General features: G+C 69.3%; 49 protein-coding genes. 36 read left to right on the plus strand and 13 right to left on the minus strand.

The genetic code is table 11. The annotated features are described in order from the left end of the window. The first annotated feature begins 249 nt into the window (after positions 1-249). From metG to B5F79_RS02660, 3 genes are read left to right on the plus strand one after another with little or no spacing between them, the layout of a single operon-like run. A complete protein-coding gene (gene metG / locus B5F79_RS02650; protein WP_087217363.1) occupies positions 250-1,860 on the plus strand; it encodes a methionine--tRNA ligase in 1,611 nt (536 codons plus the stop codon). 5 nt (positions 1,861-1,865) lie between these two features. Then, entirely contained in the window at positions 1,866-2,723 is an 858-nt protein-coding gene (gene rsmA, locus B5F79_RS02655) for a 16S rRNA (adenine(1518)-N(6)/adenine(1519)-N(6))-dimethyltransferase RsmA (RefSeq protein WP_087217364.1), read from the plus strand. A 15-nt stretch (positions 2,724-2,738) separates the two neighbouring features. Next, positions 2,739-3,746, plus strand: a complete 1,008-nt coding sequence (locus tag B5F79_RS02660) for a TatD family hydrolase (RefSeq protein ID WP_087217365.1) — start codon at positions 2,739-2,741, stop codon at positions 3,744-3,746. Positions 3,747-4,137: 391 nt separating this feature from the next. Here the strand turns inward: B5F79_RS02660 and B5F79_RS02665 are convergent, their stop codons facing one another. Then, positions 4,138-5,325 carry a hypothetical protein gene (locus B5F79_RS02665; protein WP_087217366.1) on the minus strand — a complete coding sequence of 396 codons (1,188 nt, stop codon included), beginning with the start codon at positions 5,323-5,325 and terminating at the stop codon, positions 4,138-4,140. Positions 5,326-5,469: 144 nt separating this feature from the next. Here B5F79_RS02665 and B5F79_RS02670 point away from each other — a divergent pair, with 144 nt between their 5' ends. The 13 genes from B5F79_RS02670 to B5F79_RS02730 all read left to right on the plus strand — a co-directional run bounded on the left by B5F79_RS02670 (position 5,470) and on the right by B5F79_RS02730 (position 19,322). Next, a complete protein-coding gene (locus B5F79_RS02670; RefSeq protein ID WP_087217367.1) occupies positions 5,470-6,201 on the plus strand; it encodes a ComF family protein in 732 nt (243 codons plus the stop codon). A 395-nt stretch (positions 6,202-6,596) separates the two neighbouring features. Continuing rightward, the gene (locus B5F79_RS02675) at positions 6,597-7,550 is read left to right on the plus strand and encodes a substrate-binding periplasmic protein (RefSeq protein WP_087217368.1); all 954 of its coding nucleotides are present in this window, start codon (positions 6,597-6,599) and stop codon (positions 7,548-7,550) included. 155 nt (positions 7,551-7,705) lie between these two features. Beyond that, on the plus strand, positions 7,706-8,299 hold the full coding sequence (gene hpf / locus B5F79_RS02680; protein ID WP_087217369.1) for a ribosome hibernation-promoting factor, HPF/YfiA family: 594 nt from the start codon (positions 7,706-7,708) through the stop codon (positions 8,297-8,299). Between the two features lie 22 nt (positions 8,300-8,321). Further along, the gene (locus B5F79_RS02685) at positions 8,322-9,344 is read left to right on the plus strand and encodes a DegV family protein (protein ID WP_087217370.1); all 1,023 of its coding nucleotides are present in this window, start codon (positions 8,322-8,324) and stop codon (positions 9,342-9,344) included. 23 nt (positions 9,345-9,367) lie between these two features. Continuing rightward, positions 9,368-10,444 carry an NAD(P)-dependent oxidoreductase gene (locus B5F79_RS02690; RefSeq protein WP_087217371.1) on the plus strand — a complete coding sequence of 359 codons (1,077 nt, stop codon included), beginning with the start codon at positions 9,368-9,370 and terminating at the stop codon, positions 10,442-10,444. A gap of 53 nt (positions 10,445-10,497) precedes the next feature. Then, positions 10,498-11,280, plus strand: coding sequence for an NYN domain-containing protein (locus tag B5F79_RS02695; protein ID WP_087217372.1), 783 nt, complete (start codon positions 10,498-10,500; stop codon positions 11,278-11,280). 9 nt (positions 11,281-11,289) lie between these two features. Next, positions 11,290-11,853, plus strand: coding sequence for a hypothetical protein (locus B5F79_RS02700; RefSeq protein WP_087217373.1), 564 nt, complete (start codon positions 11,290-11,292; stop codon positions 11,851-11,853). A gap of 145 nt (positions 11,854-11,998) precedes the next feature. Next, the gene (locus tag B5F79_RS02705; protein ID WP_087217374.1) at positions 11,999-13,042 is read left to right on the plus strand and encodes a hypothetical protein; all 1,044 of its coding nucleotides are present in this window, start codon (positions 11,999-12,001) and stop codon (positions 13,040-13,042) included. Continuing rightward, entirely contained in the window at positions 13,042-14,232 is a 1,191-nt protein-coding gene (locus tag B5F79_RS02710; protein ID WP_087217375.1) for a purine-nucleoside phosphorylase, read from the plus strand. The genes B5F79_RS02705 and B5F79_RS02710 overlap by 1 nt, the downstream gene beginning before the upstream one ends. 104 nt (positions 14,233-14,336) lie before the next feature. Next, positions 14,337-14,807: a MarR family winged helix-turn-helix transcriptional regulator gene (locus B5F79_RS02715; protein ID WP_206390983.1), complete on the plus strand. Its 471-nt coding sequence runs from the start codon at positions 14,337-14,339 to the stop codon at positions 14,805-14,807. Continuing rightward, positions 14,807-16,546, plus strand: a complete 1,740-nt coding sequence (locus tag B5F79_RS02720) for an ABC transporter ATP-binding protein (protein WP_087217376.1) — start codon at positions 14,807-14,809, stop codon at positions 16,544-16,546. Before B5F79_RS02715 ends, B5F79_RS02720 begins: the two co-directional genes overlap by 1 nt. Next, positions 16,547-18,385, plus strand: a complete 1,839-nt coding sequence (locus B5F79_RS02725; protein ID WP_087217377.1) for an ABC transporter ATP-binding protein — start codon at positions 16,547-16,549, stop codon at positions 18,383-18,385. It begins immediately after the preceding gene. 337 nt (positions 18,386-18,722) lie between these two features. Continuing rightward, positions 18,723-19,322, plus strand: coding sequence for a flavin reductase family protein (locus B5F79_RS02730; RefSeq protein ID WP_087217570.1), 600 nt, complete (start codon positions 18,723-18,725; stop codon positions 19,320-19,322). Here B5F79_RS02730 and B5F79_RS02735 read toward each other — a convergent pair. After that, on the minus strand, positions 19,319-20,785 hold the full coding sequence (locus tag B5F79_RS02735; RefSeq protein WP_241147237.1) for a lipopolysaccharide biosynthesis protein: 1,467 nt from the start codon (positions 20,783-20,785) through the stop codon (positions 19,319-19,321). The two genes, B5F79_RS02730 and B5F79_RS02735, sit on opposite strands and share 4 nt — an antisense overlap. A 177-nt stretch (positions 20,786-20,962) precedes the next feature. Here B5F79_RS02735 and B5F79_RS02740 point away from each other — a divergent pair, with 177 nt between their 5' ends. Next, complete coding sequence (locus tag B5F79_RS02740) at positions 20,963-23,665, plus strand: phosphoenolpyruvate carboxylase (RefSeq protein ID WP_087217378.1); 2,703 nt, start codon at positions 20,963-20,965, stop codon at positions 23,663-23,665. Between the two features lie 34 nt (positions 23,666-23,699). On the opposite strand, the gene B5F79_RS02745 is transcribed toward B5F79_RS02740, so the two are convergent. Beyond that, positions 23,700-24,596: a PPK2 family polyphosphate kinase gene (locus B5F79_RS02745; protein ID WP_206390985.1), complete on the minus strand. Its 897-nt coding sequence runs from the start codon at positions 24,594-24,596 to the stop codon at positions 23,700-23,702. Between the two features lie 435 nt (positions 24,597-25,031). On the opposite strand from B5F79_RS02745, the gene B5F79_RS02750 reads away from it, so the two are divergent. The 4 genes from B5F79_RS02750 (at position 25,032) to B5F79_RS02765 (ending at position 28,804) form a co-directional block, all read left to right on the plus strand. Beyond that, positions 25,032-25,265 (plus strand): FeoA family protein, encoded by a 234-nt coding sequence (locus B5F79_RS02750; protein WP_087217379.1) that lies wholly within the window; start codon positions 25,032-25,034, stop codon positions 25,263-25,265. Positions 25,266-25,310: 45 nt separating this feature from the next. Further along, a complete protein-coding gene (locus tag B5F79_RS02755; protein ID WP_087217380.1) occupies positions 25,311-25,553 on the plus strand; it encodes a FeoA family protein in 243 nt (80 codons plus the stop codon). Between the two features lie 131 nt (positions 25,554-25,684). Then, on the plus strand, positions 25,685-28,348 hold the full coding sequence (gene feoB, locus B5F79_RS02760; RefSeq protein WP_087217381.1) for a ferrous iron transporter B: 2,664 nt from the start codon (positions 25,685-25,687) through the stop codon (positions 28,346-28,348). A 90-nt stretch (positions 28,349-28,438) separates the two neighbouring features. Next, positions 28,439-28,804 (plus strand): heavy-metal-associated domain-containing protein, encoded by a 366-nt coding sequence (locus tag B5F79_RS02765; protein ID WP_087217382.1) that lies wholly within the window; start codon positions 28,439-28,441, stop codon positions 28,802-28,804. Between the two features lie 49 nt (positions 28,805-28,853). Here B5F79_RS02765 and B5F79_RS02770 read toward each other — a convergent pair whose 3' ends face one another. The 3 genes from B5F79_RS02770 to B5F79_RS02780 are packed head-to-tail and all read right to left on the minus strand — an operon-like array spanning position 28,854 to position 32,213. Further along, on the minus strand, positions 28,854-30,017 hold the full coding sequence (locus B5F79_RS02770) for an ABC transporter ATP-binding protein (protein WP_087217383.1): 1,164 nt from the start codon (positions 30,015-30,017) through the stop codon (positions 28,854-28,856). Continuing rightward, a complete protein-coding gene (locus tag B5F79_RS02775) occupies positions 30,014-31,051 on the minus strand; it encodes a FecCD family ABC transporter permease (RefSeq protein ID WP_164484269.1) in 1,038 nt (345 codons plus the stop codon). The genes B5F79_RS02770 and B5F79_RS02775 overlap by 4 nt, the downstream gene beginning before the upstream one ends. 1 nt (position 31,052) lies before the next feature. Next, a complete protein-coding gene (locus tag B5F79_RS02780) occupies positions 31,053-32,213 on the minus strand; it encodes an ABC transporter substrate-binding protein (protein ID WP_158094822.1) in 1,161 nt (386 codons plus the stop codon). Positions 32,214-32,355: 142 nt separating this feature from the next. Between B5F79_RS02780 and B5F79_RS02785 the strand changes: the two genes are divergently transcribed. From B5F79_RS02785 to B5F79_RS02795, 3 genes are read left to right on the plus strand one after another with little or no spacing between them, the layout of a single operon-like run. Continuing rightward, entirely contained in the window at positions 32,356-32,727 is a 372-nt protein-coding gene (locus tag B5F79_RS02785; RefSeq protein ID WP_087217386.1) for a hypothetical protein, read from the plus strand. A gap of 3 nt (positions 32,728-32,730) precedes the next feature. Next, positions 32,731-33,558, plus strand: a complete 828-nt coding sequence (locus B5F79_RS02790) for an alpha/beta hydrolase (protein WP_087217387.1) — start codon at positions 32,731-32,733, stop codon at positions 33,556-33,558. Further along, entirely contained in the window at positions 33,555-34,433 is an 879-nt protein-coding gene (locus tag B5F79_RS02795) for a DMT family transporter (protein ID WP_206390988.1), read from the plus strand. The genes B5F79_RS02790 and B5F79_RS02795 overlap by 4 nt, the downstream gene beginning before the upstream one ends. Positions 34,434-34,641: 208 nt before the next feature. Here the strand turns inward: B5F79_RS02795 and B5F79_RS02800 are convergent, their stop codons facing one another. After that, the gene (locus tag B5F79_RS02800; protein WP_087217389.1) at positions 34,642-36,084 is read right to left on the minus strand and encodes a radical SAM protein; all 1,443 of its coding nucleotides are present in this window, start codon (positions 36,082-36,084) and stop codon (positions 34,642-34,644) included. 391 nt (positions 36,085-36,475) lie between these two features. Between B5F79_RS02800 and B5F79_RS10945 the strand changes: the two genes are divergently transcribed. Both B5F79_RS10945 and B5F79_RS02805 read left to right on the plus strand, forming a co-directional pair. Next, positions 36,476-36,628: a hypothetical protein gene (locus tag B5F79_RS10945; RefSeq protein WP_158094823.1), complete on the plus strand. Its 153-nt coding sequence runs from the start codon at positions 36,476-36,478 to the stop codon at positions 36,626-36,628. A 142-nt stretch (positions 36,629-36,770) separates the two neighbouring features. Further along, positions 36,771-37,409, plus strand: a complete 639-nt coding sequence (locus B5F79_RS02805; RefSeq protein WP_087217390.1) for a TetR/AcrR family transcriptional regulator — start codon at positions 36,771-36,773, stop codon at positions 37,407-37,409. Here B5F79_RS02805 and B5F79_RS02810 read toward each other — a convergent pair. Next, positions 37,406-38,221: an MBL fold metallo-hydrolase gene (locus B5F79_RS02810; protein ID WP_087217391.1), complete on the minus strand. Its 816-nt coding sequence runs from the start codon at positions 38,219-38,221 to the stop codon at positions 37,406-37,408. The genes B5F79_RS02805 and B5F79_RS02810 overlap by 4 nt on opposite strands. Before the next feature lie 136 nt (positions 38,222-38,357). Continuing rightward, positions 38,358-38,834 (minus strand): universal stress protein, encoded by a 477-nt coding sequence (locus B5F79_RS02815; RefSeq protein ID WP_087217392.1) that lies wholly within the window; start codon positions 38,832-38,834, stop codon positions 38,358-38,360. A 160-nt stretch (positions 38,835-38,994) separates the two neighbouring features. On the opposite strand from B5F79_RS02815, the gene B5F79_RS02820 reads away from it, so the two are divergent. The 4 genes from B5F79_RS02820 to B5F79_RS11110 are packed head-to-tail and all read left to right on the plus strand — an operon-like array spanning position 38,995 to position 40,613. Continuing rightward, on the plus strand, positions 38,995-39,831 hold the full coding sequence (locus tag B5F79_RS02820) for an MBL fold metallo-hydrolase (RefSeq protein WP_158094824.1): 837 nt from the start codon (positions 38,995-38,997) through the stop codon (positions 39,829-39,831). Between the two features lie 53 nt (positions 39,832-39,884). Beyond that, complete coding sequence (locus B5F79_RS02825) at positions 39,885-40,097, plus strand: hypothetical protein (protein ID WP_087217394.1); 213 nt, start codon at positions 39,885-39,887, stop codon at positions 40,095-40,097. Between the two features lie 12 nt (positions 40,098-40,109). Further along, the gene (locus B5F79_RS11105; RefSeq protein WP_206390989.1) at positions 40,110-40,406 is read left to right on the plus strand and encodes an NUDIX domain-containing protein; all 297 of its coding nucleotides are present in this window, start codon (positions 40,110-40,112) and stop codon (positions 40,404-40,406) included. Between the two features lie 57 nt (positions 40,407-40,463). After that, complete coding sequence (locus B5F79_RS11110; RefSeq protein ID WP_206390991.1) at positions 40,464-40,613, plus strand: hypothetical protein; 150 nt, start codon at positions 40,464-40,466, stop codon at positions 40,611-40,613. A 79-nt stretch (positions 40,614-40,692) separates the two neighbouring features. Here the strand turns inward: B5F79_RS11110 and B5F79_RS02835 are convergent, their stop codons facing one another. Next, complete coding sequence (locus tag B5F79_RS02835) at positions 40,693-41,091, minus strand: pyridoxamine 5'-phosphate oxidase family protein (RefSeq protein WP_087217395.1); 399 nt, start codon at positions 41,089-41,091, stop codon at positions 40,693-40,695. A gap of 240 nt (positions 41,092-41,331) precedes the next feature. Between B5F79_RS02835 and B5F79_RS02840 the strand changes: the two genes are divergently transcribed. From B5F79_RS02840 to B5F79_RS02860, 5 genes are all read left to right on the plus strand, one after another. Further along, positions 41,332-43,311 carry an NlpC/P60 family protein gene (locus B5F79_RS02840; protein WP_143786221.1) on the plus strand — a complete coding sequence of 660 codons (1,980 nt, stop codon included), beginning with the start codon at positions 41,332-41,334 and terminating at the stop codon, positions 43,309-43,311. 234 nt (positions 43,312-43,545) lie between these two features. Continuing rightward, positions 43,546-44,355: a ZIP family metal transporter gene (locus B5F79_RS02845; RefSeq protein ID WP_087217397.1), complete on the plus strand. Its 810-nt coding sequence runs from the start codon at positions 43,546-43,548 to the stop codon at positions 44,353-44,355. 773 nt (positions 44,356-45,128) lie between these two features. Then, positions 45,129-49,727 (plus strand): glutamate synthase large subunit, encoded by a 4,599-nt coding sequence (gene gltB, locus B5F79_RS02850; RefSeq protein WP_087217398.1) that lies wholly within the window; start codon positions 45,129-45,131, stop codon positions 49,725-49,727. 3 nt (positions 49,728-49,730) lie between these two features. Further along, entirely contained in the window at positions 49,731-51,191 is a 1,461-nt protein-coding gene (locus tag B5F79_RS02855) for a glutamate synthase subunit beta (RefSeq protein WP_087217399.1), read from the plus strand. 2 nt (positions 51,192-51,193) lie between these two features. Then, entirely contained in the window at positions 51,194-51,433 is a 240-nt protein-coding gene (locus B5F79_RS02860) for a hypothetical protein (RefSeq protein ID WP_087217400.1), read from the plus strand. Between the two features lie 143 nt (positions 51,434-51,576). Here the strand turns inward: B5F79_RS02860 and B5F79_RS02865 are convergent, their stop codons facing one another. Beyond that, positions 51,577-52,509 carry a zinc dependent phospholipase C family protein gene (locus B5F79_RS02865; RefSeq protein WP_087217401.1) on the minus strand — a complete coding sequence of 311 codons (933 nt, stop codon included), beginning with the start codon at positions 52,507-52,509 and terminating at the stop codon, positions 51,577-51,579. A 96-nt stretch (positions 52,510-52,605) separates the two neighbouring features. Between B5F79_RS02865 and B5F79_RS02870 the strand changes: the two genes are divergently transcribed. Continuing rightward, the gene (locus tag B5F79_RS02870; RefSeq protein ID WP_087217402.1) at positions 52,606-53,118 is read left to right on the plus strand and encodes a pyridoxamine 5'-phosphate oxidase family protein; all 513 of its coding nucleotides are present in this window, start codon (positions 52,606-52,608) and stop codon (positions 53,116-53,118) included. Positions 53,119-53,543: 425 nt separating this feature from the next. Here the strand turns inward: B5F79_RS02870 and rnhA are convergent, their stop codons facing one another. Together rnhA and polA are read right to left on the minus strand one after the other, a co-directional pair. Continuing rightward, positions 53,544-54,020 carry a ribonuclease HI gene (gene rnhA, locus B5F79_RS02875; protein ID WP_087217403.1) on the minus strand — a complete coding sequence of 159 codons (477 nt, stop codon included), beginning with the start codon at positions 54,018-54,020 and terminating at the stop codon, positions 53,544-53,546. A gap of 71 nt (positions 54,021-54,091) precedes the next feature. After that, entirely contained in the window at positions 54,092-56,776 is a 2,685-nt protein-coding gene (gene polA / locus B5F79_RS02880) for a DNA polymerase I (RefSeq protein ID WP_087217404.1), read from the minus strand. Positions 56,777-56,971 lie beyond the last annotated feature (195 nt).

The raw sequence follows: 56,971 nt of genomic DNA on the forward strand, positions 1-56,971 counted from the left end.
GGCAGATGCGCAGGTAGACGCGCTGCCGAGAAGTGCGCACAACGCCGGCGAGTGTACACAACGCGAACAAGTGCGCACAACGCCGAGAAGTGCGCACGTCCCGGCGGGCGCGTCGCCAACCCCGACCCGCCCGAGCCTCGCGCAAAGCCGCTCGCCGCCGCTTCGCTGCCGCTCGCCGCCGCTTCGCTGCCGCTCGCGAAAGAGTACAATCGACTCCGCATGCCAACGTCCGTCATGAGGAGTCGTCACATGGCAGAGAAGCCTTCCTACTACGTCACCACCCCCATCTACTACGTCAACGCCGCCCCGCACCTGGGAACCGCGTACTGCACCATGCTCGCGGACGTCCAGGCGCGCTTCCGTCGCGCGGCGGGCTACGACGTCAAGTTCCTGACCGGCATGGACGAGCACGGCGAGAAGGTCGCCGAGGCCGCCGCCCAGCACGGCATGACGCCGCAGGAGTGGTGCGACTCCCAGGCCCCGCTCTTCAAGGACCTCTGGCAGAAGATCGAGGTCTCCAACGACGACTTCATCCGCACGACCGAGCCGCGCCAGTACCACGCGGTCCAGTACCTCTGGGACCGCATGCTCGAGTCCGGCTACCTCTACAAGGGCTCCTACGACGGCTGGTACTGCGTGCCGGAGGAGACCTACTTCACCGAGACCCAGGTGGAGAAGGCTGACGAGGAGCGCGGCACCAAGGGCGAGCACCTCTGCCCGGACTGCGGCCGTCCCCTCGAGCGCGTCCAGGAGGAGTCCTACTTCTTCAAGCTCTCCGCGTTCCAGGACCGGCTCCTCGCGCTCTACGACGAGCACCCCGACTTCGTGCAGCCGGACTTCCGCATGAACGAGGTGCGCAGCTTCGTCGAGGGCGGCCTTCAGGACACCTCGGTCTCTCGCACCACCTTCGACTGGGGCATCAAGGTGCCCTTTGACGACGCGCACGTGACCTACGTGTGGTTCGACGCCCTGCTCAACTACATGACCGCCGTGGGCTACAGCCTGGACGACCCGGCCTCCGCCGCCGAGTTCGCGCGCCGCTGGCCCGCGCAGACCCACCTCATTGGCAAGGACATCATTCGCTTCCACTGCATCCTCTGGCCCGCCATGCTCATGGCCATCGGCGAGGCCCTGCCCGAGCACGTCTTCGTGCACGGCTTCCTCACGGTGCGCAACGCCGAGACCGGCAAGGCCGAGAAGATGTCCAAGTCCCGCGGCAACGCCATCGCCCCGCAGGACGTGATCGACCTTCTGGGCGTGGAGGGCTACCGCTACTACTTCATGACCGACGTCATCCACGGCGAGGACTCCGCCATCTCCTTCGAGCGCATGGAGCAGGTCTACAACGCCGACCTCGCCAACAGCTGGGGCAACCTGGTCTCCCGCGCCCTCAACATGAGCGCCAAGTACTTCGACGGCAGGACGCCCGAGCTCGCGGACGGCTGGGCCGAGAAGGACGGCGTGCTCAGGGGCGTGGCCGAGGGCATCTACGAGCGCTACTTCGACCGCATGGCCGCCTTCGACTACGCGGGCGCCAAGGACGTGGTGATGGAGCTCGTCCACGCCGCCAACCACTACATCGAGGACTCCGCGCCCTGGGCCGTGGCCAAGGACCCGGAGCGCGCGGGCGAGCTCGCGGACATCATCACGAGCCTGCTCGAGTCCATCCGCATCTGCGCGCACCTGCTCGCCCCGTTCATGCCCGAGACCTCGGCCGAGGTCCTTCGCCGCATGAGCCTTGGCGACGAGGCGGGCACGGACGACCTCGCCGCCGCGTGCGCGTGGGGCGGCCTTGCCGGCGGCGTCGAGGTGACCAAGGGCGACGCGCTCTTCCCGCGCCTCGACACCAAGAAGAAGTAGCCGCCGTGGGAGGATCTCCGCTGGCGAGCCCGGGCGCCACGCGCGCGCTGCTCGAGGCGTACGGGCTCGCCACCAAGCACAGCCTGGGGCAGAACTTCCTGGTGAACAACCGCGTGATCGAGAAGATCATGGACCTCGCGGAGCTTGTGCCGGACGAGCGCGTGCTCGAGGTGGGGCCGGGCATCGGCACGCTCACGCTGGCGCTGCTGTCCGAGGCCGGGCGCGTGGTCTCCGTCGAGATGGACCGCGAGCTCGAGCCCGTGCTCTCGGCCCATGCGGCCGCGCACCCCACCTTCGCCTACCTCATGGGCGACGCCCTGCGCGTCCCTGCCGAGAAGATCGCGGAGGCCGCGGGCGGCGAGCCCACGGCGCTGGTCTCGAACCTGCCCTACAACGTGGCGGCGACCATCATCCTGGCCTTCTTCCAGACCATGCCGGCCCTGCGCCGCGCCGTGGTGATGGTGCAGGCCGAGGTGGCAGATCGCATCTGCGCCGGCCCCGGCAGCCGCACCTACGGCGCCTACACGGCAAAGCTCGCCCTTCTCGCCCGCGTGACCGGGCGCTTTGAGGTGGGGCCCGGCAACTTCATGCCGCCCCCGCACGTGAACTCGGCGGTGGTGCGCCTTGACCGCGCCCCCATGGTGGCGGCCGAGCTCGTGGAGCCGGTCTCCGCGGTGATCGACGCCGCGTTTGCCCAGCGCCGCAAGACCATCCGCAACTCCATGTCCGCCTCGGGCTACGATAGGGGGGAGCTCGACGCCGCGTTCGCCGCGTGCGGGATCTCCCCCACGTGCCGGGCCGAGACGCTCGCCCCAGAGGACTTCGCGCGCCTTTACGAGGCGCTCACCCACACCAACAGCTAGGAGGACGAGAAGATCATGTCCAAGATCGCGCTTGACGACCTCACGCTCGCAGACGGCGAGCTCTTCCACGACCACAAGGGCGCGGCCTGCCCGATGCCCGCGCCCCTCGCGCCCCTCGCGGACACCCACGGCCACCTCACGAGCTTCCGCGAGCACGACCCCGCGGCGGCGCTCGTGCGCGCGGCGCTTGCCGGCGTGCGCCTGCTCGTGGTGCCCGTCGACCCCATCGACGACATCCCCCGCAGGTGGGCCAGCGTGCCCGAGTTCCTCTCCTGGCTGGACGAGCAGGTCGAGACTGCCCGCGCCTGCCTCGCGGACTGCGCCGAGAAGGGCTTCGTGCCGCCCGCCTTCGAGGGCTACGACGCCCCGGACCTCCTGGACAACGTGCGCATCGTCGCGGGCGCCCACCCCTACGGCGCGGGCGTTTTCGACGACGACGTGATGGCGCGCCTGCGCGAGCTCCTGGCGAGCCCGCGCTGCGTGGGCGTGGGCGAGTTCGGCCTCGACTACGGCCCCTCCAGCAAGGTGCCCTACCCGGTCCAGGAGGAGGTCTTCCGCACCCACCTGCGGCTCGCCAAGGAGCTCGGCCTTCCCGTGCAGCTGCACATCCGCGACGCCGCCAACGACGTGCGCTGCGGCGCGCACCGCGACGCCGCCCGCATCCTCGGGGAGGAGGGCGTGCCCGAGGCCGGGTGCGAGCTGCACTGCTTCACCTCCGGCATCAGGGTGCTCGAGAGCTTCACGCGCATGGACTGCCGCATCGCCTTCGGCGGCGCGGTGACCTTCACCCGCTCCGACGACATCCGCGAGGCGGCGACCTTCTGCGCCGAGCGCTACCTCCTCACGGAGACCGACAGCCCCTACATGGCGCCCGTGCCCCTGCGCGGCGCGGAGTGCGAGCCCGCGATGGTGGGCTTCACCGCCGCCTGCGTGGCCGACGTGCGCGAGCAGGGCGGCCGCGGCACCCGCCAGGAGACCTACGACGCCTTCTGGAACAACGCCCGCGCGCTCTACATGAGGTAGTGATTTCGCCCCGGCGGCCCGCACTTCTCGCCACCGCCCGACAGCGAGCCCGCACTTCTCGGTACCGCCCGGCAGCGAGCCCGCACTTCTCGCCACTTCCCGACAGCGAGCCCGCACTTCTCACCACTTTCCAGGTGGAAACCCGCACTCATGAGTGCGGCCGAGAAGTGCGGGCATTTTTGGCTTGGGCGGCCCTCAGGTGCGGTCTGTCTCTCGTCTTTTGTGCGGGAGTGCGCTTCAGGGGTGCTGTCCCGCCCGCACTCCTTGGCCCTTCCGTGTACCCTTCCCTCGGCGCCGTCTTCCGCTTGGCGTCCCTTCGACTTTTGAGGCCTCAAAAGTCGGGCTCCGATAGGGGCCGCGACCTCGTGGCCGCCCCGTCCCGCCGCCAGGCTCAGAGCCAGGGGGCGGCGTCCAGGTTGGCGCCGCTCTCGCGGGCCATCCTCCGCCACTGCGCCTCGGCGGCGAGCCGGTAAACAAGACGCGGCACCGCCGGGCGCACCGGGTCGACGCCCGCCCCCGTTCCCGAGCGGATGGCGGCGATGAGCCGGTCGATCGCCTCGGAGACGGGCCGTCGCAGCATGCCCATGCGGGGCGTCCCTTCCGTGGCGAGCGTCATGCCGCCGCCACCCACGGCCACGCCGCCCATCCAGCGCGCGCCGGCTGCCGCACAGAAGTTCTCGATGACGAGGAAGGACGGCAGGATCTGCTCCGGCTCGTAGAAGCCCATGTTGGCGAGGGCGTAGACGCGCGTGCCCGGCTCGACTGAGTCTCGCCAGCGCACGAGCAGGTCCACGAGGCCCGAGGGCGGGGCGTCCACGTAGAGCGGGTAGCCCAGGAGCACGGAATCGCAGCCGGAGAGCTCCTCTGCGTCCGCCGCCCCCGCGCGCGGGCAGGGAACGTCCACGAGCTCGGGGGCGTTCATGTTGGCCATGCGGGCGTAGACCCCGAGCGCCTCCGCCAGGTCCCCGAGGAGGTGTGCCGTGGCGGAGCCGTCCCCGCGCGGGCTCGCGTTCACGAGCGCCACGCGGCGGGGAGGGGCGCTCACCCGGCTCTCCGGCGGCGCCGGTGGGTCGACGACCGGCCCGTCCTTCTCGCCCCCCGCGTCGCGCCAGTCCCCCGGAAACCGCACCCTCCCAAGGGTTGCTCCCAGGTTTGTGGCGTTGGCCTCCGCAATGCGCCCGAGGCAGGCGCGCTCCGTCTCCGAGGAGGGGCCGTAGAGCCAGACGCGCAGGGAGGGGGCGCGGTCCGAGCGAAGGCGGTGGTGGAGCGCGCCGCCCGTCACGCGAAAGCCAGGGTGTAGGTAGCCGATGGAGCGTTCGAGCGCCCGCTTCACCAGGGGGGAGAGGCCGCCGAAGGCGTTTGCCGAGAAGAGCCACAGCTCGTCCGTCCGCGCCACGAGCGAGGGCAGGTCGCACAGCGAGTCGGGGAGGACGCAGCGGCCCGGCGTGCGGACCCAGCAGCCGAAGCAGCCCGTGCAGTCGCGCGCGGCGAGCAGCTCCTCGCGACAGACGACCTCGTCGAAGGGAACGCCCGTCGCGGCGAGCTGGTCTCTCGTGAGGTCGCAGATGATGGTCCGCATGCTTGCCCCCGCTCGTCGCTGGTTGCTCTGGTGAAAGACTACCCCTGGCGGCCCGTCGGGAAAACCCGGTCTCTCGCGACGTGCGTCCGCGCGTGCTACACTCGTCCAACCGGCGGCCCCCATCCACGATCGGAAGGGGGCCGCATGCCCATTGGTGCCATGCTGCGCGCGGTGGGGGAGTCGCTCGCGGAGACGCTCTGGCCCACGCGCTGCGTGGGGTGCGACCAGCCGGGGGAGCTCCTCTGCGACGAGTGCCGCGCGAGCCTGCCCTGGATAGAGCAGCGCCTTGCCTGCCCGGTCTGCGGCGCGCCCTTTGGCTTTCTCACCTGCACGGAGTGCGACGGGACCTGGCCCGTGCGGGCCACCGTTGCCGCCCTTGGCTTCCACGGCGCGCCGGCGCGCATGGTCACCTGTCTCAAGGACGCGCACGAGCTGCGCCTTGCCCCCGTGATGGCCGCCGCCATGCTCACGGCGCTCGAGGAGGCGTCCGCCTGGACCGCCGCCGACGGGCGGCCCCGCTTCGACGCCCGCTCCGTGGACGGGGTGTGCTTCGTCCCCGCCACGGCCGCCGCGTACGCCCGGCGCGGCTTCGACCACATGGAGCTGGTGGCGCGCGGGCTCTGCGCGGCGTCCGGCCTGCCGCTCGCGGACGTCCTCGTGCGGAGGCCCGCCCGCGACCAGCGTGACCTCGGGCGCGAGGGGAGGGCGGAGAACCTCGCCGGGACCATGCGCGCCACGGAGGACCTCTCCGGGGCGAGCCTGCTTCTGCTCGACGACGTCGCCACCACGGGGTCCTCGCTCGCCGAGGCCGCCCGTGCGCTCCGCTCCCGCGGGGCGGCGTCGGTCACCGCGTGCGTTCTGGCGCGCGTGTGGTGAGCGCCGCGGTGCCGCCCGCTGCCGCCGCCCGCTGCCGGCGTCGGGCCGTGCGGCAGGTCCCCGCGTGCCCAAACGCGCACGTCAAGGTATACTCGAACCCGTCTCAACCCAGGTCTGTGGTTGCGGGCGGGCAACGCGCCCGTCCTAGTCCAGGCCAGACGAGGGCAAAGGGATCCACGTAAGCCCGGGCGTGCGCGCCCTGGCGATCATGGCTCGTCCTAGAGGTAAGTCGTACCGCCCGTCATACCTATGAGGCATCCGGCCTCGCGGGCGAGAGGGGCAAGAGTGGAGGCGCCGCGGCGCCAAAAGCAACGTCCCCGGTGCGCGGGTGTGGGGTCAAAGACCAGGTCAGCTGGGTGAGACGCATCGATGACGAGAAGGACGGGGGTCCTGAAATGAAGAACAGAGGCAGCAAGCGCGTGGCCGGAGCGGCCGCCGCCCTCTCACTTGTCCTGCTGGCCGGCTGCTCGGGGATGCCGCCCGAGGTCACCGGCGCGCTCGACGCCGCCTCCTCCGCCGTGGGCGGTGCCCTCGAGACGCTGGGCGCCACGGTCGACGACCTGATCGGCGGCACCTCCGTCGCCGAGGCCCGCGCCCAGCGCCGCGACGACCTGATGCAGAAGGTGGACGACGACGACCTCAAGACGCCCGGGACCCTCACGGTTGGCATCAAGCTGGGGGAGACCGCGCCGCTGGCCCTGACCGGCTCCGACGGCGAGCTCTCCGGGATCGACGTGGACACCGCCTACGCGCTTGCCGACGAGCTCGGTATCGCCAGCGTGGAGCTCGTCTCCGTCCAGAACGCGAGCGCCGCCCTCGCGGACGATTGCGACGTGGTCATGGGCGTCGGGGACACCGAGTCCGCAGACGTCATGTCCCTGGGCGACTACGCCCAGACCGCCCTCGGCGTCTTCGGCGCCACCGAGGTGAGCTCCGTGCCCATCGACGCCTCCGAGCTCGAGGGAGCAACCGTGGGCGTCCAGGGGAGCTCCGTCTCCCAGGTCGCCCTGAGGGACCTTGGCCTGAGCGTCACGGAGGAGACCTTCTCCAACCTCAACGAGGCCTTCGACGCCCTTGCCGACGGCACCGTGGACTACGTGGTCTGCGACGCGTACGCGGGTGCCTACCTCGCGTGCGTCACGGGGGCCGGCTCGTTCGCCGGCACGATCGACGCGCCCGTCACCATTGGCGTGGGCGTCCAGGCGTCCTCCTCGAGCCTCCAGGCCAACGTCAAGGAGGCCATCGAGGAGATTCAGGACAACGGCGTGGCTGCCATCGCCAAGTCCCGCTGGATCGGCCAGTTCCCCGTGCTCTCCGAGTCCTCGCAGATCGTGGTGGCGCAGCCCTAGCCCCTCGCGCGTCTCCTACGCCCGCCGAGAATGAGCGCCCGCTCGGCACCCTTGGCGGGAGTCGTGGTGAGATTGCCCGGGCAACATTTGGGTATCAGTCTCGTAAGGGCGGCGGCGCCCCGCGCGTCGCCCAAGGCAATCGTAAGGAGGCTCGTATGGTTGACATCAAGATCTCGGGTCGCAAGGTGGGTGTCTCCGACTCCCTTCGTGCCCAGGTTGAGGAGAAGGTGGGCAACGCCCTCAAGGTGTTTGACATCAATCCCATGACCTGCGATGTCGTCCTCCGCGTAGACAAGAACCCCTCCAACCCCGAGCGCAAGAGCTGCGAGGTCACGGTCTTCGTCCGCGACAACGTGGTTCGCGTCGTGGCCAGCTCCGACGACATGTACGCCGCCATCGACGAGGCGGCGGACAAGGTCACGCGCCAGCTCCGCAAGTACAAGACGCGCGTCATCGACCGTCGCCAGCGCGTCGCCGCGGCCAAGAGCGGTACCGTGACCCAGGAGGACCTCGCCGCCCTCATCGAGCCGGGAGAGGACGAGTCCGAGGACGATCAGCTCGTGCGCGAGAAGTACATCGACCTCTTCCCCATGACGGAGGAGGAGGCCCTCGTCCAGACAGATCTCATCGGACACGATTTCTATGTGTTCACCAATGCCACCACCGGGCTCGTCAACGTAATTTATCATCGTAAGAATGGAGGTTACGGAATCATCAAGCCCAAGATCGAGGAAGAGAATGAGCAGTAGTCAGAACTCTGCAGCAGATACCATGAGCGCCCCCGAGGAGGGGGCGCGCACCAGTGCCCAGGCGTCGCAGGAGGCTGCGCGCCTGGGCCGCGCTTATCACGCCAAGTCAAACGTCAACATCATCGTGGACTCCTGCGCCGACTTCGACCCGCGCGTGGCCGACGCCCTGGGCGTGGAGATCGTGCACTTCACCTACGTCATGAGCGGGGAGGAGCACGAGGACGACCTCTGGCAGTCCATGAGCTCCAAGGAGTTCTACGACCGCATGCGCGCCGGCGAGACGGCCACCACCTCCGCCGTGACCCCGGGCCACTACCTCGAGGTGTTCGAGCGCGCGGCCGAGGAGGGCACGCCCACGGTCTACCTGGCCTTCACGCGCGGCCTCTCCTCGAGCGTCGACGCGGCGCGCCAGGCGGCCGAGATGGTGCGCGAGAGCCACCCGGACTTCGAAATCTACGTCGTGGACAACGTCTGCCCCTCCGCGGCGGCGGAGCTCCTCGCGCTCGAGGCCGTCCACCAGGCGGCGAACGGCCTCACGGCAAAGGAGCTCGTGGCATGGGCCGAGGAGGCGCGCTACTACATTCACGGCTACTTCACGCTGGACTCCTTCGACGCCCTCGCGCGCGGCGGGCGCATCCCGCCGGCGGCCGCCACCGTGGGCGGAAAGCTCGACATCAAGCCCGAGCTCTCCTACGACACCAACGGCGCCCTCACGCTGCGCGGCATGTGCCGCGGGCGCAAGAAGGCCCTGCGCGCGATCCTCGCGGACTTCAAGGCCAACTACCTCGGCGCCGAGGGCGGCGACGGCAAGCTGCCCATGGCCATCGTCTCCGCAGACGCCGAGAAGGACGCCCGCTGGCTGGCCGACCAGGTCCGCAGGGAGCCCGGCTGCGCGGACGTGCCCATCATCTACAGCTCGGTGGGCCCGGTCATCGGCGCGCACGTGGGGCCCGGCATGGTCGCCCTGCTCTTCTGGGGCAAGGACCGCCGCGAGGCCCTCTCCTTTACCGACCGCATCGCCCGTCGCGTCAAGGGCGAGAAGTAGCAACTGTCTGACAACGGAGGGTGATGAAAAGGGACGGTCCCTTTTCATCACCCTGCCTGCGGAAAGGAACCACTTTGCAGATTCGCAAGATCGCCTTCATCGGCACCGGCATCATGGGCGCCCGCATCGCGGGCCACATCCTCGACGCCGGCTACGACCTCACCGTCTACAACCGCACCAAGGAGAAGGCCGAGGATCTTCTCGCCCGCGGCGCCCACTGGGCGGACTCCCCGGCGCAGGCCGCGGCGGACGCGGACCTCGTCTTCACCATGGTGGGCTACCCCACGGACGTCGAGGACGTCTACCTCTCCACGGACGGCCTCATCCGCGCCGCCAAGAAGGGCGCCTGGCTCGTGGACCTCACGACGAGCTCGCCGCAGCTCGCGCGCGACATCCACGACGCCGCCGAGGTCGAGGACAAGCACGCCTTCGACTGCCCGGTGACGGGCGGCGAGCAGGGCGCCGTCGACGGCACCCTCACGCTCATCATCGGTGCCACGGAGGAGCAGGTGGCGCCCGTGCTGCCCGTGCTCGAGTCCTTCTCGGCGCGCCGCTTCTACTTCGACCAGCCGGGCGGCGGCCAGACGGCCAAGCTCTGCAACCAGGTCTCGCTGGCGTCCTGCATGATGGGCTACGCCGACGCCCTGGCGCTCGCCCAGCAGTCCGGCATCGACGCCGCGCGCGTGCTCGAGGTCATGGCGAGCGGCACGGGCGGCTCCGGCGCCTCGAAGACCCTCGCGCCCAAGTCCCTCGAGGGCGACTTCAAGCCGGGCTTCCTCGCCGAGCACCTGCGCAAGGACATCGGCCTCGCCCTGCAGCGCTCCGAGGAGCTCGACATCACGCTCCCGGGCGCCGAGACGGCCTTCACCCTCTTTGACATGCTCTGCCAGATCGGCGGGTCCCGCATGGGCACGCAGGCGCTCACCCTCCTCTACCAGGAGGAGGAGACCTGTCGCGCCGCCGGGCTCGACTGGTCGCTCCTGGAGCAGGAGGACGAGGGCGACGGCTGCGGCTGCGGCCACGACCACGGCGGGGACCACGAGTGCTGCGGCGGCCACGGCCACGAGCACGGCGACCACGAGTGCCACTGCCACCACTAGCATTTCTGTAAATTGGGGACTGTCCCCAATTCACATAAGGAGACACACCAGTTTTGAACGGTACCGACATTCCGCAGAGCTCCATCGCGGTGCTCATAGACTTCGAGAACCTGGCCCTGGGCACCGGCCGCAGGAACCGCCGCGGCCACCAGGAGCCGGGGCCGCTCCCCGACGTCAAGCTCATCCTCGAGCGCCTCGTGGACAAGGGGCGCATCACCGCAAAGCGCGCCTACTGCGACTGGCAGCGCTTCTCTGATGCCGTCACTCCTCTCCACGAGCTCGGCATCGAGCTCATAGAGATCCCCGACCGCGCTTACACCGGCAAGAACTCGGCGGACATCCGCCTTGCGGTGGACGCCATGGAGATCTGCCTCACGAAGGACCACATCGACACCTTTGCCATCCTCTCCGGAGACTCGGACTTCTCGCCGCTCGTCTCCAAGCTCAAGGAGTTTGGCAAGACGGTCATCGGCGTGGGCATGAAGGAAGCCACGAGCAGCCTTCTGGCCGAGGTCTGCGACGAGTTCATCTTCTACGAGGACATCACCCGCGGGGCCGGCATCCCGGACTTCTCCGGCAAGGTCCCGCGCGAGAAGCAGAGCTGCTACCAGCTGCTCTTTGAGACGATCGACGCGCTGCAGCGCGAGAGCGACAGCTTCATCCTGGCCTCGCGCCTCAAGGACACCATGAAGCGCAAGCGGCCGCAGTTCTCGGAGTCGAGCTACGGCTATCGTTCGTTCACGGCGCTTCTGCGCGAGGCGTCGAAGCTCGGATTCATAGAGATTCATCAGGACCCCAAGAGCGGCACGGCCGTCGTCGACGGGTTCTGCGAGTAGGGAGGTAACATGGCAGACACCGACAGCTCTCAGGTCGCGGGCCTCGTGGAGGAGCTCTCCGGCTCCAGCAGGCGTCGCCGCCAGGAAGTGGCCCACAAGATCGCCCTCGCGGCCAAGAGCAGCCCCGAGGCGGTGGCCCCGCACGCCGCGGCCCTCATCGACGCGCTCTTCCGCCCGGAGGCCCAGACCCGCTGGGAGGTCCTGGACGCGCTCTCGAGCATCGCGGGATACAACCCCAACCTCGTCGCGGACGCCTTCGAGGGCGCCGAGGCCTCGCTCTTCGACGACGGATCGGCAACCGTGAGGCTCGCGGCCTTCGTCTTCCTGTGCAAGCTCGGCTCCAGCTCGGAGGAGCGTTCCGACGAGGTGTGGCCGCTGCTCGACGAGGCGATCCAGTGCTACCACGGCGACGCCGAGTACCGCGACATGCTCGCCGCCCTCCTGGGGCTCGCCCAGGGCGGTGCCTCCGCGGCGACCAAGGAGGCGCTCGCCGCGCGCGTGCGCTTTGACGCGGAGAGCGGATCTGGCTACATGAAGTCCTTCTCGGCGGAGATCCTCCAGGCCATCGGCTAGGCCGGGCTTTCAGGAAGCTCCCAGCCTCGTGCGGCTGCTCGGGAGTTTTCCGAGCGCGGGGAGGGGACGGGCCCGAGGGCCTACAATCACGTGGATTGACGGGGCGCGTCGCTCGGGCAGCGCGCCCGTTGCGAGAGGAGAGCCGATGGCAGGGGACGCCAAGAAGAGCGACGAGGCGAAGCAGGACGACGCCGAGCTGACGGACGAGAAGAGCGACGAGGCCCAGAAGGACGTGGAGCCCGAGGCCGAGAAGGACGCGGAGACTCCCGTGGAGCCTGATGCCGAGAAGGACGCGGAGGCCGAGAAGGACGCCCCCGCCGAGACCGCGGCGGGCTCCGACGCCCCGGCAGGGGACGTCTTTGCCCAGAAGCGCGGCATCCCCACGCTGGGCTGGGTCGCCCTCGTGGTCGTGGCGCTTGCCGTGGGCCTGCTCGTCGGGCGCTTCCTGCCCGGGGACGCCGGCGCCATCGCGCTCTCCGGCAAAACCGAGCTCGCCGCGAGCGAGCTCGACAGCGCCATCGCCGCCTACACCTACAAGGGCGAGACCGTGAAGGTCACGGCCCGCGAGGTCATCGACGAGATGGGCGGCACCGAGGACACGGCCAACGACGACGGCACCTACACCGTTCCGGCCGCGAGCGACGTCGTGACCTACGCGCAGAACCAGATCATCCTCGCCGACGCCGAGGACCGCGGCCTCACCGCCACCGACGAGGAGACCGACGAGCTCGCCGAGCAGACCTTTGGCACCGCGGACTACGACTCCATCTCCTCGACCTACGGCTACGACAGGGACTACATCGCCACCATGGCCACGATCACCAAGCTGCGCGACGCGGTGGTGGACGTGACCCTGCCCGAGCAGCCCACCGCCCCGGACTCCCCGGAGGACGGCCAGGAGGACGTCGCCACGGCCGAGTACGCGAGCTACGTCATCGACCTTCTGGGCGACGAGTGGGACGCCGAGGCGGGCACCTGGGCGCGCACGGACGGCGAGTACTACGCCACGCTGTCGAGCTACGAGTTCACCGCCGATGCGGCGACCTACGACGTGGCCCAGGCGGCCTACCAGGTTGCCTACGGCGCCTACTCCGACGCCTACACCGAGCTCTCCAACGAGTGGGTGGCCTACACGCGCAGCCTGCTCTCCAACGCCACGATCCAGCTCGGGTCCCTGGTGGCCTCGTAATGCGCGTCGCGATCAGCGCCTGCCTGCTTGGAGCCCCCGTCCGCTACGACGGGGGCTCCAAGCCCGTCTCTGAGGTCCGGGACCTCGCGGGCAAGGTGGACGTCCTGCGCGTGTGCCCGGAGACCGCGAGCGGCCTGCCCGTGCCGCGCCCTCCAGCCGAGCAGCGGGGCGGGCGCGTCCTGCTCTCGGACGGGCGTGACGTGACCGAGGAGTTCTCCCTCGGCGCCGAGCGCAGCCTCGACGCCACGAGACGCTCGCCGGTCTCTTTGGCCGTGCTCAAGGCAAAGAGCCCCTCCTGCGGCGTCGGACTCGTCTACGATGGAACCTACTCTGGAAGGCTTGTTCCGGGCGACGGCGTCTTCGCCGCCCGTCTGAAGAAGGAGGGGGTCTGCGTGGTTACCGAGGACACCGTGAGGGAGTGCAAGCCGAGCGTCGAGCATCCCGTGGCCATCGTGCTGGGGTCGGGCCTGGGGCACCTGGGGAGCCTCGTGCGCCCCGTCCGCCGCATCGACTACCACGACATCGACGGCTTCCCCCTGTCCGCGCGCCCCGTGGCGGGGCACCGCTTCGAGGCCACCGTGGGCACGATCGACGACGTCCCGGTGGTGGTGTATCCCGGGCGCATCCACCTCTACCAGGGCTACTCCGCGGCCGAGGTCACCGCGCTCGTGCGCCACGCTCACCATCTGGGCTGCCACGACATCGTCTTCGCCTGCGCCACGGGCGCCGTCCCGGGCATGGCGCACACCGGCCTGGGCATCCTCACGGACCAGATCAACCTCACCGGCAGGAACCCGCTCGCGGAGTGGGACGGCCTGCGCGACGTCGAGAGCCCCTTCGTGGACATGAACGAGGCGTACTCCCCGTACCTGCGCACGCTCGCGCGCGGCGTGGCGGACGACCTCGGCATCGCCGTGGAGGAGGGCGTCTACGCCGGCGTGCTCGGCCCGTGCTTCGAGACCCCTGCCGAGGTTGCCGCCCTGCGCGCGCTCGGCGTCTCCTACGTGGGCATGTCCACCGTCTGCGAGGTCATCATGGCAAAGGCCCTGGGCATGAGCGTGCTCGGCCTCACCCTCGCGGCCAACGAGTCCGGCGCGCCCGCGGTCTCCCACGAGAGCGTGCTCGAGGCGGCCGAGGGCCACGCGCAGGACTTCGAGGCCCTCGTGAGGGGCGTGCTGCACCTGCTGTAAAACCTCTCGTCCCGCTGCGTTCTTCTCGCCGTGCGTAAACCCTTGACATGTCAAGGGTTTACCGTATCCTTGCAGTATCAACAGTTGTCATGTCAAGGAGTTTCATGGGAGACGAGAAGAACGGGGCGGCTCTCGGGCGCTCGCTCGAGGATTTCCACATGCGCCTCATGCGGGCCTTTCACGCCCAGCGCGCCTATCTCAAGCCGAGCGTCGACGGGCTGGGTCTCGGGCCCGGACAGGCCAAGCTGCTCGTGTACCTGGCCGTTCACGGCCCCTCGAGCCAGCGCGAGGTCGCGGGGTTCTTCGAGACCGACCCGGCTTCGGTGAGCCGCATGTTCGACTCCCTCGAGCGCTCCGGCTTCGTGACGTCCGCGCCCGGCAGGGACCGCAGGACCAAGGCGCTCGAGCTCACCGAGCGCGGCCGCGACGCCGCCGCCAGGTGGGAGCTTGCGTGCGACGACGAGCAGGAGGTCATGCTCGGGGGCTTCTCTCCCGAGGAGGCGGCCGCGTTCGCGGACTACCTCTCTCGTGCGCGCGCCAACCTGCGCCGCGCCGCCGAGGGGAGGGAGGCCTGATGGACGGGGTGAGGCTCATCGCGCACTACCTGGGGCCCTATCGCAGGGACTTTCTCATTGCCGCGCTGTGCGTCGCGGTGGAGACGTCGCTCGAGCTCGTCATCCCCATGCTCATGGCCAACGTGGTGGACGACGGGATCCTTGCGCAGAACCTCGACGCCGTGGTCTCCAACGGCGCCCTCATGGTGGTCCTCGCGTTCGTCTCCCTTGCGCTCGGCTTCCTCTACGCGCGCTTCTCTGCCCGCGCCGCCATGGGGCTCGGCGCCCGCCTTCGCGAGGCCGAGTACGCCCACGTGCAGGAGTTCTCGTTCGCCAACATCGACGACTTCGAGTCGTCCTCGCTCGTGACGCGCCTCACCACCGACGTCACCGTCATCCAGAACGCGCTCGTCTCCGGCACGCGCCCGCTCGTGCGCGGCCCCGTGATCCTGGTCATGGGCCTCATCTTTGCGGCGGTCATGTCGGCCGAGCTCGCGGTGGTCTTCTTCGTGGTGATGCCCGTGCTCGCCGCGGCCATGTTCCTCGTGGTGCGCAGGGTGGGGCCGCTCTACCGGGTGCTCCAGGGGGCCATGGACCAGCTGAACGACGCCCTCCAGGAGGACCTCGCCGCCATCCGCGTGATCAAGGCGTACGTCCGCGAGGGACACGTCGCGGAGCGCTTTGCCACGGTCAACGGGAGGCTCGCCTCCACCGCCACCCGCACCTTCCGCACGGCGGTCCTCAACACGCCCATCTTCCAGGGGACGATGTACGTCACCTGCGTCGCCATCCTCTGGTTCGGCGGGCAGATGATCATCGCCGGGACGCTGCAGGTGGGCACCTTCACCGGCTTCATGAGCTACGTGCTGCAGATCGTGAACTCGCTCATGATGATCTCCAACGTCTTCCTGCTGCTCGCCCGTGCGGTCACGAGCATCGAGCGCGTGGGCGAGGTCCTGGGGGAGGAGCCCACGATCGTCTCCCCGGAGGGCGCCGTCACCGAGGTGCCGGACGGCCGCGTGGAGTTCGACCACGTGAGCTTCAAGTACGCCGCGGACGCCCAGAAGAACGTCCTCGACGACGTGTGCCTCTCGTTTGCCCCGGGCTCCACGGTGGGCGTCCTCGGCGGCACGGGCTCGGGAAAGTCCACGCTCGTGCAGCTGGTCGCGCGCCTCTACGACGCCACCTCGGGCACCGTGCGCGTGGGCGGGCGGGACGTGCGCGACTACGACCTCGCGGCGCTGCGCGACGCGGTGGGCGTGGTGCTCCAGAAGAACGTGCTCTTCTCGGGAACCGTGCGCGAGAACCTCGCCTGGGGAGACGCGGACGCCACGGACGAGCAGATGCTCGAGGCATGCCGCCTCGCCCGCGCGGACGAGTTCCTGGACCGCATAGGCGGGCTCGACGGCGACCTCGGCCAGGGCGGGGCGGGCGTGTCCGGCGGGCAGAAGCAGCGCCTGTGCATCGCGCGCGCCCTGCTCAAGCACCCGCGCGTCCTCATCTTCGACGACTCGACCAGTGCGGTGGACATGGCCACGGACGCCGCCATCCGCGAGAACCTGGCAGGCCTCACGGGCGTGACCAAGATCGTGATCGCGCAGCGCGTGGCCTCGGTCATGGACGCGGACCAGATCGTGGTGCTGGACGACGGGCGCGTCCACGCGTGCGGCACCCACGAGGAGCTCCTCGCGCGTGACAACATCTACCAGGAGATCTACGAGTCCCAGATAGGCTCTGGGATCAGCGGGGAGGTGGCGTAGATGCCCGCGCGCCAGACCGCCGCGCCCGCGCGGCCCAAGAACATGCTCGTCACCCTGCGGCGCCTGCTCGCCTACATGAGCCACGCGCGCTGGCGCCTGCTCGTGGTGGCGGCGCTCGTGTGCGTGGCGGGCCTCGCCAACCTCGTGGGCACCTACATGATCAAGCCCGTGGTCAACGCCGTGGGGGAGGGCGACTACGAGCTCTTCGTGCGCCTCGTCGTGCTCACGGGGGCCATCTACGCGGCGGGCGTGGCGTCTGCCGCCGGGTACACCCAGACGATGGTCCGTGCCGCCCAGAAGGTGGTCTTTGACATCCGTCGCGACCTCTTCTCCCACATCGAGGGCCTGCCGCTCTCGTTCTTCGACCGCACGCGCCACGGCGACGTCATGAGCTACTTCACCAACGACGTGGACACCGTCTCCGAGGCGCTCAACAACAGCTTCGCCAACCTCGTGCAGGCGGCGGTGCAGATCGTGGGCACGCTCACGCTGCTCCTGGTGCTCGACTGGCGCCTCACGCTCATCACGATCGCGTGCGACCTGGGAATCGCCCTCTACGTGCGCTTCTCCGGCGGCAGGAGCCGGCGCTACTTCGCGCGCCAGCAGGCCGAGCTCGGCGGGCTCGACGGCTACGTGGAGGAGATGATCTCCGGCCAGAAGGTCGTCAAGGTCTTCAACCACGAGGCCGCCAACCTGGAGCGCTTCCGCGAGCTCAACGGACGCCTCCAGGAGGCGGGCACGTCCGCCCAGGCCTACGCCTCCACCATGGTGCCGGTCACCGTGTGCGTGGGATACGTGAACTACGCCATCGTGACCATCGCGGGCGCCCTTCTCGCCCTGGGCGGCACGATGGACGTGGGCTCCCTCGCGAGCTACCTCGTCTTCGTGCGCCAGGCGGTGGCCCCCATCAACCAGTTCACCCAGCAGGGCAACTTCCTGCTCACGGCCCTTGCCGGCGCCGAGCGCATCTTCTCTGTGATGGAGCTTGCGCCCGAGGTGGACGAGGGCGTGGTGCGCCTCGAGCACGCCGACGACGTGGAGGCCGCGCGCGTGGCCGCGGGCGCGGCCGGCTGGGCGTGGCTCATCGACGGCGAGCACGTGCCGCTTCAGGGCGACGTGCGCTTCTACAACGTGGACTTTGGCTACGAGGAGGGGCAGACCGTCCTCAAGGACCTCACGCTCTACGCCAAGCCCGGGCAGAAGATCGCCTTCGTGGGATCCACGGGCGCGGGGAAGACCACCATCACCAACCTCATCAACCGCTTCTACGAGACGCGTTCCGGCGCGATCACCTACGACGGCATCGACGTGCGGGACATCGAGAAGACGTCGCTGCGTCGCTCGCTGGGCATCGTGCTCCAGGACACGCACCTCTTTGCCGGCACCATCGCGGACAACATTCGCTTTGGCAAGCTCGACGCCACGGACGAGGAGGTCCGGGCGGCGGCGTGCGTGGCCAACGCGGACGGCTTCATCAGCCGCCTGCCGCGCGGCTACGACACGCCCGTGGTCGCCGACGGCGCCAACCTCTCCCAGGGCCAGCGGCAGCTGCTCGCCATCGCCCGAGCCGCCGTGGCCGACCCGCCGGTGCTCATCCTCGACGAGGCCACCTCGAGCATCGACACGCGCACCGAGGCCCTCATCCAGCGCGGCATGGACGGCCTCATGGCGGGGCGCACGGTCTTCGTGATCGCGCACCGCCTCTCCACCGTGCGCAACGCGGACGCCATCATGGTGCTCGAGCACGGGCGCATCGTCGAGCGCGGGACCCACGAGGAGCTGCTCGCGCAGCGCGGCGAGTACTGGCAGCTCTGGACCGGCGCCAAGGAGCTGGACTAGGGGCGGCGCGCCTTTCGGCCCGCCCCCCCGCGAGGGTATGTGCAGTACCCGGTCAGGTTATGTACACTTTTCGGCTGGAGCGCTCTTCCTGCCGGCTCATCTAGCTGCGAAGACGTGAGCGCTCAAGTCTGGGGGGTGTACATACCCCACGGGTGACTGCGCATACCCTCACAGGGGGCGCGCATACTCTGCAGCAGCACGCGCCCGGGAGGCACGCTCGCGGCAGGATAGGACACGGGACCATACAGCACCCGCCCTCAGGATGCGATTTGCGGCGTGGGCGCGCGGTGTTGTATGGTCGGCCGAATAGGAGGCCCGAGGCCCGATGGGAGTCGACATGGCAAAGCAGACCTGGCAGGGCGGCAACATGCTCTACCCGCTGCCCGCGGTGATGGTGAGCTGCGCAAACGAGGCGGGCGAGAAGGACATCGTCACGGTGGCGTGGGCGGGGACCGTCTGCACCAACCCTCCGATGCTCTCCATCTCCCTCAGGCCGGAGCGCCACAGCTATCACATCGTCCGCGAGTCCGGCGAGTTCGTGGTGAACCTCGTGACGGCTCGGCTCCAGCGCGCGTGCGACTGGTGCGGCGTGCGGTCCGGCCGCGACTACGACAAGTGGGCCGAGTGCCGCCTCACTCCGGCGCCCGCGACCACGCTCGGGCTCGCTCCGGCGATCGCGGAGTCTCCCGTGAGCATTGAGTGCCGCGTGCGCGACGTGCTGGAGCTGGGGAGCCATCACATGTTCCTGGCGGAGGTCACGGCGGTGCAGGTTGAGGAGGGGCTGCTGGACGAGCGTGGCAGGCTCGACCTGGCCCGCGCGGGCCTCACCGCCTACAGCCACGGTGAGTACTTCGAGCTGGGCCGCCGCATCGGTACGTTTGGCTACTCCGTGAGAAAGCGTCCCGCCAAGGGGGGACGCCCCGGTCGCTCCCGCTAGTACCCGCGCGACATGCGCCGCCTGATCGCGACGTACTCCATCACCAGCAGCACCAGCAGGATCGCCATGGAGACGAGCGAGCCCACCACGGCTCCGGCGAGCCCCGCGAAGTTCACGAGCAGCATCGCCACCGGCACCGCGAACGCAAAGGCGATGAGGTAGAGCTTGGAGACCTCCGCCTGCGCGCGCAGCACCGTGATGATCTGGTACAGGAAGTCGATGCAGGCGCAGACGCCGCCCGTCCCCACCATCACCAGGGCGAGGCTGCGGAACTGCTCGAAGTCGATGCCGTACATGACGCTCATGATGGGGATGCCGAGCCAGGCCATGAAGAGCGCCATCGCGCCCGTGATGAGCGCGATCACGCCCACCATCGCGAGCACCAAGAGGTCAAAGCGGCGGTGGCGCGACGGGTCGTCCCAGATGCGCGCCAGGCGCACGAGCTGGGGCTTGTAGATGACGCCGGCCACCATGAGGATGGAGTGCGCCGGGAAGTAGAGCGCGTTGTAGTAGAGCTGGTTGTCGTATGAGAGCGCGCCCTCCATCGCGAACTTGGGCACGGAGTCGATGAGGTTGTAGAGGAAGAGCGCCAGGAACAGCGGGAAGCACTCCACAAAGAGGTCGCGCACGCCGCGGAAGCTGGCCGGCAGGCTCTTCTCGGTCTCAAAGAGCGCGAGCGGCACCGTGAGCAGCACGAGCGAGGCCACCCCGCCCGCCGCCATGGCAAAGCTCGCCACCGCCAGGTTGCGCGTGAGGAACAGGATGACGGAGAACGCCACGAGCCCCAGCGCGCAGCGGGCCGCCTGGGAGAGGCCGGCCAGGTAGAGCTTGTCCTTCTGCTGGAGGCGCCCCTCGTAGACGTCTGCCAGGCCGTCCACCGCGCGGAACACCAGCACGCCCATGCAGATGGCGAACATCTGGGGGTCGTAGCCGCGCACCTGGCACCAGAGCCAGCCCACCACCAGCATGAGGGCGCACGTGAGGAAGCGCTGGATCTGGTAGTCCAGGAACGAGCGCATGTCGTCCAGGTCGGACACCTGGTACGTGCGCACGCCGTAGTTCGCCAGGAACAGCAGCAGGGTGCCCACCGTGAACGCCATGGAGAAGAGGCCCGCCTGCTCGGCCCCCACGAGCCACGTGCAGACCATCGTGAGCAGGGGGAAGAGCATGCCCCACGCCGCCTGGCCCGCGGTGTTGCACATGTAGTCGCGCTTGGTCTGGTGCGCCAGGTACTGCTCGGTCTGCTCGGAGAGCTTGCCGCCAAAGACCGCGCCGATGAGGCGGTTCCACCAGTCGTTGGCCGCCCGGGAGAGGAGGCCGGGCTGCCTCGCCGGTCTCTCGGCGCGCTTGCCCCGCTTCTTGGTGACCACGCCGTAGCGCGGGGTCTTGGGCGAGCCGCCCGCCGACCGCACGGGCGTCACCTCGCGTCGGCGCACAAGGCGCCTGAACGGGTTCTCTGGCACGTGACGCACCTCCTCTCGCGTTGCTCACACGCGAGATTGTACCGCCGCTTGCGGGGCGGCGCCGCGCGCCCGTCTCCCACGTGAACAACCTGTTTCCCGCCCGTTAGGTCTTGGTTGACGGGCGTTTCCCGGGGTATCTTCTAGAGAGTCGACCGCACACCCGTAAAAGGAGCAACGTTGGCCGAGAAGAACCTGCAGCTGGTAAGCGATTCCGCTATTATTCCCGTCCTTAACGTTCCCGGCAGCATCGCCGAGAACATGGCGCTGTTCCTGCGCCTGGTGCGCAAGGTGCTCGAGGAGTTCGACCCCAAGCTCCGCGCCACCTTCGACGTTCTTCTCGCCGACGCGATGCGCGCCAACGCTGACGAGGCCTCGGAGACCGCGGACGAGCGCGCTGCCTTCGCCGAGCTCGAGGACATCGTGGGCCACCTGGACACGCGCTCGGCGACGCTGGTCATGCGCGCCTTCGTGGCCTACTTCCACCTTGCCAACATCTGCGAGGAGAACTACCGCGTGGGGTCGCTCCGCACGCGCGAGAGCGCGGTGGACGTCACCGAGCGCGAGGACCCGATCAACGACATCACCGTCGCCTACCGCCAGCTGGTTGACGAGTGCGGCCGCGGCCGCGCCATCGCGCTGCTGCAGCGCCTGGAGTTCCGCCCGGTCTTCACCGCACACCCCACGGAGGCGCGCCGCAAGGCGGTCGAGGGCAAGATCCGCCGCATCGCGGGGCTGCTGGAGGAGCGCCCCGGCCTCTCGGGCGCCGCGCTCGCGGAGAACGAGCGCCGGATGCTCCAGGAGATCGACGCGCTCCTGCGCACCTCGCCCATCGCGCACAAGAAGCCCACGCCCGTCGAGGAGGCCGACACTATCGTCGACATCTTCGACAACACGCTCTTCGACATGGTGCCGGACGTCTACCGCCGCTTCGACGACTGGGAGCTCGGCGAGAAGGCGGGCACCGTGCCGCCCGTGTGCCCGGCGTTCTTCCACCCGGGCAGCTGGATCGGCTCGGACAGGGACGGAAACCCCAACGTCACCGCGCGCGTGAGCCGCCAGGTGGCCGAGAAGTTTCGCACCCACGTGCTCGAGCGCCTCGCGGACGCGACGCAGGAGACGGGGCGCAACCTCACCCTGGACGCCATCTCCACCCCGCCCTCGGACCAGCTCGTGAACCTCTGGAACCACCAGGTGGAGATGAGCGAGGAGCTCACCGCCCGAGCCCTGGGGATCTCCGCGAGCGAGCTCCACCGCGCCGCGATGCTCGTCATCTCCGAGCGCCTGCGCGCCACGGCGGTCCGCACGGCGGACGTCATGTACGCCAGCGCCGACGACTACATCGCCGACCTGCGCGTCGTTCAGTCCTCGCTCGCGCGCGCCGGCGCCACGCGCGCCGCCTACGGCCCGGTCCAGCGGCTCATCTGGCAGGCACAGACCTTTGGGTTCCACCTCGTGGAGATGGAGTTCCGCCAGCACTCGCTCGTGCACCGTCGCGCGCTCGAGGACATAGAGGAGCACGGGCGCTGGGGCGAGCGCGGGGAGCTCGAGCCCATGACGCGCGAGGTGCTGGACACGTTCCGCGCCATAGCGCAGATCCAGCGGCGCAACGGGATTGATGCCGCGCGGCGCTACATCATCTCGTTCACCAGGTCGGCAGAGGACGTGGCCAACGTCTACCGCCTCGCGCACCTGGCCTTCGCGCACGAGGCCGACGTCCCCGTGCTCGACGTCATCCCGCTCTTCGAGCAGATCGAGGACCTCGAGGGCGCCGTCGACACCCTCGACGCCGTGATCGCCCTGCCCGAGGTCCAGCGCCGCCTGGAGCAGACGGGGCGGCGCCTCGAGGTCATGCTCGGCTACTCGGACTCCTCGAAGGACGCCGGCCCCACCTCGGCCACCCTCGTGCTGCACGCCACGCAGGAGGCCATCGCGCGCTGGGCGGAGGAGAACAGCATCGACCTCGTGCTCATGCACGGTCGCGGCGGCGCCGTGGGACGCGGCGGCGGCCCGGCAAACCGCGCGGTGCTCTCCCAGCCCAAGGGGTCGGTCAACTGCTGCTTCAAGCTCACGGAGCAGGGCGAGGTCATCTTCGCCCGCTACGGCGACCCCACGCTCGCGCGGCGCCACGTGGAGTCAGTCGCCGGCGCCACGCTCCTCCAGTCCGCGCCCTCTATCGAGTGGCTCAACACCGAGACCGGCGAGAAGTACGCCGACCTCGCGGCGGAGCTCGACGCCGCCTCGCGCGAGCGCTACCACGACCTGCTGCACACGGAGGGCTTCGCGGAGTGGTTCTCCACGGTGACCCCGCTCGCCGAGGTTGGCCTCATGCCCATCGGCAGCCGCCCGGCCAAGCGCGGGCTGGGTGCCAAGTCCCTCGACGACCTGCGTGCCATCCCCTGGATCTTCTCGTGGAGCCAGGCGCGCATCAACCTGGCGGCCTGGTACGGCCTGGGCACGGCGTGCGAGAGGGTGGGGGACCTCGAGCGCCTGCGCGAGGCCTACGCGGAGTGGCCGCTCTTCACCACGTTCGTGGACAACGTGGAGATGTCGCTCTCCAAGGTGGACGAGCGCATCGCGCGGCTCTACCTCTCGCTGGGGGACCGCGACGACCTCGTGGAGAAGGTCCTGGACGAGATGGAGCTCACGCGGCGCTGGGTGCTCGCCATCGCGGGCGACGAGTGGCCGCTGCAGAACCGGCGCGTGCTCGGCCCCGTGATCCGCATGAGGCTGCCGTTCGTGAACGTGCTCTCCGTGGCCCAGGCCCACGCGCTGCGCCGCCTGCGCACGGGCGACCTCTCGCCCGAGGAGCGCGACCAGCTGACCTACCTCATCCTCTGCACCGTCTCCGGCGTGGCTGCGGGCCTGCAGAACACGGGGTGATCCCGGGCGCGCGGGAGCGGCTGGTGCCACGCGCCTAGTCGTCGACCTCCGCGGCCGGGCCGTCCGTGAGAGCCTCGCGGCACGTCGATAGTCGCTCGCGCGCCTCGTGCGGCAGCTCGGGGTAGCGAGGGTCGATCTTCTCGAGCACGTCAAGAAGGACCTCGGACACCAGGACGCGCGTGACCCACTTCTGGTCTGCCGGAATCACGAACCAGGGGGCGTGCTCGGTCGCCGTGGCGCCGATCATCTCCTCGTAGGCCTTCTGGTACTCGTCCCACTCCATGCGCTCGGAGAGGTCGCTCTCGGAGAACTTCCAGTTCTTGGATTCGTCGTCTATGCGCTCGAGGAAGCGCTCGCGCTGCTTGTCCGCGCTCACGTTGAGGAAGATCTTGACGATGCGGTTTCCGGTTCGCCAGAGGTAGCGCTCGAAGCCCCGGATGTCCTCGAAGCGCTCCTGGAAGTAGCGCCTCTCGCTCATGTCCGTGCAGCGGCACGGAAGCTGGTAGTCCCTCCAGAGCCCGTGGACGCGCACGACGAGAGACTCCTCGTAGTAGGAGCGGTTGAACACGGCGATCTTGCCGCGCTCCGGCAGCGCGCCAAAGCTGCGCCAGAGAAAGCCGTGCGCGCGGTCCACGCTCGTGGGCTGCTTGAAGCTGCGCACGTCGATGCCCGTGGGGTTGATGCCGCCCAGGACGTGGCGGATGGTGGAGTCCTTGCCGGCGGCGTCCATGGCCTGAAGGACGATGACGAGGCTCTCGCGCGCCTCTGCGTAGAGGCGGTCCTGCAGGGCCTCGATGCGCGCCTTGTTGGCCTCGAGCCGCTGCTCGTACTCGGGGCGAAGCTCCGAGTCCAGCTTGAGCGAGGTGGGGAACTTCTCCAGCTTGAGGTTCTTCTCGCCCGTCACCATAAAGTCGCGGATGTCGATGCCCATGCTGCCTCCTTGCGTCTTTCTTCCCTTGTTCCCGATTCTTGGGCCGGTCGTACCGGGGTTCCCATGGGCGTTGCGAGAATCGGGGCCAGGGCGCCTCTGGCGAGAAGCACGTTGTCAAATGCGCGGCCATGGCACTGCGACGACGCACGCTGAGCCTGGAGAGGCGGCCTTCAACTGGGCATCTGCTGTTCTCAGCCTCAGACGGGGCCGTCCTTCTCGCCCGTTGCGGCTCCTGGTTGTGACATGGTCACGTTTTTGGCAACGCCGGAAAGGGATTTGGTGACACAGCCCTCATTTTGGCAACGACATTGTCGCCCGATTCCCGAAAAAGTTTCCCGCATGTAACTCAATCGGCGAGCGGCGCTTGCATTCACGGGAGTTAGTCATATATTACTTGTGTTGAGTTGGTGAACGGTAACTTCTGAGGAGGCTCGAATGGCCGCATCTGCCCAGCTTCCGCTGGCAATGGTTGGCCCCGACGAGGTGGCACGCGTGACGCGGATTCGCGGTGACGCCGACCTGCGTCAGCACCTCGCCGAGCTCGGTTTCGTGGACGGCGCGGAGGTCAAGGTGATCTCCCGCGCCGCCGGTGACGTCATCGTGAGCGTGAAGGGCGCCCGCCTTGCGCTCAACCGCTCGATGGCAAGCCGCATAAGCGTGTCGATCTAGCGTGCGGGACGCTCGTTGCTCCCGCACGAGGAGAAAGGAAGGTCAATGGCAACTCTCAAGGACGTGAAGGTGGGGGAGAGCGCGGTCGTGTCCAAGCTCGCGGGCACGGGCGCCCTCAAGCGCCGCATCATGGACATGGGGCTCACCAAGGGAACGGGCGTCTATGTGCGCAAGGTGGCGCCGCTGGGCGATCCCATCGAGATCACGGTGCGCGGCTACGAGCTCTCCATCAGAAAGGACGAGGCCGCCTGCGTCGAGGTCACGGACGTGGCGCAGGGCGAGCGCTAACACCTGACAAGGAACCCTGGCACCTTTGTCGGGACTCGGCCGAAGAGGCCGTTTTTCTCGCCGGCAAAGTTAGATATCTCTAACAAATGTCACCAGATAAGTAGCATTTGTCTAACTCAGAAAGGCAAGGTATGGCTGAAACCACCATCGGTCTCGCAGGCAACCCAAACTGCGGCAAGACCACGCTCTTCAACGAGCTCACGGGCTCCAACGGCTACGTGGGCAACTGGCCGGGCGTCACCGTTGAGAAGAAGCAGGCCACGTGGCGCGCCAACCGCGACGTGACCTTCGTGGACCTCCCGGGCATCTACTCGCTCTCCCCGTACACGCCCGAGGAGGTGGTCTCCCGCGACTACGTGGTGAACGACCGCCCGGATGCGATCATCAACCTCGTGGACGTCACTAACCTGGAGCGCAACCTCTACCTCACGACCCAGCTCCTCGAGGCGGGGCGCCCGGTCGTGGTGGGCCTCAACATGTGCGACCTGCTCAATGAGAAGGGCGACGTCATCGACGCCTCCGCCCTCTCCGCGCGCCTGGGCGTGCCGGTCGTCGAGGTCTCCGCGCTGCGCAACACCAACCTCGACGTGCTGGTCAACAAGGCCGTGGCCGCCGGCAAGGCGGGCAAGGTCCAGCCGGGCGCGCCGTGCTTCTCGTCCGAGGTCGAGGGCGCGCTCGGTGAGATCGCGGGCATCGTCTCCGGCAGCTGCGACGCCAACCTCGTCCGCTGGTACTCGATCAAGGTCTTCGAGCGCGACGCCGAGGCGGTGCGCGCCCTGCACCTCTCCTCTGCCCAGCTCAACCAGGCCGAGAAGATCATCAAGGCCGTGGAGAAGTCCCGCGACGACGACGCCGAGTCCATCATCACCTCCGACCGCTACGACTGGATCGGCGAGGTGATGGCCTCCTGCGTCAAGAAGGCGCCCAAGAAGCTCAGCATGTCCGAGAAGATCGACCGCGTGGTCACCAGCCGCGTGCTCGGTCTCCCCATCTTCGTCGTGGTGATGTTCGTCGTGTACTACATCTCCGTCTCCACGGTGGGAACCTGGGGCACGGACTGGGCGAACGACGGCGTCTTCGGCGACGGCTGGCTGTGGAACCCCTCCGACCAGGCGGCGTACGAGGTGGCGACGGAGGAGTTCGACGCCAACTACTACGGCGACAAGATCGACGGCTTCCTGGCCGCGGCCGAGGCGGACGGCATCGCCACCGACGAGGTGGGCGCCGCCGTGGAGACCCTTGCGGAGGACCCGGAGGACGCCGATGCCCAGGCCGTCGTGACCGCCTTCGCGACCGAGGCCGATGCCGCGGGCGTCGTCGCGACCGACGTGCCCATGCACGACGGCGACGGCAACTTCATCGACGCGGACGACGAGGTGGTCACGCGCATCGACGCGGAGGGCAACCCCGTGCTCGCCGAGGGCCAGGAGCTGGCCGTCATTGATACCGTGAGCGCCGCGGACTTCGAGGAGGCGGCGCTTGCGCAGGGCGGCGCGCCGGCGCTCGAGGACTACGGCAGCTTCGTTCCGTCGGTTCCGTCCGTGATCGAGGGCTGGCTCGTGGCCGCCGGCGCGTCCGACTTCGTGCAGGCGCTCGTCCTTGACGGCATCGTCGCCGGCGTGGGCGCGGTGCTGGGCTTCATCCCGCAGATGCTCGTGCTCTTTGTCATGCTCTGCTTCCTCGAGGACTGCGGCTACATGAGCCGCGTGGCCTTCGTCATGGACCGCGTGTTCCGTCGCTTTGGCCTCTCCGGCAAGAGCTTCATCCCCATGCTCATCTCGTCCGGCTGCGGCGTCCCCGGCGTCATGGCCACCAAGACCATCGAGAACGAGAAGGACCGTCGCATGACGGCGATGCTCACCACCATGATCCCGTGCGGCGCCAAGACCCCGATCATCGCGCTCGTGATGGGCGTGCTCATCGGCGGCTCCGACGCCTGGTGGGTGGCGCCGATGTTCTACTTCCTGGGCCTCGCCGCCATCATCGTCTCCGCGCTCATGCTCAAGAAGACCAAGATGTTCGCCGGCGAGCCCGCCCCCTTTGTGATGGAGCTCCCCAACTACCACTTCCCCACGCTCAAGTCCTGGTGGCTGCACGTGTGGGAGCGCATCTCCGCGTACCTCAAGAAGGCCACGACGATTATCTTCGCCGCGTCCGTGGTGGTGTGGTTCCTGCTTGAGTTCGGCTTCGCCAACTGGGAGGGCGGCAACGGCGCCTTTGGCTTCATGTCGCTCATGGAGGGCGCGCCCGAGTACTACACGGACTACTCGCTGCTCGCCATCGTGGGCAACGCCATCGCCTGGATCTTCGCGCCCCTCGGTGCGGACAGCTGGCAGGCGGCTGCCGCGTCCATCAACGCGCTCATCGCCAAGGAGAACCTGGTCTCCACCTTCGGCGTCATCTACGGCATCGGTGACGCCACCGAGAACTCCGTGACCATGTGGAGCGGCTTTGCCGGCATGTTCACCGACGCCTCGGGCATCCTGCACGTGGGCGCCATGTGCGCGTTCGTGGCCTTCAACATGCTCGACGCGCCGTGCTTCGCCGCCATCGGCACCATCCGTCGCCAGATGGACTCGCCCAAGTGGTTCTGGTTCGCGATCGGCTACCAGTGCGTCTTCGCCTGGTGCGTGGGCCTCATCATCAACCAGCTCTGGGAGCTCTTCGTGCTGGGGAACTTCGGCCTCTGGACCGTGGTGGCGTTCGTGCTGCTCGCCGGCATGATCTTCCAGATCGCGCGCCCCATGCCCAAGACCGAGCAGACCGACGACAAGATCCTCGCCCAGCTCGCGTAGCGTGCAAAAGGGACGGGCACTTTTGCACATCGGGCGCGCCGCCGGCTCTTCTCGTCCGGCGGCGCGCCCGCGCTCTAGAAAGGACCGCGCATGTTTGACGCGATCGTCTTCGTGGCCGTCGTCATTGCGGTGATACTGGTGGCGGGCCGCTACCTGCGGACGCTGCGCCGGGGCGGCTGCGGGTGCGGGTGTACCGGCGGGGGAGAGCCCCACGTCGCGCGCCCGAAGGTCGCCGACACCAACGAGGCGCACTATCCCTATGCCGCCGACCTCATCGTCGAGGGCATGCACTGCGAGCACTGCCTCGCGGCAGTGGAGACCGCGCTCGACGGCATCGGCGGCGTGTGGGCGCGCGCGAGCCTGCCCGACCGCGTGCGCGTGCTCTCCAAGGACCCGATCGACCGCGCTTCGCTCGTCGCCGCCGTGGAGGCGGCAGGTTACCGCGTGGCGGGGTAGGGAGCGGGCGCTCCGCCGGTTGGCGCGGACGGTATTGTCGGGCTGTCAGCTAGCCCGTTCGCAAGGCGAGGTACTCCGCCGCGCTCCCGAGGACGGGCATGCCGGCGGCGCGGGCGGCGTCCAGGAGTCCCGCGTTGCGGGCGTTACCGGTGCCAAAGCCGTCGAAGCAGCGGATGAGCGCCCGACAGGCGAGAAGAACCTCGCGCGCCCTCGCCGCGGAGGTCTCGCTCACGGGCTCGAAGTCACGCTCGAAGACCGTGCGCGCCGCGAGGCCGCGCGCGAGCAGGCCGTCGGCGTCGTGCTCGTGCAGCACGCCCGTGGCAAAGGGCACGCCCGCCCGCGCGAGCGCCCGGAAGCACGCCGCCCCCGTGCCGCCGCCCGCGAGCACGAAGACCTCCGGCTCGCCCTCCGGCCGGGGAAGCTCAACGCTGCCGAAGGCGGGCTCGTAGGTCCCCGGCGCGAGGTCGTAGAGCTCCGCCACGCGCTTGGCGGTGAGGACCTCGTCGGGTGCGCCCTGGTATGCGACGCTGCCGTCGCGCACGCAGATGACGTGGTCGGCGGCCTTCTGCGCGAGGTCGATCTCGTGGAGCGACGCCACGACGGCGATGCCGCGCTCGCGCGCCTCGTGCCGCAGGAGCTGGAGGACCTCGAGCTGGGAGCGCACGTCGAGGTAGGACGTGGGCTCGTCGAGCAGCAGCACCCTCGGCTCCTGGCAGAGGGCGCGGGCCAGGAGCACGCGCTGTCGTTGCCCGTCGCTCACGTGGGCAAAGTCGCGCTCGGCGAGCTCCGCCACGCCCGTCGCCCCCATGGCGGCGCGCACGGCCTCCTCGTCCTTCTCGCCCAGGACGCCCAGGCTCCCGGTGAACGGGTAGCGCCCGGCCTCGACCACGTCGCGGCAGGTGAGGAGCTCGGTGTGCGGCCGGCCCGTGAGCATGACGGACATGGAGCGGGCGCGCTCGCGGTCGGGGACGTCCGAGAGCTCGCGTCCAAAGAGCTCCACCGTGCCGCCGAGCGCGCGGAGCTGACCCGCCACGGTGCGCAGGATCGTGGTCTTGCCCGAGCCGTTGGGCCCGATGAGCGCCACCAGCTGCCCGGGGCGCACGGCGAGACAGACGTCCCGAACCAGCGCGCGAGCGCCGTGCCCCACGTCGAGCCCCCGCAGCTCCAGCGCGTTTCTGTTAATTGGGGACTGTCCCCAATTTGCAGACGTCATCGGCCGGACCTCCCTCGGAGCATGAGGGCTATCACCACGGGCGCGCCAAAGACCGCGGTGACGGCGCTCACGGAGAGCTCGACCGGCGAGAAGAGCGTGCGCGCGATGAGGTCGCACCCGCAGCAGAAGGCCGCCCCCGTGAGGAAGCACGCCGGTGTCACGAGGAGCGGCCGCGACGTGCCCACGCCGCGCCGGGCGAGGTGGGGCGCCGCGATGCCCACGAACGAGACCGGGCCCGCGAAGGCTGCCACGCATCCGGAGAGCAGGCTGGATACCAGGACGATGAGCATGCGCAGCCCGAGCACGTTCACGCCCACGCTCTGCGCGTGCGGCTCGCCCAGCTGGTAGGCGCCCAGCGGCTTGGAGAGCGCGAAGGCCGCCCCCGCCATGGCGATCACCGCCACGGCGACGATGCCCACGTCGGCCCACGTGGCGCCAGAGAAGCTGCCGCGCGACCAGTTGTCCAGGTTGACGATGCTCTGGTCGTCCGCAAAGGCCACGAGGAAGTTGGTGGCCGCCGAGCAGATGTAGCCCACCATCACGCCGGCCACGATGAGCATGCTCTGGCTTCGCACGCGCCGGGAGATGAGCAGCACGAAGCCCATGGTGACGAGCGACCCGACAAACGCCGCGCCCACGGACGCGGCCGGGCTCATGACCTGGCCCGCGCCCAGCACCACGATCATCACCACCGCCACCACGAGCTTGGCGCCCGAGGAGACGCCCAGCACAAAGGGGTCGGCGATGGGGTTGTTGAAGAACGTCTGCAGGAGGAACCCGGAAAGCGAGAGCGCCCCGCCCAGCAGCACCGCCTCCAGCGCGCGCGGCAGGCGAATCTGCCAGATGACCTGCGCGGCGGTGGAGGCGTCGCCGGGTCCCGCCGCGAGGATGCGCGCCACCTCGGCGGGCGTGGTGCCCACGCTCCCCAGGCAGAGGCTCGCCACGAAGAGCGCGAGAAGGCCAAGAAGAACGGCGAGGTCGAACAGCACCCACCGCCGCGTCCGGCCGCCCTTGCCGCCCGCCGCGCGCGCCACGCTAGCCCAGCCTCCAGAGATAGGTCGCGGGCTCGTCCGAGCCCGCGATCGCCGCGCGCAGGTCGCAGATGATGTCGGCCATGCTGGTCATCTGCTGGTAGAGGTTGGAGTCGCAGGTCCAGACGTCGCCGTTTCGCACGGCTCGAAAGTCCTCGAGCAGCGCGTTCTTCTCGACAAGGGCCTCGAGGCTGGTCACGCCGTCGTCGATCGTTCCGTTGTAGATGATGACGTCCGCGTCGCGCGCCCCCTCGTAGAAGCGCTCCATCTCAACGGTCACGGTGGTGGGGGAGGAGTCTGCGGCGCCCTCCTCGGAGAAGCTCACGTACTCGCCGCCCGCGGCCTCGATCATCTGGCAGAAGTAGTCCCCGTCGCGCCGCGTCACGGCCGCGCCGTCCTCGTTTATGTAGAAGAAGGCCACGGTCCTGCCCGTCGGGCCCTCCTGCGAGGCGGCCTCCACGCGCTCGGCCACGTCGTCGAAGACCTCGGCGGCCTCCTCCTCGCGGCCAAAGAGCGCGCCCATGAGCTTGATCCACTCCAGGCGGCCGAGCATGTCCTCCTCGCGGCTCGACTGCTCCATGAGCACCGTGGCGCCCAGCTCCTCGAGCTTGGTGCGCACCTCGGGGACGTGGTCGACGTTGGTGTTCTCTATCGCCAGCGGGCAGCCCGCGGCAGCGATGAGCTCGTAGTCGGGCGCCCGGTAGATGCCGCCGTAGGCGATCGTGCCGTCCTCCAGCCGTGCGGCAAAGTCCGCCGAGGGGGAGTCCTCGGCCCGCACGGATGAGACGCCCACGGCATCGAGCGCCCCGATGGCGTCAACGAGGCAGATCATCCCGGTGGAGACCAGGTAGACGCTCTCGAGCGGCCGGCGCACCACGGCCACGTCGCCCGGGAGCCCGCCCGGCACGTCCGCCCCCTCGGGGACAACGAGGAAGCGGTCTCCGTTGGCGAGGCTCGCGAGCCGGTAGCCCCCGTCGTAGGCGCCCAGCGTGAACTGCGTGGCGCGGACGAGGGCCACGGGCGTGGGCTCGCCGAGGCTGGCGGTGTCGGCGGCGGGGCCCAGGGGCTCGTTCTTCTCGCCCGCGTCGCAGGCGGCGAGGGGGAGGATCGTCCCCAGGGCCGCGACGGCCCCGAGCGCGTCTCTGCGCGTGAGCGAGAAGGACATGTGCGCGGACCCCTTCCTCGGCTGCCCCTTCCTGTGACCGTCTTCCATGATACGCCCGCGCGGCGCGGCGCCCTCTTGGCGCCTGCCCCGGCCCCGCGCGCCCGCTACAATGTCCCAAAGAGCCTGCGAATGGGGGTGCCCCATGGACGACCCGTTCATCCAGCGGACAGACGAGCGCTCACCGGACTCGCCGGTCGTCCCGGACGACCCGGCCGGGCCGGGGCGCGCCGACGGGCTGGGTCTTGCCGCGAGAGTCGTCCTCGTTGCGAGCGCCGCCTGTCTCGCGCTGGGGCTTCTTGCCCTGCTGGCCGCCCGGACGGGCGTCACGGGCTACTTCGACGTGGTCCAGTCGGGCCCCGGGGGCGGCTGGCTGATCTTCTTCCTGCCCGTTGCCATGGGGTTCTCCGGGTTGCTGGCGGCGGCGTCCATCGCGCTGCTGGCGATCGCGGGGGTCCTCCTTGTGACGGGCGTGGTCCTGCTGGTCGTGAGGTGGGTCAGAAAGAGAGGGGAGTAAGCGGTGCGCATAGAGAGGGTCGAGCTTCCGCGCTCGGGCTATGGGTCCAAGGCGGCCGCGCTCACGGCCTACGTGCAGGACAACGTGGAGGCCCAGGCGGCGCGCCTGCGCCCGGGCGTCGTGATCTGCCCGGGAGGGGGCTACGCCTTCTGCTCGGACCTGGAGTGGGAGCCCGTCGCGCTGGCCCTCGTCGCTCATGGCTGCCAGGCCTTCGTCCTGGACTACACCGTGCTGGACGACGCCGAGGCCGGCCCGCTCCTGCCCGCCCCGCAGGTGGACCTCGCCCGGGCGGTGGCGACGGTGCGCGAGCGCGCGGGCGAGTGGCGCGTGGACGAGAAGAACCTCGGGCTCCTGGGCTGCTCGGCGGGGGCGCACCTCTGCGCCAGCTACGTGGGCCTCATGAGGGACGAGGCCCTTCTCTCCCGGGCGGACGTCTCCGCCGACGCCGCCCGCGCGGACTGGCAGGTGCTCTGCTACCCCGTCATCGACCTCGACGCCGGCTGGCCGCCCGACCCCGCCTACGCGAATCGCATCTGCGACGGGGCCTCTCCGCTGCGCCGTGCCCAGGACCTGGTGGATGCGGGCACGCCGCGGACCTTCCTCTGGCACACCGCAACCGACGAGACGGTCCCCGTTCGCAACGCCTACCTTTATGCCGAGGCCCTGGCGGCGCACGGCGTCGATCACGAGTGCCACGTCTTCCACGAGGGGCGGCACGGGCTCTCGCTCGCCACGGAGCAGTCCGCGCGCTGGGACGACTGCGTGAGGCCCCACGTCGCGCACTGGCTCGACCTCGCGGCGGAGTGGCTCGCGGACGGGGTCCGCGGGTGAGCTCGCGCGCGGGCCGCTTCGTGGCGGCGGCGTTTCTGGCGGCGTGCCTCTACGCCCTCTCCACGCCGTGCTCCAAGGCCCTGCTTGCCAACGTGGCGCCCAACATGATGGCCGCCCTGCTCTACCTGGGCGCGGGCGTGGGCATGGCGGCGCTGACGGCGGCGCGCGCCGCGGTGGGCAGGGGGTCCTCGGCCGAGGCGCCGCTCGAGCGCGCGGACGCGCCCTACGTGGCGGCGATGGTGCTGCTGGACGTCGCGGCGCCCATCCTGCTCATGGTGGGCCTTTCCCACGCCGCTCCCGAGAACGTGGCGCTGCTCAACAACTTCGAGATCGTGGCCACGGCCGTCATAGCCCTTCTCGCCTTCCAAGAGCGGGTGGCGGCGCGCACCTGGGCGGGAATCGCCGTGATCACGGTGTCCTGCGCGCTGCTCAGCCTGGAGGGGGAGGCCGCGCTGAGCTTCTCCTCCGGCTCGCTCCTGGTGCTGGGGGCGTGCCTGTGCTGGGGCGTGGAGAACAACTGCACGAGCCGCCTCTCCCAGCGAGACCCGGCGCAGGTGGTCATAGTCAAGGGACTGGGATCGGGCGCGGGGGCGCTTGCTGTCGCGCTCGTCGCGGGAGACGCCCTGCCCGCGCCCCCGGATGCCCTCGCTGCCCTTCTCCTGGGCTTCGTCGCCTACGGGCTCTCGATCTTCTTCTACGTCTACGCGCAGCGCGGGCTGGGCGCGGCGCGCACGAGCGCCTACTACGCCGTGAACCCCTTCATCGGGGCGGTGCTCTCGCTCGTGCTGTTTAGGACGGTGCCGGGGCCGGCCTTTCTTCTGGCCCTCGCGCTCATGGCGCTCGGTGCCTGGCTGGTCACCCCGCGGGAGGGCTGAGGCGGGTCGGTTGGGGTGCAAAACCACGACGCTCCGGCGGTCCAGAGTGTCCGATTCCCGCACGCCATCGGCTGAGGTGCAAAACTAGGACGCTCTGGCGGTCGGAAACGTCCATCTTTCGCACGCCATCGGCTGAGGTGCGGCAAGACGACGTTTCCGAGTCGTAGAACGTCCATCCGCCGCACCCCAGGCGCCGGGCGAGAAGAACCTACAGCCGCGGCTCCGGCTGCGTCTCGAGGTCGCGCCCCACGCGCCCGAGGCGCGCGACGTCGGTCTCCGCCTGCCCCTCGTGCCAGTCCGCGCGCTTGGCGTGGTCCGGGTCACGAGGGTCCGCCCACAGGCGCTCGGCCACCGGGGCCCACGCGGCCGCTGCCGGCGCGGTCTTCTCGCGCAGCTGCTCGGGGGTCTCCCTCTCCACGAGGTCCGTCGAGTGCGCGCCGGTCTCCGCCACCATGCGCGGCAGGTCGTCCGGGTTCTCCAGCATGGGACAGGGGCGCAGGTGGTTGGTGTTGAACGGCTGCGACTCGTAGTACTTCATGAAGAGCGGGGAGCGCAGGGCGTCGAGCAGGCTCACGTCGTGGATGTTCACGTTGGAGTAGTGGACGAAGACGCACGGCTCCACGTCTCCCGCGGCGTTGATGTGCAGGTAGCGACGCCCGCCGGCGATGCAGCCGCCCACGTACTCGCCGTCGTTCTGGAAGTCCATCGTGAAGAGCGGCTTCTTGCCGCGCATCTCGCGCACGAAGCGGTACATGCGCTCGCGCTGCTCGGGCGTGGGGATGAGCTCCGGCGCGCTGGCCCGGCCCACCGGCATGAAGTGGAAGTACCAGCAGAAGAGCGCGCCCTTCTCGATCATCCAGTCCATGTTCTCCTCGGTGGCGATGGCGTCCGCGTTGGCGCGCGTCCAGCAGGCGGAGATGCCAAAGGGCAGCCCGTGCTCGCGCAGGAGGTCCATCGCGCGCTCGATCTTGGCGTAGGTGCCGTTGCCGCGGCGGGCGTCCGTGGTGTGCTCGTTGCCCTCGGCCGAGATGGCGGGCACGAAGTTGGCCACGCGGATCATGTCCTGGCAGAAGGCCTCGTCTATGAGGGTGGCGTTGGTGAAGCAGAGGAAGGCGCAGTCGGGGTACCTCTCGCAGATGCGGATGAGGTCCGCCTTGCGCACGAGCGGCTCGCCGCCCGTGTAGATGTAGACGTGCACGCCCAGCTCGCGGCCCTGGTCGATGATCGAGCAGATGTCCTCGTAGGAGAGGTTGAGCGCGTGCCCGTACTCCGCCGCCCAGCAGCCGGTGCAGCGCAGGTTGCAGGCGCTCGTGGGGTCGAGGAGGATGGCCCAGGGGACGTTGCACCCAAGCTCGTCGCGCTTCTTCTCCTGCACGGGCCAGGCGAGCACGTTGGCGTCCACGAGGAAGCACTTGATGAGGCGGCTCGCGACCTCGGGGTTGAGGTCGAACACGCGCATCATGAGCTGGTACCAGTTGCTCCGGCTGTCGATGGCGCTCCGGAAGGCCCTGCGCTGGGTGGGGAAGACGTTGGCGGGGACGTACCTGTCAACGGTGTCCATGAGCTTGGGGATGCGCGCCTCGGGGTCCTCCGAGACGTAGTCCACGAGCTTGTTGAGGGCGGCGCGCTCCGCCGCCTGCGAGATGCCCATTTCTGGCTCCTTCTACGTTGCTGAGCGGTGCCTGCAGGCGCCTTTGGTCGACGCATTTATACCCATCTAGGAGAAAATCCTCAATTGAGGAATAGCTGCTCGTGTCTCTTCTGTGAAAGCGGGGAGAATGGCGCCTATTCCACAGAAAATCGCGAGGTGGGGAGCAATACTTGTCAGTCACGCGACGACATGCCGCCCGTGCCGGAAATCACGCCGCTCGCCGCCTTTTTTGCCTCAAAATGAACAAGATGTGAAAATCCTGTGAATCAAAATGGTTTGTGCTAGCTCCGCTAGCAAAGCGTCATTGTTTCGAGTAGATTTCTTTGCTCGGAAAGCAGAAACCTCACCGACCAGCCCGGGTCGGGAGTACCGAGTTCTCAGGGAGGACACCATGGGCCGCAAGCTCAACAACCTGTTCGCTAACCTCTTCTCCGGCAGCCACAAGTCCCAGGACGCTCGTCGCCGCCAGGGCAACAAGAGCTTCTCTCTCGCCCGCGCCGAGCTCGACGTCCGCTCCGGCGCCCCCAGGCTCCCGATGGCATAGCCCGGGTCCCCACCCAATACCCCCGAGGGACGGCGCCCCAGCGGCGCCGTCCCTTTTTCTTTCGCGTCATGCGGGCTCGCCGTCCGGTGGAAATCCCCACATGTGGAATAATCAGCACAGCTGATCACGGGGAGGGGAGCGCATGGCGCAGGGCGAGAAGAACGGGCGGCCCGAGGGGCGGGTTGACCGCCGCGTGCGGCGGAGCCGCCGGACCATCGTGGAGGCCTTCGACCGCCTCATCATGACGCGCCCGCTCGAGGAGATTACCGTAAGCGCCGTCGCACGTGAGGCAGACGTCGATCGCAAGACCTTCTACCAGCACTTCGGCACCATCGACGGTCTTCTCGACGCCATTGCCGAGGGCTTTGTCACCGAGCTTCTCGACGAGGTGGAGCTGGCAATGGCGGCAGACGCCGCGTCTGGCGAGGCGTCCCGCCCCCTGCGCGCCTTCTTCGTCATCCTCGCCGAGCACCTGAACGAGAACCTTCTGCTGCGGCAGCGCTACTGCGAGCACGTGCCGCCGGAGATCATGTTCGACCACCTCTCCCGGCCGCTCGTGCGACAGGTCGTCTGCCGCGGGTTCGTGAGGGAGGGCCTCCCGGACGAGGAGCTCGAGATGCTGCTCGCGTTTTGGCTCGGCGGGCTCTTCTCGCTGTACCGGTGGTGGCTCCTCTCTGACCGGCGGATTCCGGTCGAGGAGGTCGCGGGCCGTGCCTGTCAGCTGGTGGAGAGCGGCGTCTCGCCGCTGCTGCGAGACGCCGGCGGCGCGGTGGCCCGCTAGAGCTCGATGACCTCGAGGTCGTCCGGCACGTAGAGGTTGCCGTGGTAGAGGGGCGCGCCCTCCGCGAGGTAGAGCTCGCGGCGACGGGCGATGTTCCTGTCCTCCGTGTGGTAGAGCACGAGGTTCTTGACGCCGAGATTCTCGGCCAGCTCGCAGGCGTCCGCCACGGTCGAGTGGCTCTTCTCGTAGGGGTGGAACACGTCGGCCTGGGAGCGCAGGCAGAACGCCTCGTGGAGAAGCCACGTGGCGCCCTCGGCGTAGGGCCGCTCGTGCTCGGCGTAGGGCTCGTCCCCGCAGCAGGTGAGCCGGCGCCCCTCCCCGTCGAGCTCCATGGAGAACCCGAACTGCCTCGCCTTGGTCGAGCGGATGTCGAAGAACGTGACCTCGTGGCCGATGAGCCGGCGGCGCTCGCCGTCCTCGACGGTCACGAGGTGCACGTGCGTGCCGATGAAGGCGGTCTGCTTGGACGTGAGCAGCTGCTCCGCCATGGTGCCCAAGAGGCCGATGACCTCGTCGTGTCCGTAGAACCAGGCCTCCCCCTGGTAGGTGCCCTGGGCCATGCGCTGGCAGATAACGCGGACCATCCAGACGACGCCCATCAGGTGGTCGAGGTGCTTGTGCGTGACAAAGACCTCGTGGATGTCGTGTGGGTCTATGCCGGCGAGCTTGAGCTGGCGCAGGATGCCGTTGCCGCCCCCGCCGTCAACGAGGAGGTGGCGGGCCTCGCCGTTCTTCTCGTCGCTTATGACGAAGCACGTGTTGTAGCACTCGGTCACGAGGGCGTTTCCCGTGCCCAGCAGGGTGAGTCTCATCTTGTTTTCTTCCGGCGCGCGATCGGTCCCGGGCGTGAAGCCCGAGCCATCATAGCCGAGCGCCCGCCGGATGGCACATGGCACGCGTACCGATTCCTCTGCCTGCGCGGTCCCCGCGCCGGGCCCGGTGCCCGGGCTACTTCACCGTGAGCACGGGGACGTCGACGGAGCGCAGCACGCCAAAGCTCACGCTTCCGAGCATGCCGCGCAGCGCGCCCAGGCCGCGCCGGCCCATGACCACGAGGTCGATGTCGCGGCTCGTGACGTAGTCGACGATGCCCTCGAGCGCGGAGTTGGCTATGACGGCATCGGCGACGATCTTGCACTGGGCGTCGTCGCGCGACTGGTCGATGACGTCCCGAATGTCCTGGACCGCGCGCTCCACGGCCGCGTCCATGATGCGCTCGTAGGTGGAGGGGTCGCCCATCGCGTAGGGCGTCTCCAGGCTCACGTCCCCCAGCAGCGTGGGGTTGGGCAGGGAGGCCGAGGGGATGACGGTCACCACGTGGACCTTCGCAACCTCGTAGGGGCCGGCCAGGCCAAGTGCGATGTGCAGGGCGCTCTTTGCGTGGTCGGACTCGTCGTAGGGAACCAGGATGTTCTTGAAGTACATGGTTACCTCCTCTTCGAGCTTGACGCTTACCCGCGTTTATACCCGTTGGGGAGGCGGGCGTGGTGCGCTTCGGTGGGCGCGCCCGAGTATCCCGTGGGCGTATGATGCAGATGGTGCAGAAGTGCCTGTCCCCTTTCCACGCTTTGGAGGCGAGAAGAGCATGCGCGTCACGGTGCTGATGGAGAACTCCACGCCGTCGAGCCGACTTGCGGCGCGGCACGGCCTGAGCCTGTGGCTCGAGCTCGAGGACGGGAGGCGCGTCCTCTTTGACATGGGTCCGGACGAGGCGTTTCTTGCCAACGCGCACGTCCTGGGCGTAGACGTTACCGCGGCGGACGCGGCCGTGCTCTCCCACGGGCACTACGACCACGGGGGCGGCCTTCCCGCGTTTCTCGACGCGTGCGGGCGCGCCGGGCGCGAGGTGCCCGTCTACGTGCGCGACCACGCCTTCGACGAGCACGCCTCCGGCACGCCCGAACGGCATCACGCCATAGGGCTGGACCCGGCGCTCGCCGCGAACCCGTGCGTGGTCACGGTGGGCGAGAGGCGCGAGATCGCCCCGGGCCTCACGCTCTTCTCCACCATGCGGCGCGAGCACCCGGCGGCGCGCTCCAACCTGCGCCTCATGGAGCGCCGGGACGGCAGCCTCGCCCCGGACCGCTTCCTCCACGAGCAGAGCCTGCTGGTCAGGGAGGGCGGGCGGACCTTCCTGGTCTCCGGCTGCTCCCACGGCGGCATCCTCAACATCATGGACGCGGCGGAGGAGCTGGCGGGCGGCGCGCTCGACGCGGTGGTCGCCGGCTTTCACCTCATGGACCCGAGCGGCGGCGCGGTGGAGGACCCCGCGCTCACGCGCGAGCTGGCGGCGGCGCTCGCCGCGCGGCCGACGCGCTACCTCACCTTCCACTGCACCGGCACGGACGCGTTCTCCCTGCTGCGCGACGAGCTGGGCGAGCGCGTGCGCTACCTGCACGTGGGAAGCCGCGCGGAGCTCTAGGGCAGCCGGCGGCGGGTATACTTCTGTCTCAGGTCAACGTCATCGGAGGTCTGATGCAGCTCATCGGTGCGCTTCTCGCGCTGCTCGTCGTCGCGTTCGTGGTCTCGCTCGTGGTCTCGTTCCTGGTGAACATCGTCGCGGGCGCGCTCTCACTGCTGCCGGCTATCTTTGTCATCCTGGTCATCTGGTTCTTCGTGAGGGGCGGCAAGGTCCACGTGGAGTTCCCGGACCGGCCTGACCGCCGGGACCGCATCGACCGCTTCTAGGGGGAAGAGCACATGGCAACGCCCGAGTTCATCCTGCGCCTGCGCGAGAAGATCGGCCACGACCTGCTGTGGCTCATCGGCGTGACCGCCTGCGTCGAGGACGCCGAGGGTCGCGTGCTCCTGGGCCGCCGGGCTGACACGGGGGAGTGGGCGCTCGTCTACGGGATCAACGAGCCCGGCGAGGAGCCGGCTGACACCGTGATCCGCGAGGTCCTGGAGGAGACGGGCGTGGACGTGGTGCCCGTCGCCCTTGCGAGCGTGAAGGCCGGCCGGCGCATGACGGTGTACGCGAACGGCGACCAGACGTAGTACCTGGACCTCGCCTTCGTCTGTCGGCTCGCCGAGGGCGGCAACGACGTCCCGCGCGTGGCGGACGACGAGAGCCTCGAGGTGGGCTGGTTCGAGCCGGACGCCCTGCCGCAGCCGCTCGCCGCCTCCACGGTCGAGCGCCTGGCCCGCATCCGCGCCTGGCGCGAGGCGGGGAGCGGGCAGGCGCTCTTCTGGTTTGGCGGCTAGCTCAGGCGCCGCCCCTGCTGCGCGCCTCCTGCCGAGTCCCTTCTCGTCGGGTTCTTCTCGCCGTGCGCTCTGACCGGCGCTACCAGCGGATCGTGTACGGCTCTGCGGTGAACGAGCAGAACGTCGCGGTCACGTTCTCCAGGGCGAAGACCTCGCAGTTGCCGTCGTCCGCGGCGTACATGGACTGCAGGTCGGGATACTCCGCGAGCACGGCCTCGCGCGCCTCCAGGCGGTCGTCGAGCACGGCGTCTGCCTCGATGCGCAGCCACGAGCCGTCCTCGCCCATGGCGCAGATGGCAACGCGCGGGTGGGCGAGCATCTGGTCGGAGACGGGCTTGACCTTGCCGGTCTGGATGTAGAGCCTGCCCTCGAACTTGGCGATGGTGCCAAACGGGCGGACCTGCGGGTTGCCGGCCTCGTCAACGGTTGCCAGGAAGTACGTGGGATTTGCCTTGAGGTAGGCAAGGACCTCGTCCATGGGTGCTCCTTTCGCGAGCGGTCGTTGATGCTACTTTACTCCGCCTTCGGAGGGATGGGGCTCCTGCGGGTGATGGATGGTTCCCGGGGACATGCGTTTGCGCGCGGCCGGTTGCACGCGGCTGGCATGGAGACCTTTGGTTGCCCTCGCTGCCCACAACCCCTTGTTGCCGCCGCCTTTGCATGCGAGGAGTAAACTTGCCCCTTGGAATTTGGCTTACTGGTTGGAGGACCTATGAACATGAGATTGCGAGCGGCCGCCGTGGCCGCCGGGCTGGGCCTCGCCCTTGCGGTGTGCCCCTCGGTTGCTCGAGCGGACGAGCTCGTCGCTGCGCAGGGGGCGTCCGCGGATGTCGTCGTGCTGCTTTCGGAAGACGGCGTGACGTCTCCGTCTGAGGGGGAGGGCCAGAAGAATCTTGGTGCCGCGCTCTCGACCTCGGTTTCCACCGGGTCGACTGAGGAGGGCGTTGCCTCGCTCCCCGAGGGCGAGAAGAACGCTCCTCTCGTCACGCCGGCGGAGGACGCGATCTCGTCCGACGCTGCCGAGACCGAGGTTCCCGGGAGTGGGACCCTCGATTCGAGCGAGGCTGCCAATCTCGGCCTCTCCTCCTCTGTTGCCACCGATGGCGATGAGCTCGTCTCTAACGCTGAGCCCCCTGCCGGCGAGAACACCTCTTCCGAGGAGGCGGACCTCGGCATCGAGGCAGATGTCGCCATCGAGCCCAGTGTCGAGGGTGCCGTAGAGTCCGGAGCTACGCCCGGCGCGGACGTTCCCGAGGCGCCCGTCGAGGAGGTGGAGGAGGAGCTCCCCGTCGAGCTTGCCGCCTCGTCGCTTCCCTCGGTTGGCTGGACCGGTGACACCTACTGGGACGGAACCCTCAATGCCGACGGCACGGCGCGCCCCTACACCGGCTGGGTCATAGATGACCACGACGGAGGCGGGCTGCAGCGGTACTGGGTCGTGGACGGCACCAAGTACACGGGCGGCCTCTTCGATGCCGGAGCGGACGGTTGGGGCTACGTCCTGGGCGAGGGCTGGGTGTTGCGCGGTCTTCATACCGTGGGCAACCTCATCTACCTCGCCAACAACGACGGTCGTCTGCTCGATCCGGGCTGGACGGTCACCGGCGAGTTCACAGGCGGTGAGCTCCAGCGCTACTACGTCGAGGACGACCACGCCATTCATCGCGGTTATTCGGAGAACGGTGGGTACGGCCACTACGTCACCGAGCGGGGCTACGTGGCGCGCGGCAAGACCGTCGAGAGGGACGGTACGGTTGTCCTTGCCAACAACGACGGCTGCACCGAGAAGGGCGGCTGGCTGGTGACCGACGCTTACGACGGCGGCGCCATGCAGCGCTACTACGTCGATCCCGAGACTCACGAGGCGCGAACGGGCCTCTTCTCCGTCGACGGCATCTCCTATTGCGGCGTCGCAGGGCAGGGCTACGTCCTGCGTGGGAAGATGTCCTGGAACGCCACGCACGTTCTTCTCGCCAACAACGACGGCTTCCTCGTCTCCAATCCCGGCTGGCTCGTGACCGGCGATTACGACGGCGGCGCCATGCAGCGCTACTGGATCGCGGGGATCGATGGCTGGGACGGCTTCTTCGGGGCCCTCATCGACTTCTTCGAGGCTGCTGGTGCCACGTATTACGGCGATCACGGCGAGGGCTATGTCCTGCGCAACGCCCACGTCTGGCGCGTGAGTGACGAGGACTACACGGCGGACTGGTGCCTTGCCAACAACGACGGCGCGCTAAGCGTCGACAACTCCGACTACGCGCGCCTCGTGAACAGCTATGTGGCGAGCATCGTGAGGTACTCCAACGACGACTCGCACGGCTACGACCAGACCTGGCGCTGGGGCGAGAGGGGAGACTACGACTGCTCGTCCCTCGTCATCACGTGCCTGCGCGAGGCGGGGCTTGAGACCGGCTGGGCAACCTACACCGGCAACATGCGCTCCTCGCTGACGAGCTACGACTTCGTGTGGATCTCTGATCCCTCTGAGCTCCAGCGCGGCGACATCCTGCTCAACGAGACCTATCACACGGCCATCTACCTGGGCAACGGCATGCTCGCCAACGCTTCTGGCAACGAGTTCGGAGCCGCGACCGGTGGCGAGCCCGGGGACCAGACCGGCCGCGAGATCTGGATTCGCAGCTACTACGACTATCCGTGGAACGGAGTTCTGCGTCTCAAGAGCTACGTGGCGTAGGAACCCTTCAAGTATTCTTCTCCAACGGGCGTGACGGCGGGGGACGGAGCTGCGGCTGCTCCGTCCCCCGCATTGTGTTGTCAGCTTTTTCGGGACCGCTGAAATACTGGTGGTAACCGGGGAATAAAAGATGCTGGTAGAAAATGCTACCTTAGAGGTGATACTTGACGGTCCGTCAGAGTACTGCTGACAAAATGCGATGACGGGCGCCAGCGCCCTCAGAAGGGACACATCATGCCAGAGAACCTCCCCCTCGCGCTCCAGTGGGCCGCGCTCGGATGCGGCTTCACCTGGCTCATGACCACGGCGGGCTCTGCGGTGGTGTTCTTCTTCCGCTCCGAGCGCGAGCTCATGCACCACATCTTCCTGGGCTTCGCCGCGGGCGTGATGGTGGCGGCGAGCGTGTGGTCGCTCCTCAACCCGGCAATCGAGCAGGCCGCCGAGCAGGGCGTTCCCGGCTGGATTCCGGCGGCGGGCGGCTTTCTGCTGGGGGTCTTCTTCCTCATGGCGCTCGACTCCGTCCTGCCGCACCTGCACGCGGGGGCCGATGACCCCGAGGGCATGCCCTCCGGGTGGAAGCGCACGACGCTGCTGGTCTCGGCGGTGACCCTCCACAACATCCCCGAGGGGATGTCCGTGGGCCTCCTCTTTGCCATGGCGGCGCAGTCCGCGGGCGCCGCGGGGGAGGCGTACCTGGGCATGGCCCTCGCCCTCGCGGTGGGCATCGGCCTCCAGAACTTTCCCGAGGGTGCGGCCATCTCGCTGCCGCTCGCGCGCGAAGGCATGACTCGGCGCCGCGCGTTTGCCATGGGCAGCCTCTCCGGCATCGTGGAGCCCATCTTTGGGGTGGCGGTGGTGCTGGCCAGCGGCTGGATCGCGCCCTTCATGCCGTGGCTTTTGGCCTTCGCCGCGGGAGCGATGATCTACGTGGTGGTCGAGGAGCTCATCCCCGAGGCCCACCTCGGCGAGCACTCCAACGTGGGGACGCTTGGCTTCATCCTGGGCTTCGTCGTGATGATGGTGCTCGACGTGGCCCTGGGGTAGGGCCGCGCCTGCGGAGCGTCTCCGCGCGCCTGTCGCCGGTCTCGTTTCTCCCCTCGACTTTTGAGGCCTCAAAAGTCGAGGCTTCTTGGTGGCTATCTGGGAAAACGCGGAGAGACCTCCGACTTTTGAGGCCTCAAAAGTCAAAGCTCCCCAGCTGCCAGCCGCGCCACTTGTGGAGAAGATGTGTTAGCCTAGGTTTACATCTCGTGCGCAGGAAAGTTAACGCATACTAACTATGCGCCGAGAAGAACAGCGACTCGAAGCCAAGCGGCTCTGTTCCGGAATCGGTGCGACGCGTTTAACCCTGCCCGAGCGGCGGCCCCTCTCCCCGCCGCGCACGGCGAACCCTTGCGCCACCTGCCAACCCCCTCTCCGGCAGGTGGCGCCTTTGTGCCGCGACAGGGTCGGTCCGGTCCTGCCACCGGGTTCTTCTCGGCTTGCCCCGGTCCCCGGCCGCGCCCCGAGACCCTCCGCCGTGCGTCATCCCACTCCAACGAGTGGGACAACAGCCTCCAAACCCCGATTTTCGCCACGTTCAGGCCCGTTCTTACGCCCGGCAGGGTGTAAGAACGCCCCGGCCTCCGCGACGGCCCCGCGACGCCGGTCGCCCACCCCCGGGACAGGCCCACGTTTCCCGCCAGTTTCCGGCGGGCGTCTCGCAGATGGCCGGCGGGAAACGCGCTCGTGGCGGGCGCGTAGCAACTTCGTCTCCGTTTTTCTCGATCCCCAAAACGCGTCGTAGACTCCCCGTGAAGTCAAGAGAGGGGAGCCCCATGGCACAGCACGGCCTCTACAGGGAGAGCTACGAGCACGACGCGTGCGGCATCGGCGCCATCGCGCACCTGCGCGGTCAGCGCAGCCACCAGACGCTCGACGACGCGCTCTCCGTCCTCGTGAACCTCGAGCACCGCGGCGGAAAGGGCCTCGAGCGCAACACCGGCGACGGCGCGGGCGTGCTCTTTCAGGTCCCGCACCGCTTCTTTCGCAAGGAGGCACAGAAGGAGGGCCAGCTCCTGCCGGACGAGGGCGACTACGGCGTGGCCATGCTCTTCTTCCCGCACGAGGACCCCGCCGGCGTGACGGCCGCGCGCCAGGTCTTCGAGCGGGGCTGCGCCGAGTGCGGCCTGCCGCTCATGTTCTGGCGCGAGGTCCCCGTTGACCCGCACGACCTGGGGTCCACGGCGCGCGCCTGCATGCCCACCATCCTCCAGGCGTTCCTGCGCCGCCCGGAGGACGTGGAGCGCGGCATGGACTTCGAGCGCAGGCTCTACGTCTGCCGGCGCACCATCGAGCGCGCGGCGGACGCCGAGCCGGCCCTCGCCGAGAAGATCTTCTACGTGTGCAGCATGTCCAGCCGCACGATCGTCTACAAGGGCATGCTGGTTGCCACGCAGATGCGCCGCTTCTACCTGGACCTCAACGACGCGGCGGTGGAGACCGCGCTGGCGCTCGTGCACTCGCGCTACTCCACCAACACCACGCCCAGCTGGGAGCGCGCGCACCCCAACCGCTACATCATCCACAACGGCGAGATCAACACGCTGCGCGGCAACGTCTCCTGGATCCGCGCCCGCGAGCCCATGCTCTACTCGCCCGTCCTGGGCGCCGACCTCGAGCGCGTGATGCCCATCATCAACCGCGAGGGCTCGGACTCCGCGATCCTGGACAACGTGCTCGAGTTCCTCACCATGAACGGGCGGCCGCTCGACCGCGCGGTCACGCTCATGATGCCCGAGCCCTGGGACAAGAACCCCGCGCTCGGCGAGAGGCGCCGCGCGTACGACGCCTACCAGTCCATGCTCATGGAGCCCTGGGACGGCCCGGCGGCGATCGTCTTCACGGACGGCCGCATGGTGGGGGCCGCGCTGGACAGGAACGGCCTGCGCCCGGCCCGCTACTACGTCACGAGGGACGAGCGGCTGATCCTGGCCTCCGAGGTGGGCACCATAGACGTGGACCCCGCCAACGTGCTGCGCGCCGGCTGCCTGGGCCCCGGCGAGATGCTCGAGGTCGACCCCTCCCAGGGCCGCGTGGTCTGGAACGACGAGATCCGCGACAGGCTCGCCAACGAGAAGCCCTATCGCGACTGGCTGGACGAGGAGACCGTCGACCTCGCCGACCTGACAGTTTGCTCAGGTCAAACTGTCAACTTGACAGATGGACCTGAGCAAACTGTCAACCCCGTGAGGATGGCGGCGCTCGGCTGGCACTACGACGACGTCGACGAGGTGGTGCGCCCCATGGCGGCCAAGGGCTCGGTGCCGCTGGCCTCCATGGGCACGGACGCTCCGCTCGCGTGCCTCTCCACCAAGACGCGCTCGTTCTTCGACTACTTCAACCAGCTCTTCGCGCAGGTGACCAACCCGCCCATCGACGCGCTGCGCGAGAGCATGGTCACGAGCACGGTGCTCTACCTCGGCAACCACGGCAACCTCCTCGAGGACTGCCGGGACACCTGCCGCCTGGTGCGCCTGCCGGGCCCCATGCTCTCGGACGACGACTTCCGCCGGATCTGCGGCATCGACCTCGTGGGCTTCCGCGTCGCGCACGTGCGGGCGGCGTACCCCCGTGCTGGAGGCGAGGGCGCCCTCGAGCGCGCCCTCGACGAGCTGGCCCGAGAGGTCGAGAAGAGCGTCCGCTCCGGGGCCAACATCGTGGTGGTCTCGGACCGCGCGGGGGAGGGAGAGGTGAGCGTGCCCTCGCTCCTGGCCCTGGGCTGCGTCCACAACCACCTCATCCGCTGCGGCCTGCGAACGCGCGCCGACCTCGTGGTGGAGACGGGCGACGCGCTCTCGGCGCACGACTTCGCGTGCCTCGTGTCCTTCTCGGCCTCCGCCATCCACCCCTACATGGCGCACGACTGCATCCGCGACCTCTGCGCCCGCGGCGAGCTCGACCTCTCTCCCGAGGAGGCGTGCGCGAGCTACGACCGCGCCGCCACGGCGGGGATCGTCTCGATCATGTCCAAGATGGGCATCTCCACCATGCAGGGCTACCACTCCGCGCAGATCTTCGAGATCCTGGGCCTCTCGGACGAGCTGGTGGAGCGCCACTTCACGTACACGGCCACGCGCGTGGGCGGCCTCACGGTGGCGGACCTCCAGCGCGAGCTCGACGCGCGCCACGACGCTGCGCTCGCGCTCGCCAAGGGCCCCGCGCCCGACCAGCTCCCCACGCTCGGCCTCACCAAGTGGCGCCCGGCGGGCGGCGAGGAGCACCTCATCGACCCGCAGGCCATCTACCTGCTGCAGCGCGCGTGCCGCGAGGGGGACTACGGGCTCTTCAGGGAGTTCTCCCGCTGGGTGCACCGCCCTGGCCGCGCCGTCACCCTGCGCGACCTCATGGACTTCTCGCCCTCGCGCCCGCCCGTGCCGCTGGAGGAGGTGGAGCCCGTGGAGAGCATCGTGCGGCGCTTCAACACGGGCGCGATGAGCTACGGCTCCATCAGTCGCGAGCAGCACGAGTGCCTGGCGATCGCCATGAATCGCCTGCACGGGCGCTCCAACACCGGCGAGGGCGGCGAGGACCCGGCGCGCGAGACGCCGCTGCCAAACGGGGACTCGCGCCGCTCGGCCATCAAGCAGGTGGCGTCCGGCCGCTTTGGCGTCACGAGCCGCTACCTGGTCTCGGCAGACGAGATCCAGATCAAGATGGCCCAGGGCGCCAAGCCCGGCGAGGGCGGCCACCTGCCCGGCAAGAAGGTCTACCCGTGGATCGCGGAGGTGCGCCAGTCCACGCCCGGCGTGGGCCTCATCTCCCCGCCGCCGCACCACGACATCTACTCGATCGAGGACCTGGCCGAGCTCATCTTTGACCTCAAGTGCGCCAACCCCGAGGCGCGCGTCTCCGTGAAGCTCTGCGCGCTCGCGGGCGTGGGCACCATCGCCACGGGCGTGGCCAAGGGCGGGGCCGACAAGATCTTGATCTCCGGGCACAACGGCGGCACCGGAGCAGCACCGCGCGACTCGATCTACCACGCGGGCATCCCGTTTGAGATCGGCCTCGCCGAGACCCAGCAGACGCTCCTTCGAAACGGCCTGCGCTCCCGCGTGGTGCTGGAGACGGACGGCAAGCTCATGAGCGGGCGCGACGTGGCGATGGCGGCGCTCCTGGGCGCCGAGGAGTTCGGCTTCGCCACCATGCCGCTCATAGCGTGCGGCTGCCTCATGCAGCGCGACTGCCAGCGCGACACCTGCCCGGCGGGCATCGCCACGCAGAACTGCCGCCTGCGCGGGCGCTTCTCGGGAAAGCCCGAGCACGTGGTGCGTTACATGACGTTCGTGGCGGAGGAGCTGCGCGAGATCATGGCGCAGCTGGGCTTCCGCACGGTGGAGGAGATGGTGGGGCACGCGGAGTGCCTGCGGCAGGTTCGAGTGGAGGGCGCGGCCAACTGGAAGGCCAACCGCCTGGACCTCTCCGACCTCCTGACGCCGGGCAGCTGCGAGTACGGCCGCGCCATCCCCGGGGCGGACTGCCCGCACTCCCTGCCCCAGATGGCGCCCGACCTGGAGCTCGACCGCACGCTGGACGCCACGCTCCTCGTGTCCCACACCGCGCCGGCGCGCGAGCACCTGGAGCCGGTGCGCTTCCGCGCGGACATAGACAACGTCAACCGCTGCGTGGGCACGCTCCTGGGCAGCCGCGTCACGCGCCGCCACCCGGAGGGCCTGCCCGAGGGCGCCATCACGGTCGACTGCGAGGGCTCCGCCGGTCAGAGCTTTGGCGCGTTCCTGCCGGCGGGCGTCACGCTGGGCGTGTCCGGCGACGCCAACGACTACTTTGGCAAGGGCCTCTCGGGCGGCGTGCTCGCGGTGCGTCCGCCGGAGGCGGCCACGTACAAGTTCGACGAGAACGTCATCGTGGGGAACGTGGCCTTCTACGGGGCCACGGGCGGCCGCGGCTTCGTGAACGGCCTCGCGGGGCAGCGCTTCTGCGTGCGCAACTCCGGCGCCACGGTGGTGGTCGAGGGCGTGGGCGCCCACGGGTGCGAGTACATGACCGGTGGGTGCGTGGTCGTGCTCGGCGAGGTGGGGCCCAACTTCGCCGCTGGAATGTCGGGCGGCGTGGCCTACGTCTACGACCGCTTTGGCACGCTCGAGCGCCGCTGCAACACGGAGCTCGTGGACCTCGTCCCGCCGGACGAGAAGGACCTCGAGCTCGTGAGGTCGCTGATCGAGGAGCACGTGCGGCGCACGCAGAGCCCGCGCGGCATCAAGATGCTCTACCAGTTCCAGAGCGCGAGCCTAAGCTTCGTGAAGGTGCTTCCGCGCGACTACGGGCGCGTGATGGCGCTCGTGCGCGAGGCGGAGGGCCGCGGGGCCAGCCGCGAGGAGGCCCTCGAGCTCGCGTTCGAGGCCATGAGGGAGGAGTAGACGATGGGCAAGCCCGGAGCATATCTCACGGTGGGCCGACGCGCCCACGCCCTGCGCCCGGTGGCGGAGCGCACCCGCGACTACGGGGAGCTTCACGAGCAGCTCTCGCCCGAGCTCCAGCGCGTCCAGGCGAGCCGCTGCATGATGTGCGGCGTGGCCTTCTGCCAGGCCGGCATTGGGTTTGGCGGCGCGCGCCCGAGCGGGTGCCCGCTCCACAACCTGATCCCCGAGTGGAACGACCTCGTCTTCCGCGGGCTCTGGCGCGAGGCGGTGGAGCGCCTGGCCATGACCTCGCCGCTGCCCGAGTTCACGAGCCGCGTGTGCCCGGCGCTCTGCGAGGCGGCGTGCAACCTGGGGTGCCACGACGAGCCTGAGACCATCCACGACAACGAGCGCGCGATCTCGGACTGGGAGTGGGCGCACGGCGGGCCGCGGAGGTTCGCGCCGGCGGCTCCGGACGCCCCGCGCGTGGCCGTGGTGGGGTCCGGCCCTGCGGGCCTCGCCGCGGCCTGGGAGCTCGCGCGCCGCGGCGCCCGCGTGACGGTGGTCGAGCGCGCGGACCGCGCGGGCGGGCTCCTCATGTACGGCATTCCCAACATGAAGCTCGAGAAGCAGGTGGTGGAGCGGCGCGTGCGCCTCATGGAGGAGCTTGGGATCGAGTTTCGCCTGGACACGGACGCTGCCGAGAAGAACGTGGCCTCGGGGCTCCTCGCGGATTTCGATGCCGTGGTGGTGGCCGCGGGCGCGCGCCGGCCGCGCGGCCTCGCGGCGGCGGGCTTCGAGGCGGGCCTCGCCTCGGGCGGCGTGGTCTTTGCCGTGGACTACCTCACGGCGTCCACCCGCGCGCTCCTCGACGGCGGCGAGCCCGCGGTGAGCGCCGAGGGCCTCGACGTGGTGGTCATCGGCGGAGGGGACACGGGCAACGACTGCCTGGGCACCGCGGTGCGCCAGGGCGCGCGCTCCTTGGCCCAGCTCGAGTTCCTGCCGCGCCCGGCGGACCCGGCGGCCCCGGGGGCCGTGCGCTGGCCCGAGTGGCCGAGCGTCTGCAAGACCGACTACGGCCAGGAGGAGGCCATCGCCCTCATGGGCGGCGAGATGCGCCAGTGGGCGGCCGACACCCGCGAGGTCCTTCTCGACGCCGCGGGCGCGGTGCGCGGGATCGTGGTTGCCGACGTCGACTGGTCGGGCGGCTCGCCCGCGCCCGTGAAGGGGAGCGAGCGGGAGATCCCGGCGCAGCTCGTGCTCGTGGCGTGCGGCTTCACGGGGCCGGAGCGCGACGTACTCGACGCCCTGGGCGCAGCGGTGGGCGAGCTCGGGCTGCCCGCGTGCGAGCCCGGGACGCACCGCGCGGGAGACCGGGTCTTCATGGCGGGCGACGCGCGGACGGGGTCGTCCCTCGTGGTGAGCGCCATCGCGGACGCCATGGCCTGCGCGGGCGAGGTCGCCGCAGAGCTGGGGCTCTAGCCATGGACGGCGGGCGACTCATGCTCGGCGCGGGCGAGCGTCCCGGCGCCGCCGAGAAGGGCGACGCGGGCGGTATCGTCTGGCTGGAGAATGGCGAGGAGCGCGCGTTCGAGCCGCTCCCCGAGCTCAGGAGGCCCTGGCTGGAGGAGTCGTCCGCCTGGGGCGCGGGGCCCGAGAGCGATCCCAGGGCGGACGGGCCGTCGGACGACTCGCCCGATCCCCCGGAGCTCATCTGGCTGTAGCCCGGCGGTCGTGGCTGTGGCGATGGCGCGGCGTGGGGTGGCCCGGTCTTGGGCCTGTCCGGACGGTCCGGCGGGCGGAAACGTCCGCCCGCGCCCAGGACCGGACGGCTGGACGGCGCGCCCGTTCTTCTCGCCAGATGAGGTTAGTCGTCCGTCCCGGGACGACCGGCATAGTTGAGCCCGCCCACCAGACGGCGCAGCTCGGCCTCGCGCCTGCGGACGAGCGCCTCGGCGAGCGCGGGATAGGCGAGGCGCGCCTCGTCAAAGAGGTCGGCCACGCTCTCGTGGCGCACCTCCCCGGTGAAGGGGTCCTCCCAGGGGCGGCACTCGAGGTTGGCGGCGGGGCACTCGTTGCTGCGTCGCACGTAGTGGGCCATGGCCTCCGCGCGCGAGACGCCGCGGGCCATGCGCTCCACGGTGCCGGCGGCGCGCGAGAGCGCGGAGCGGGCAGGGTCTATGAGGCGGTAGAGGCGCTCGTAGTCGCGCACGCTGGAAACGTACTCGCGCGCGCTCACGGGCACGCCAAAGACGGCGAGCGCCATCTGCGAGAAGAGCGCGCCGCCCACGTGCTCGATGCGCTCCGTGCGCATGAGGTTGTCCGCGGCGGGCCGCTCCTCCACGGTGGCGCTGCAGCGCTCCCACAAGATCCAGGAGTCGATGTCGGACTCAATGAGCGCGTGCACCTCGCCGGAGGCTCCCTCCAGGCTGGGGTCCGCCGCGCAGAGCGCGCGCTGCTGGGAGACCACGAAGGGGTGGACGGCGCGGTCGAGCACGTAGTGACCGAGCAGGCCCAGCACGAAGGCGCGGCCGACGCGCTCGTCGGCCGGGGGCAGGTGGCTCACGCCGTCCCGCAGCGTCATGAACGCGCGCGTGACCCGACCGCTCTGGATCGTGGCGGCAAGCGAGTGGGTGCGCGCCGCGAGCGAGGGCAGCGTGGAGAAGCGCGCGAAGAGCGGGTCGGGGCCCTGGTTGCCCAGCAGGAAGGCGAGCAGCTCCTCCTCGCCCGAGACGACGTCCGCGGGCAGGGACTGAGCGACGACCTCGCCAAAGACGTGGTGCGTGATGATAGCGGGCATGCGCGCTCCTTTCTCGGCAACGTGACTAGGTTAGCACGCACGCGGGGGAGTAAAGTGACTCCGGAAGGACGTTGAGCAACGTTTTGAGGAGGACCCGTGATTCGCAAGGACCGCGAGATAACCGACCGCGCCGCGCAGCTCGCCATCATGGGCGCGTGCGACGTCTGCCGCGTGTGCCTCAACGGGATGGACGGCTATCCCTACGTGGTGCCGCTCAACTTTGGCGAGGAGGTCTCCGGCGACGACGTGACGCTCTACTTCCACAGCGCCCGCCGCGGGCAGAAGCTCGACCTCATCGCCCGCGACCCGCGTGCGACCTTCGAGATGGACTGCGACCACGAGCTCATCTTCTACAGCGAGCGCATGGACTGCACGATGGGCTATCGCAGCGTCATCGGGCGCGGCACGATCGAGGTGGTGTCGGACGAGGAGGAGAGGCTCCACGGCCTGCGCGTCCTCATGCGCCACTACCACGCCGAGGACTTCGACTTCTCCCTCAAGCTGCTGCCCGCGACCACGGTGCTGCGCCTGCGCGTGGAGTCGATGACCGGCAAGCGCCGCAACAACGATCGCCCCGACGCGCTCCGCTGGGTGCCGCCGGCGCGCTGAGCCCCGCTCCAGGAACGAGACCTTGGGTTCTTGCATGGGAGGGGCGTGCTCGGGTGGCGCTCTCATTGGGCTGGGGTGTCAATATCGACCCGCGATTGGGTAACCTGGCGCCCGCGCGCTCTCGAACTGGCGCGCTTTGTCACAAACCGGGAACGATTGGGCATAAGGCTTTATATATTATTTTGACATTATCAACTATGTTGCCCAATCGCCTAGAGAAACTGGCGTAGGGGGCAGGGAAGGCTGCCAAATAGCATCCGTCTGTGCCCGGAGGGCATCGGTTGCATCAAGCCTTGTGCCCAATCGCCCGGGATTATCGCGGATCCGCCCGACGGGATGCCGTGCGCGGGTCCCCGCGGCGCGCCGTCGGGTCGGGAAGAACCATCGAGAAGAACCGTCAGGCCGAGAAGGACGCGCGCCCGCGGCTACCCCTCGAAGCCGGCGTCCTCCAGAAGCGCGGAGCCGTCCGCCGCGGCGGTGGCGAGCTCGTCGCAGCGCTCGTTCTGCGGGTGGCCCGCGTGGCCCTTCACCCAGACCCACGTCACGTCGTGCGGTGCCGCGGCGGCAATGAGCCGCTGCCAGAGGTCCACGTTCTTCACGGGCTGCTTGCTCGCGGTCTTCCACCCGCGCCGCTGCCAGCCCGGAATCCACCCCTTGTTGAAGGCGTTCACCACGTACTGGGAGTCCGTCGTCATGGTGACGGCGCAGGGGCGGCGCAGCGCCTCGAGAGCGGCGATGGCGCCCATGAGCTCCATGCGGTTGTTGGTGGTGCGCCGGTAGCCGGCGGAGAGCTCGCGCTCGTGCGCGCGGCCGTCCGGCCCCACGTAGCGCAGGACCGCGCCGTAGCCACCCGGACCGGGGTTGCCGCGGGACGAGCCGTCCGACCACGCCTCAACCTGCATTCTGTAAATTGGGGACTGTCCCCAATTAACAGAGTCGTCGTGCTCCCGCGCGAATTCCTCCCAGCTCGTCACTACTTGGCCTCCGCCCAGTTGCTGCCGTAGGAGACCTCGGCAAGGAGCGGCACGCGCAGCGTGACCACGCCCTCCATGGTCTCGCGCACGAGCGCGCTCACGGCCTCGAGCTCGGCCTCGGGGACCTCGAGGTCCAGCTCGTCGTGAATCTGCAGCACGAGCTTGGCGGCGAGGTCTTCCTCGTGCAGGCGCTCGGCCACGCGCACCATGGCGATCTTGATGATGTCCGCCGCGGTGCCCTGCATGGGGTGGTTCATGGCCGTGCGCTCGCCAAAGGCCACGAGCTGGCGGTTCTTCTGCTTGAACTCGCGAATGTGACGCTTGCGGCCAAAGAGGGTCTCGGCGTAGCCCAGCTCGTGGGCGCGGCGGACGGCGTCGTCCAGAAACGCTCGTACGCCGGGGTAGGCCTCGAAGTAGCGGTCGATCATCTCCTGGGCCTCGGCACGGGGAATCTTGAGGGAGGTGGCCAGGCCAAAGGCCTGCTGGCCGTAGACGATGCCAAAGTTCACGGCCTTGGCGCGGCTGCGAAGCTGTGGCGTGACCTCCTCCACGGGCACGCCAAATACGCGCGCCGCCGTGGCGGCGTGGAAGTCGGCGCCCTCGCAGAAGGCGGCGATGAGGTGCTCGTCCCCGGAGAGGTGGGCGAGCAGGCGCAGCTCGATCTGCGAGTAGTCGCAGGCGAGAAACACGCTGCCCTCGGGCACGGTGAAGGCCTGGCGCACGCGGTGCCCCAGCTCGGAGCGGGTGGGGATGTTCTGGAGGTTGGGGTCCGAGCTCGAGAGGCGCCCGGTGGCCGTCACCGTCTGGTTGAGCGTGGTGTGGATGCGCCCGTCGCCGGCCACGAGGGCGGGGAGGGCGTCGAGGTAGGTGGACTTGATCTTGGCGCGCTCGCGGTACTCGAGGACCTCCGCCACGATGGCGTGGTGCGCCGCGAGGTCGCCCAGGACCTTGGCGTTGGTGGAGTAGAAGCCGCGCTTGGTGCGCTTGAGGCCGTAGGTGGGCAGGCCCAGCACGTCAAAGAGCACGTGGGAGAGCTGCTGCGGGGAGTCGATGTTGAAGTCCTCGCCGGCCTCGGCGTGGATCTTCTCCACCATGGCGTCGATCTCGGTGCCGAGCTCGGCGGACTGGGCGGCAAGGACCCCCGTGTCGACGCCCAGGCCCAGGCGCTCCATCTCCGCCAGCACGGGCAGGAGCGGCATCTCCATGTCGTCGAAGAGCCCGGCGGAGCCGTCCTTCTCGAGGCGCTCGCGCAGCACGGGCACGAGGCGCGCCGAGCAGACGGCGTCGAGCGCCGCGGCGGGCAGCTCCTCGGTGGGCTCGGGAAGCGCGTCGGCGAGGTAGGCCTCGGCGAGCTCGGGCACGGCGAAGCCGCCGCGCTCGGAGTCGAGCAGGTAGGCGGCAACGCCCACGTCGAAGACGCGCGCCGGGTCCACCTCGCGCGGGGAGAGCGCCTCGGGCACGGAGGAGTCCGCGGGCGAGAGCACGTGCAGGAGCGCCTTGACGTCGCCGGCGGCCAGGCGGCCCTCGCGGAAGAGCCGCGCGAGCGCGTCGTCCGCGGCGTCGCCCTCGATGCGGCAGATCTTCTCGCCGGTGGAGGCCCACAGCACGTGGGAGAGGCCAAAGAGCGCGCCCTCGGCGCGGTCGTCGTCCATCGCGACGCCCACCCAGGCGCCCCGCGCGACGGCATCCTCGAGGGCTGCGGCGGCCTCGTCCCCCGTGACGGGGGCGGGAAGCTCGACGGCCGTCGCCGGAGCCGCCTCCTCGGGCATCGCGGCCCGGGCGGCCGCCACCGCGTCCTCTCCTGCCAGGCGCACGAGGCGCGAGGTCATGCCCGTGAAGCCCAGCGCGGAGAAGGCGCGCGCCACCTCGGCGGGGTCGAAGGTGGGGAAGCGCGCGTCGGAGAGGTCGAGCTCGATCGGCGCGTCGGTGCGGATGGTGGCCACCCTGCGGGAGACCAGGGCGTCGTCGATGTGCGCGCGCAGGTTCTCGCCCATCTTGCCCTTGACCTCGTCCGCATGGGCGATGACCTCGTCGAGGCTGCCGTACTGCACGATGAGCGCCGCGGCCTTCTTGGGGCCGATGCCCGGCACGCCGGGGATGTTGTCCGAGGTGTCGCCCTTGAGGCCGTAGAAGTCCGGCACGAGCTCGGGCGTGATGCCGTGGTAGAGGTCCTCCACGGTGGTGGGGTCCATGATCGTGACGTCCGTGACGCCCTTCTTGGTGGAGACGATCTTCACGTGCTCGGTGGTGAGCTGGTACATGTCGCGGTCGCCGGTGAAGAGGAGCATGGTGTAGCCGGCCGCCTCGCCGCGCCGGGCGAGCGTCCCCAGGATGTCGTCGCCCTCCCAGCCCTCGAGCTCGGCCACGGGCACGTCCAGCGCGCCGAGGAGCTCCTTCACCATGGGGAACTGCTCGTGGAGCGCCGGGTCCATGGGCGGGCGCTGGGCCTTGTACTGCGGGAGCATCTCCATGCGCACGCGCGGCTTGCCCTTGTCGAAGGCGCAGATCACGCCGTCCGGGCGGAACGTGTCCACCATCTTGATGAACATGTTGAAGAACCCGAAGAGCGCGTTGGTTGAGCGACCGTCCGGCGCGTTCATGGGCTGGCGGATGGCGTGGAACGCGCGGTGCATGAGGGAGTTTCCGTCGATGACGGCGATGGTGCGGGCGGCAGTGTCGACCATGGGGGTCCTCTCGTCTCTGGTGTCGTCTCATTGTAGGCGAGAAGAACCCGCTCGGTGCGGCGCCGTCCACGACGCGAGGTTCTTCTCGCCCGGCGTGTCAAACGTTGCAGGCAGAGGTTCTTTTCTCAGCATCTCTTGATGGACATGAGCCGGGAGGTAAACTTCTTTCTCAAGACATCTACTACCTGTGACGTT

It is taken from the genome of Olsenella sp. An285, from assembly GCF_002159625.1.
Lineage (GTDB): Bacteria > Actinomycetota > Coriobacteriia > Coriobacteriales > Atopobiaceae > Thermophilibacter > Thermophilibacter avicola.

Excerpts from the sequence above, each read along its gene's own strand:
- B5F79_RS11105 (WP_206390989.1), top strand. The coding sequence starts at position 40,110 with ATGGCAACGCCCGAGTTCATCCTGCGCCTGCGCGAGAAGATCGGCCAC.
- B5F79_RS02820 (WP_158094824.1), top strand. The coding sequence starts at position 38,995 with ATGCGCGTCACGGTGCTGATGGAGAACTCCACGCCGTCGAGCCGACTT.
- B5F79_RS02860 (WP_087217400.1), top strand. The coding sequence starts at position 51,194 with ATGGACGGCGGGCGACTCATGCTCGGCGCGGGCGAGCGTCCCGGCGCC.
- B5F79_RS02730 (WP_087217570.1), top strand. The coding sequence starts at position 18,723 with ATGGCAAAGCAGACCTGGCAGGGCGGCAACATGCTCTACCCGCTGCCC.
- B5F79_RS02700 (WP_087217373.1), top strand. The coding sequence starts at position 11,290 with ATGGCAGACACCGACAGCTCTCAGGTCGCGGGCCTCGTGGAGGAGCTC.
- B5F79_RS02855 (WP_087217399.1), top strand. The coding sequence starts at position 49,731 with ATGGGCAAGCCCGGAGCATATCTCACGGTGGGCCGACGCGCCCACGCC.
- rnhA (WP_087217403.1), bottom strand. The coding sequence starts at position 54,020 with ATGCAGGTTGAGGCGTGGTCGGACGGCTCGTCCCGCGGCAACCCCGGT.
- hpf (WP_087217369.1), top strand. The coding sequence starts at position 7,706 with ATGGTTGACATCAAGATCTCGGGTCGCAAGGTGGGTGTCTCCGACTCC.
- B5F79_RS02800 (WP_087217389.1), bottom strand. The coding sequence starts at position 36,084 with ATGGGCATCTCGCAGGCGGCGGAGCGCGCCGCCCTCAACAAGCTCGTG.
- B5F79_RS02750 (WP_087217379.1), top strand. The coding sequence starts at position 25,032 with ATGGCCGCATCTGCCCAGCTTCCGCTGGCAATGGTTGGCCCCGACGAG.
- B5F79_RS02670 (WP_087217367.1), top strand. The coding sequence starts at position 5,470 with ATGCCCATTGGTGCCATGCTGCGCGCGGTGGGGGAGTCGCTCGCGGAG.
- B5F79_RS02725 (WP_087217377.1), top strand. The coding sequence starts at position 16,547 with ATGCCCGCGCGCCAGACCGCCGCGCCCGCGCGGCCCAAGAACATGCTC.
- B5F79_RS02660 (WP_087217365.1), top strand. The coding sequence starts at position 2,739 with ATGTCCAAGATCGCGCTTGACGACCTCACGCTCGCAGACGGCGAGCTC.
- polA (WP_087217404.1), bottom strand. The coding sequence starts at position 56,776 with ATGGTCGACACTGCCGCCCGCACCATCGCCGTCATCGACGGAAACTCC.
- B5F79_RS02785 (WP_087217386.1), top strand. The coding sequence starts at position 32,356 with ATGGACGACCCGTTCATCCAGCGGACAGACGAGCGCTCACCGGACTCG.
- B5F79_RS02690 (WP_087217371.1), top strand. The coding sequence starts at position 9,368 with ATGAAAAGGGACGGTCCCTTTTCATCACCCTGCCTGCGGAAAGGAACC.
- metG (WP_087217363.1), top strand. The coding sequence starts at position 250 with ATGGCAGAGAAGCCTTCCTACTACGTCACCACCCCCATCTACTACGTC.
- B5F79_RS02845 (WP_087217397.1), top strand. The coding sequence starts at position 43,546 with ATGCCAGAGAACCTCCCCCTCGCGCTCCAGTGGGCCGCGCTCGGATGC.
- gltB (WP_087217398.1), top strand. The coding sequence starts at position 45,129 with ATGGCACAGCACGGCCTCTACAGGGAGAGCTACGAGCACGACGCGTGC.
- B5F79_RS02765 (WP_087217382.1), top strand. The coding sequence starts at position 28,439 with ATGTTTGACGCGATCGTCTTCGTGGCCGTCGTCATTGCGGTGATACTG.
- B5F79_RS02805 (WP_087217390.1), top strand. The coding sequence starts at position 36,771 with ATGGCGCAGGGCGAGAAGAACGGGCGGCCCGAGGGGCGGGTTGACCGC.
- B5F79_RS02675 (WP_087217368.1), top strand. The coding sequence starts at position 6,597 with ATGAAGAACAGAGGCAGCAAGCGCGTGGCCGGAGCGGCCGCCGCCCTC.
- B5F79_RS02815 (WP_087217392.1), bottom strand. The coding sequence starts at position 38,834 with ATGTACTTCAAGAACATCCTGGTTCCCTACGACGAGTCCGACCACGCA.
- B5F79_RS02755 (WP_087217380.1), top strand. The coding sequence starts at position 25,311 with ATGGCAACTCTCAAGGACGTGAAGGTGGGGGAGAGCGCGGTCGTGTCC.
- B5F79_RS02825 (WP_087217394.1), top strand. The coding sequence starts at position 39,885 with ATGCAGCTCATCGGTGCGCTTCTCGCGCTGCTCGTCGTCGCGTTCGTG.
- B5F79_RS02720 (WP_087217376.1), top strand. The coding sequence starts at position 14,807 with ATGGACGGGGTGAGGCTCATCGCGCACTACCTGGGGCCCTATCGCAGG.
- B5F79_RS10945 (WP_158094823.1), top strand. The coding sequence starts at position 36,476 with ATGGGCCGCAAGCTCAACAACCTGTTCGCTAACCTCTTCTCCGGCAGC.
- B5F79_RS02835 (WP_087217395.1), bottom strand. The coding sequence starts at position 41,091 with ATGGACGAGGTCCTTGCCTACCTCAAGGCAAATCCCACGTACTTCCTG.
- B5F79_RS02745 (WP_206390985.1), bottom strand. The coding sequence starts at position 24,596 with ATGGGCATCGACATCCGCGACTTTATGGTGACGGGCGAGAAGAACCTC.
- B5F79_RS02665 (WP_087217366.1), bottom strand. The coding sequence starts at position 5,325 with ATGCGGACCATCATCTGCGACCTCACGAGAGACCAGCTCGCCGCGACG.
- B5F79_RS02780 (WP_158094822.1), bottom strand. The coding sequence starts at position 32,213 with ATGTCCTTCTCGCTCACGCGCAGAGACGCGCTCGGGGCCGTCGCGGCC.
- B5F79_RS02685 (WP_087217370.1), top strand. The coding sequence starts at position 8,322 with ATGAGCGCCCCCGAGGAGGGGGCGCGCACCAGTGCCCAGGCGTCGCAG.
- B5F79_RS02705 (WP_087217374.1), top strand. The coding sequence starts at position 11,999 with ATGGCAGGGGACGCCAAGAAGAGCGACGAGGCGAAGCAGGACGACGCC.
- B5F79_RS02710 (WP_087217375.1), top strand. The coding sequence starts at position 13,042 with ATGCGCGTCGCGATCAGCGCCTGCCTGCTTGGAGCCCCCGTCCGCTAC.
- feoB (WP_087217381.1), top strand. The coding sequence starts at position 25,685 with ATGGCTGAAACCACCATCGGTCTCGCAGGCAACCCAAACTGCGGCAAG.
- B5F79_RS02715 (WP_206390983.1), top strand. The coding sequence starts at position 14,337 with ATGGGAGACGAGAAGAACGGGGCGGCTCTCGGGCGCTCGCTCGAGGAT.
- B5F79_RS02770 (WP_087217383.1), bottom strand. The coding sequence starts at position 30,017 with ATGACGTCTGCAAATTGGGGACAGTCCCCAATTAACAGAAACGCGCTG.
- B5F79_RS02810 (WP_087217391.1), bottom strand. The coding sequence starts at position 38,221 with ATGAGACTCACCCTGCTGGGCACGGGAAACGCCCTCGTGACCGAGTGC.
- B5F79_RS02840 (WP_143786221.1), top strand. The coding sequence starts at position 41,332 with ATGAGATTGCGAGCGGCCGCCGTGGCCGCCGGGCTGGGCCTCGCCCTT.
- B5F79_RS02865 (WP_087217401.1), bottom strand. The coding sequence starts at position 52,509 with ATGCCCGCTATCATCACGCACCACGTCTTTGGCGAGGTCGTCGCTCAG.